Genomic DNA, 57,671 nt, shown 5'->3' on the forward strand with positions numbered 1-57,671 from the left:
GGAAGGGGATGCGAAGACTTTAAGCGTCGTCCTTGCCCGGCGCATCGTCCTTATGGAACACGCGTTTCGTGGTGCGCTTGGTGGCGTCCCAGCCTTCGTGCGTCGCGTGCTTGGTGGCGTCCCAGCCTTCGCGCGTGCCGTGCGCGATGCCGTGGCCGACGGTCTTCGCCGCGCTCGCCGTCGCGTGGCCGAAGTCGCGCGCCGCGTGGCCGGTCGCTTTCGCCGCCGACTTCGTGTCGTGCTTGATGTCTTCCTTCACTTCGTGCACGTCGGCGAACGCGGCCGAACTGGCCAGGCCGAACGCCAGCGCGGCCAGCAGGATTCGATGGGTTTTCATTGTGGTTCTCCCTTCAGCAGTTATCGATGGCGGGACGTCGCAGCGTCTCCGCCGCGGACGCGTCGAGCATGACCGCCGCGCGTCCCGTCAGCAGCACGCGGGCGTCGCAGCGCAGCGTGAAGCGGTAAAGAATCGTGGTGCCGTCGCCGCCGATGCGCTCGGCCTCGACGATGAGCGGCGCGTCCAGCGTATCGAGCCGCGCGACCTGCGCCTCGACGCCGCGCACGCTCGCGAGAAAGCCCGCGCGCGGACGCTGCGCCGTCGCGCCGATATCGGCGAGACTGCCGAGCGCGCCGTGCACGGCCATCGCCTGCGCCGCGTATTCGACGCCGCAGACCGAGGCGAGCCGGCCGTTCGCGCGCAGCGGATTGTGCGCGTCGAGATGGCTGGTCGCGAGGCAGCGGATCTGCGCGTCGTCCCAGGCTTCGACGCTGTCGAGCAGGCACATCGCGCCGCTGTGCGGAATGTGCGCGGCGATCCAGGCGCGGTCGAGCGGCGCGGCGAGCGTCGGCGCGTCGGGCGTCATGGCGCGGCCTCGCGCGGTGCGCCTGAAGCGACGCCCGACGCGGCATCAACGTCGGCATCCGGCCACGACACATCGAGCCGCACGCGCGTTTCCGGCAGATAGTCGATCACCACGCTCGCCGCCTGCCGCGTCGCGAGCGCGTGCAGCAACGGCAGCACGCGCGCGGCCGGGTTGTTGGCGCGCAGCGTTTCGAATTCGGGCGCGTCGAGTTGCGTGGCGGGCGCATCGGTGAGCTTCGCTTCGATGCAGGCCAGCGCGCGCGGACGCGCCGCGCCGTCGACATGGATATCGACATCTCCCTGCGCGGCATCGCCGACGGGCGCGAGCACCAGCGCCACGCCGAACGCATCGGCGATCGGGCGCACCGTGCGCAGCGGCTCGGGATATTCGCAGTCGTAGGCGACCAGCAGCGTCGGCACGCGGTCGACGGCCACCTGGGCGAGCGCTTCGAGCAGGCCCGCGCCGAAGCTCGCGTCGTGCGCGCACAGCACGTTTGCCGTCGCGCGCGCGTGCGACGCGATGCTCCAGTAACCCGCCGCCGCGTTGTGCACCGAGTTGTGAAAGCGCGTCGGCGAAAGCTGGCGGTCGTCGGTGGAGAGCGTTTCGCAGATCGCGTGGCAATTCACGCCGTCGCCGCCCGAGGCCGCGAACACGGACGCGAGCGTGGCGGCGTCGCGCCCGCTGGCGTCGACCGCTTCGTGGCCCACGGCGAGCGCCGCGCGCACGACCGGGCCGGTGCGGCGCCGCTCGGCGCTCGGCAGGCTCGCGGGCGCGGGCAGCACGGTGCGCGCGGCTTCGTACGGCGCGCGTTGCGCGAGCACGTCGGCGGCTTGCGTCCAGTTGGCGAGGCCCGGCCCGATCACGCCGATCCCTTCGATCCACGCATGCAGTTTCACGATTGCACCTCGTTCTTTGCAGCGCCGTTTTTCCGGCTCAACGCGAAATCCGCGCGCCCCAGCAAGAGGCTGCAATTCGTGCCGCCGAAGCCGAACGAATTGCTGAGCGCGGCGCGCATGTCGGCGTCGCGATTGGTCAGCGCGTAATCGAGTCCGAGCGCGTGATCGACGACCTGCGTGTTGACGCCCGCGGGCACGAAGCCGTGGCGCAGCGCGAGCGCCGCCGCGATCGCTTCGAGCGCGCCCGCCGCGCCGAGCGTGTGGCCGGTCGCGCCCTTGGTCGAGCTGCACGGCGTCGAACCGAACAGCGCGCCCACGGCGCGGCTTTCGGAGGCGTCGTTGCTCGGCGTGGCCGTGCCGTGCAGATTGATGTAGTCGATCTCGTCCGGCGCAAGGCCCGCGCTCGCGAGCGCCTGTTCGAGCGCGGCGCGTGCGCCCAGTCCCTCCGGATGCGGCGACGACATGTGATGCGCGTCGCTCGATTCGCCGATGCCGAGCAGCAGGATCGCGTCGCCCGGCAGAGCATCGGCTTGCGCGGGCAGGCGTTCGAGCAGCGCGAACGCGGCCGCTTCGCCGATCGAAATGCCGTCGCGCGCCACGTCGAACGGGCGGCACGGCTGGCGCGAGAGCAGTTCGAGCGAGTTGAAGCCGTACAGCGTGGTGAGGCACAGCGAATCGACGCCGCCCACGACCGCCGCGTCGATCAGGCCCGCTTCGATCATGCGCCGCGCCGAGCCGAACACTTTCGCGCTCGACGAGCACGCCGACGAGATCGCCGTGGCCGGCCCGCGCGCCCCGAAATAGTCGCGCACGAACGCGGCCAGCGCGTAGGGATTGTGGGTGCGCGCGTAGTCGAAGCCGGGATGCAGCAGGCCGGTCTCGCGGTCGCGCTCGCGATAGGCGTTTTCGGTTTCGAGGATGCCGCTCGTGCTGGTGCCGACGAACACGCCGACGCGGTCCGCGCCGTAACGCGCGACGGCGGCGTGCACGCGTTCGGCGAAACCGTCCTGTTCGAGACCGAGTTGCGCGAGGCGATGATTGCGGCACGCGTAGGCGGCGAGATCCGCGCGGATGTCGACGGCGTCGACGTCCTGGACCGCGCCGATCCATGTGTCGAGATCCGCGCGTTCGAAGTCGCACGGCGCGAGGCCGCTGCGCCGCTCGCGCAGCGCGTCGAGCATGGCGTCGAGCCCGCGGCCGAGGCAGCTGGTGGCGGTGAAGTGCGAGACGAGAAGGGGATTCACGGAGTTCGGTCCTGGGGCCGGCGCGCGCGCCATTTAGGGGCGAATTTTACCAAACGGGGCGGCGTTGCCGCCGTGTCCGACTGGCGTGACGGGCGCGGCGTCGAGCGCCGCGCGCAGGGTGATCCAGTGATAGTGCGCCTCGGCGGCGGCGCGCAGCACCTGCGGCAGCACCGCGAGCACGACCGGCTGGCCGAGCGCGTCGCGCGCGCTGTTGGCGTCGTGCAGCAGCAGGATGTCGCGCGGCGCGAGACCGGTCAGCAGACGTCGCGTCACGATCTGCGGATCGCGCTCGCGCGTGTCGAAACCGCGCCGCGTCCAGCTCGCCAGTTGCAGCCCGAGCGCGCAGAGCACCGGTTCGAGAAACGGATTGCGCAAGCCGGCGGGCGCGCGGAAAAAGCGCGGACGCGTGCCGCTGATGTCCGTCAGCGTGCGCTGCGCGGTTTCGATTTCGCGCCGCAGCGCGCCGGGTCCGCTGACCGAAAACGTATGCCGATGGCGCTGGCTGTGGTTCTCCACGGCGTGGCCGCGCGCGACGATCGCCTCGATCCACTTCGGATGCTGGCGCGCGCGCTCGCCGATGCAGAAGAAGGTCGCGTGCGCGCCGTATTCGTCGAGCAGATCGAGCACGCGCGGCGTGATCTCCGGATCGGGGCCGTCGTCGATGGTGAGGGCGAGGCGGCGGTCGGCGCCGGGCACGGACGTGACGGAGGCGGCAGACGCTGCGGGTAGGCGCGTCCAGTTCGGGCCGAGCAGCGCGCTCCTGGGCCAGAGGCCCGCCGCTGTCAGCGCGAGATGCGAGGCCGCGACGCTGCCGACGGCCCATGGCCACGTCGCGGGTTGCGCGATCAGCGCGGCGGCCGCGCCCGCATGCAGCGCCGCCGCGCCCGCGATGAACGGCGACGGCGCCCACCGGCGCGCGGCGTCGGCGTGGCGCGGATTCGGCTGCGCATGTGTGCGGTCCGCTCCCGGTGGCGTGGGCCCGTTCATGCTGGGTTTCCTTGTCGATGGGATTGCGTGTCGGCGTGTGCGCCAGTTTCCACTTCCTGCGCGGCGGACGTGGTCCCGCTGCGCGGCGCGAGGATCGCCGCGAACGCGAGCGCGAGCATCGCGCCGGGGCCGACGGTCAAGCCGAAGGTTTCGAGCAGCGGCACATGCGAGAGCGCGAGCAGCCCGAACCCGGCGACGGTCGCGAGATTCGCCACCAGCAGCGAGACCAGCGTGTGCGGTGCGATGGTCGCCGATTCGTCAGCGGATTGCCCATGCCGCGTCGCGCCGCGCTTGCAGAAAAACAGCGCATAGTTCGAGCCCACCGCCACGATCAGCAGCATGCCGACGAGGTGCAGGATCGTCATCGGCACGCCCGCGAGCGCGAAGCCCGCGATCACCACCAGCACGGCGGCGACGAGCGGCGCGAGCGCGCGCGCGGCCAGACGCAGCGAACGCAGCGCGAGCGCGAGCAGCACGCAGATCGCCACGAAGCCCGCGAGCGAGAGCCGGATGTCTTCGTGCACGTAGTTCACGTAGAGGCGGTCGGCTTCCGTTTTGAGGTCGACGAACAGCGCGCCCGGCACGCCCGCCTGCGCGACGGCGGCGCGGATCGCGGCGGCGTCGAGGCTCGACGTGTTGGCGGCGCTCGCTGCGTTCGCGTGCGCGGGCGCACGCAGCGCGAGCATCGCGTTCCAGTGGCCGTCGCGTTGCGTGAGCAGCGCATCGACGGCCAGCGCCATCGAGGTGCCGTTCAGGTCCGCACGCGTGATGAGCGGCGCAACGCGCGCGGCCTGCGCGTCGGCGATGAACGGCGCGAACGCCTCGGGTTTCACGCGGATGCTCTGGTTCGCGACCGCTTCGCGCAGACGCGCGCTCAGCGTCGCGGCGTCGGGCAGGCTCGCGAGGCGCGCGCGCTGCGCGGCGTCGCTCGGCAGATAGCGCGCGGGACTTTCGAAGCCCGCGAGCGTGCCGCGCGCGACGAGCGGCTGCAACTGCGCGCCGACGCGTTCCGCGCCTTCGAGCGCGGCTTGCGCGCTGGCGGCGGGAATCTCGACGAGATAGCGCACGTCGGGCGCGCCGAGGTCGGTGCGCAGGCGCGTGTCGAGCGCCAGGCTCGCGGCGGGCACGGGGCTCAGCGCGGAGAGTTCGCGGCTCCACAGCGCATCGCGGTGCAGCGCGACCAGCGCGACCGCCGCGAGGGCGAGCGCGGCGAGCGGCCAGCGCAGACGCGGCGCGTAAGCGGCGGCGCGCGCGAGCGCTGCGCCGAGGCGCGAGACATCGCGGATCGCATGCGCGCCGCCTTGCAGATGCGGCAGCACGAAACGCGTGACGAGCGCGGCCGTCACGAGCCCGGCGATCGAGTATGCGCCCAGTTGCACGAGGCCCGGAAAGCCCGAGAACAGCATCGACGCGAAACCGCACACGGAAGTCAGCACGCCGAGGCGGATCGTCGGCCACCAGTTCGCGATCCACGCGCGCAGGGCGGCGGCGCGCTGCGCCTGCGTCGATGCCGATGTCGACGAAGATGCCGAAGACTGCACGAACAGATAGATCGAATAATCGACCGCCTCGCCGATCAGCGTGGTGCCGAAGCCGAGCGTGATGCCCTGCACGGTGCCGAACGCGAGACTCACGGCCGCGATGCCCGCCGCCACGCCCGAAAGCACCGGCAGCAGGCCGAGCACGAGCGTGCGCGGCGAGCGATAGAGCGTGAGCAGCAGCGCGACGATCAGCACGAGGCTCAGCGCCGAAATGCGCTCGACGTCATGGCGAATCGCGTCGCGCGTCTGCACCGAGAACACGCCGGGGCCGGTCATCAGCAGGCGATACGCGTCGGCGTGCGCGCCGTCCGGCAGCGTGCGCGCGGCGGTGTCGAAGGCGCGCTGCACGGCCTCGATCGCGCGGGCCTGGGCGTCGGTGTCCGAGCCCGAGGCGGCGGTCTGCGCGACCAGCACGGCGCGCGTGCCGTCGCGCGAGGCCCATACGCCGTCGCGCGTCGCGGGCTGCGCGGCGCTGTCGAGCTGATCGACGAGCGCGGCCACTTCGCCGGTCGGATCGTGCGGCAGCAGGTCTTTCGCCACGAGTCCCGCCGACGAGCTGAGCAGATCGAGACTCTCGCCGAGCGCGTCGTGCAGGCCCGCCACGCTGAAGCGCTGCGGCGTGACCGCCGGACTCAGCGCGTAGCGATGCGCGTAGACGAACTGCTGGTCGCGCGCGTCGTTGACGGCCTCGCCGTTATGGACCGCCGCGAATTGCGGATCGGCGCGCAGCGTCGTGCCCATCGCGCGTGAAAGCCGCGCGCGCGACGACGCATCGCCGCCTTCGATGCCGACGAGAATCAGCCGAGAAACCAGTCCGTCGCGCAGTTGCTCGATCAGCACGCGCTGACCCGCGCTCGGCGCGCGCGGCAGGAACGCGGAGAGGTCGGTGTTGAACTGCGCGCGCGCGATGGCCACGGCGCAGCCGAGCAGAAACAGCAGCCACAGCAGGACGGCGGGCTGCACGAATCCGGCACTGCGGGCGGAACCTGGCGCGGGGGCGGTCTCGGAGTCGGGGCGGGTGTGGTGGTCCATCGGCGCGTCCCTTATGTCTTGTTGGTGTTGTTCGTGTGGACAGGGCGATGCCGGGCGCTCAGCCCGACGTGGACGCCGAACCCTTCGCCGCCGTGGCCGACGAGGTCGACGAAGCCGCCGTCGCCGCGAGCGGACGCAGCTTCATCAGCGAATGATCGCCGCCCGCCTGCTGGATCGCCACGCTGCGCAGCTCGCCGCGCGAACCTTCTAGCGTGATCGTGTCGACGACCTTGCGCATGCGCGAATCGAGCGGCGTGAGCGTGAGCGTCCAGTCGTCGCCGTGACCGGCGAGCGCGACTTTATAGGTCTGTTCGAGCGCATAGCGATTGCCCGTCAGCGTCGCGCGGATGCTCTCGATGAACGCGCCCACTTCCGGATAATGCGCGAGCGCGAGCGTGTATTTGCGGTTGTTGCGATCGACCGTGAGCATGTCGCCGTCGACGACGAGATGCTCGGGCTTCGGGCTCAGCGTGTTCTTTTCCAGATGATCGGGCGCGGCGAACGCCAGTTCACCCGACGATTCGACGGGCTCCGCGGCGATCGCGAGCCAGCGCGTTTCGGTGAAGGCCGCGCGGCCGGTCTTGTGCTGCGCCAGCGTGGCCATCAGGCGGTCGAGCGTCCAGGCGGGCGCGGCCTGCGCCGGCGTGACAGGCGCGAGCGTGCCGATCGCGCTCAGCGCGGCGCCGCCGCCGACGAGGGCGATGGCGGCGAAGACGCGCGCGATCAGGCGGCGCGAAAGAAGGTGAGTGCTCATACGTGGGGTGGTGCTCATGCGTCGGAAGTCTCCTGGGCGGTCAGGCTGGCCGAGGCGCGGCGCGTGGCGCGCGTGGCGCGCGTGGCGTGCGCGTCGCGTGCGACGACGCTGTCGGCAGAAGCAGGCGCGGACGCAGCCGCATCGCCCGCAGGCTTGACCGTTTTCCAGAAATCGAAATAGTTGAACCAGTTATAGGGCGCCGCGCGCGCGTACTTGTCGAGCAGCGAGACGTAACGCGCGAGCGCGGCGTCGATGGCGGCGCGGCGCGCGTCGCGCGGCGTGTGGGTGAAATCGGCGACCACTTCGAAGTGCACGTCGTAGCGGTTGCCGCCGCGATAGAGCCCGGTCATGAACAGCACCGGGCGCTTGAGCATCGCGGCCATATAAAGCGGGCCGAGCGGGAACGGGGCGGGTTCGCCGAGAAACGCCATGCGGCGCATCGTGGCGGCGTCGTCGGCGAGCAGCGTGCGGTCGGCCAGCATGCCGACCATGCAGTTTTCGTCGAGACGCTGCTTCACCTTGAGCATCGAATCGATCTGGCCGAGGCCGATCACTTCCGGGCTCGCGGCGGGATTCACGGCGGCCAGCGTCGCGTTGATCTTGCGCGCGTTCTCTTCGAACATCGTCACCACCACGCGCAGACGCGGGCGCGTGCGGCCGAGCGCGCGCACCACTTCGAAGCTGCCCAGATGCGCGCCCATCAGGAACGCGCCGCGTCCGCCCGAGAGCGCTTCGTCGACGAGCTGCTGGCCGTGCGGGCGGATGTCGAACAGGTCGAAGCGTCCGTGCATCAGATAGATGCGATCGTGGATGGTGGTCGCGAACGTGAAGACGTGACGCCAGCAATCGCGCCATCGCGGCGCACGGTTGAGCGCGCGGCGCAGATAGTCGCGCGAGGCGCTGCGCGCGCGCGGCGAAAACAGCACGTACCAGGCGGCGCACAGATAGAGCAGGGCGCGTCCGGCGGGGCGGCCGAGGCGCAGCGAGAGCCACGTCATCACGCGCAGCAGCAGCGCGCTGCCGCGCTCCTCGCGTTGTGCCCAGTCGGGGCGCGCGGGTTTGGCGGTCGCGTTCGGGGCGGCTTGATCCGCTTGCTGATCCGCTTGATTCGATGCAGCGGATGCGGTCGATGCGGTCGTTGCGTTTGCGTCCGGCGGCAGGTTCGGCGTCATGGCGCGGCCTCCGCGTGGACCGACGGCACGGCCAGCGTGCCGCTCGCCACATCGCGCTCGCCCGCACGCACGGTGAAGCGGATCGCGCCGCTCGCGGCGGCGTCGAAGGCGAGGTCGAGCGCTTCGCCGGGCGCGGCCGGGCTCAGGAACTTGGCCGCCGAGAGACGCCAGGTGTCGAGCGGCTGGTCGAGCGCGGCACCGATGGCGTCGATGGCGCGGTCGAGCAGCACCACGCCCGGCACGATCGGCTGGCCCGGAAAATGGCCCGGCAGCGCGGGATGATCGGCGCCGATCGTGAAACGCAGCGCGTGCGCTAGCGTTTTCGCGGGCGCGGATTCACAGGTCGATGCCGACGGAGACCCCGACGCCGCAGCGCGCGTATGACGCGCGGCCAGCGCCGCGAGCACGTCGCGCGGCAGCTTGCCGGTTTCGTTGCGCGGCAGCGCATCGACGAACACGAGCGGACGCGGCAGGAACGCGGCGTCGATCCGTTCGCGCAGCGCGCGCTGCAACTCGGCTGCGTTCAGCGAAGGCGCGACTACCAGCGCGACGAGGCGCGTGATTGACGTGTCGGCAGTGTCGGCGGCGTCGCCGGGCATGAAGAACACGCCGTCGGTCACGCCGGGAATCGCGTTGAGCTGATGATTCAGATACGCGAGCGAGGTGCGCTTGCCCGCGATATTGACGAGGTCCTGCTTGCGCCCGTGCAGCAGGAAACGCTGCGCGTCGAGCAGTTCGAGCGCGTCGCCCATCGGCACGGGTTCGTCGAGGTGGCCGCCGCTGGCCCAGAACGTGGTGCTGTCTTCCTGATCTTGCTGTTCGTCGTCGCGCGCTTTCAGGGCGTTCAGCCGGATGCGCGGCAGCAGTTGCCAGACCGCGCCGCGCGCGGTGCGGCGCGTGGCGATCTGGCCGGTTTCCGTGCTGCCGTAGATTTCGATCAGCGGCGCGCCGAGCCGCGCTTCGGCTTCGCACGCGAGCTTTTCGGCGAGCGGCGCGGTCGCGCTGAGCACGAGCGCCGCGCGCGGCAGCGGCGCGTCGCTGGCGAGCAGCGTGCGCAGATGGATCGGCGATGTGACGAGCACGCGCGGCTGCGGCACGGCGTCGAGTTCCGCGCGGATGTCGGCGGCGTAGAACGGCTGGCGGCTGCTGAAGGCGAGGCCGCCGATCAGCGCGAGCAGCACCGTCGATTCGAAGCCGTACATGTGCTGCGCGGGCACCGTGCCGACCAGCGTGTGGGCGGCGGCATCGTCGCCTGTCAGACCGAGACTCTGCGCGGAGGCGCGCACGCCGTCGACGAGGCAGCCCCATGTCTTGCGATGCGGCACCGGCGCGCCGGTCGAGCCCGAGGTGAAGACATAGGCCATGACGCGCGCGGCGTCGATCTGCGGGACGACGAAGGCGTCAGTGCTGTCGCGGCAGTCATGGTTAGTCAGATTTGCTGCGGCCGTGTCGGGATATTGAAAGCGCGGCAGGGCGATCGCGCAGTCGGGCGAGTCGTGCAGGCAGAAGGTATCGGGCGCGAAGGCCGCGAGCTGACGGACCGTTTCCGGCGTGTGGTTCGAAGGCAGCAGACTGATGCGCCGCGCGACGAGCGCCGCGCACAGGCTCACCGCGAAGCGGTAGCGGTCGCGGCAGACGTTGAACACGTGGCCGCCCGGCGGCAACGCGGCGGCCACGTGTGCGACGTCGGCGAGAAAGCCGCGCACGGTGACGGGCGCGCCATCGCGCCAGGCGATGACCTGGCGGGGCGAAGCGTGAAACAGCAGCGGATGAGTCGGCATAAATCGGTTGATGCGAAAACTTCGGCCAGCAGCGCGGCTGCCGGCCCGTCGTTCAGGGCGTGGCGCGCGCGCGGTACGCCCGCACCGCGTCGAGCATGCGGGCGCGCGGTTCGTGCGGCAGCGCCAGCGCGCGGCAGGCGTGCTCGGCGGCAAACATCGCGCCCACCAGCGGCAGCGCGACGTAGTTGGCGAAGGTGGCCCAGGCGACGATCGGCGCGAACGCGAACATCAGCGTCGACACAGCGGCGATCGCCACGAAAAACAGCGTCCACGCGAGCGTGATGCGGCGCGTGTAGCGCACGATCGCACGCGGCAGCGGACCGCCGCCGCGCATCGTGCGCGCGAACTGCGTGCACAGCGGCTCGCGCCCGGCGGCCAGCGTGCGCCCGAACAGCAGCGCCAGCCCGAGGTTGAAACTCACGTGTTCGAGATACAGACCCCATTCGAAGTGATAAGCAAGCGGCGTGCGCGCGCTCCACAACGCCCCGACGGTCAGCGCCCAGAGCGGCAGCAGCCAGGCGCGGCGCGGCGATCCGGCGGCGGCGCCCAGCGCGAGCACGAGCGGCGGCAGCAGCGCCATCGCGAGGCCGAGACCCGCTTCGCCGGGCGTGGCCACCGCTCGATGCGCGAGCAACTGGTACGCGATCACGCCCGCCACAGCCAGACCCGCGCGCACGACGCCCAGCGCCGCTTCCCTCGGGGAGCGGGCGCTGTCCGGACGGCGGTCCGGCGAGGGCGCGGCTGGCGCGTCGGTGCGGCGTGACATCGGGTTCCTTATCTTCAAATGGTAGTGGGCGGCGGCTTCGGCGGCGCTATTTTCCATGCCGGAAGCCGTCATAGATATGACAAAAACGGGCCGCAAACAGCCTGCAGGCGGGTGGCAGCCGTATTTTAGGGTGGCGGCGTAGCGCCGTCCGACAAGGCACCGGCAGGTTTGTAACCGTTTGTATGCCTCTGTGCAAGCCGCGACCCCGCTCCGATCGGCGCGCGTCCAATGCCGTGCAAGCGTCTGCGGCGGTCGTGTCCCAAAATTGCGGGTGAGACGGTTCGGAACGTCTGTAACCTTTCGGCGGGCGACACCGTATACGCCCCGATACCCATCGTCTAGAATCCGCGTAACTTTTACCAAACGATCCCTAAATCGGGCAGGCAGAGCGGGGTGAACGCGCCTGCGAGGCAAGCGGCGGCGCGGACGATGTCCCGTCCGGCGCGCCCCCGACGGGACGCAACCGCGGTACGACCGCGACACGATACGCACGCCTATGAACGCTCTCGAACATGAACTGGCCGCGCTCATCGTCGGCGAACTGAATCTCGAAGACGTCTCGCTCGACGACGTCACGGCCGAAACCCCGCTCTATGGCGAAGGCTTCGGGCTCGACTCCATCGACATCCTCGAAATCGCGCTGCTGATCTCGAAGAAATACGGTTTCGAGCTGCGCTCGGACAACCCGGACAACGAAAAGATCTTCGCGACGCTCGGCGCGCTGGCGGCCTACGTCGACGCGCATCGCGTGCGCTGATCGCACGCGCCACGCGACCGACGAACCACAGGAGAGAGCCGATGCGCGCACTCGTGACAGGCGGCAGCGGAGTGATCGGCCAGGCGATCTGCGACGCCCTGGCCGCGGCGGGGCATGAAGTCTGGGTGCACGCGAACCGTCAGCTCGCGCAGGCCGAGGCCGTGGCGCAGCGCATCGTCGCGGCGGGCGGGCAGGCGCGCGCGATCGCGTTCGACGTCACCGACGCCGACGCCACCGAAGCCGCGCTCGCCCCGCTGATCGACGACGCCAACGGCGGCCCCGTGCAGATCCTCGTCAACAACGCGGGCATCACCGCCGACGCGCCGATGGCCGGCATGTCGCGCCAGCAGTGGCGCAGCGTGATCGACGTGTCGCTCAACGGCTTCTTCAACGTCACGCAGCCGCTTCTGCTGCCGATGATCCGCACGCGCCACGGGCGCATCGTGAACGTCGCGTCGCTCGCGGGCGTGATGGGCAATCGCGGCCAGGTCAACTATTCGGCGGCCAAGGCCGGGCTGATCGGCGCGACCAAGGCGCTCTCGCTCGAAGTGGCGTCGCGCGGCATCACCGTGAATGCGATCGCGCCGGGCGTGATCGAGTCGCCGATGGCCGAGCGCGCGTTCCCCGCCGAGCGCCTCAAGCAGATCGTGCCCGCGCAGCGCGCCGGCAAGCCGGAGGAAGTGGCGGCGATGGTCGCCTATCTGGTCTCCGACGCCGCCGCCTATGTGACCGGCCAGGTGCTGTCGATCAACGGCGGTCTCGCCTGATCCGGCGCGCCGTCCCAACCACTCCGTTCCCGTTCCATGCAAGCCGACGTTACTTCCACCCCGCCGCGCGCCAGCGCGACGCATCTCGTCCTGATTCCGAGCTACAACCCCGGCATGAAGGTCGATGAGACGGTGCGCGCCGCGCGTGCGCACTGGAATCCCGTGTGGGTGGTCGTCGACGGCAGCACCGACGGCAGCGCCGAACGTCTGCAGGCGATGGCCGCGCAGGACGACGGCCTGCGCGTGATCGTGCTGCCCGCCAATCGCGGCAAGGGCGGCGCGGTGCTCGCGGGCATCGAGGCCGCCGCGGCGCAGGGCTTCACGCACGTGCTCACGATGGACTCCGACGGCCAGCATCCCGCCGACCTGATCCCGCGTTTCATGGCCGCTTCGCAGGCGAATCCCGAGGCGATGGTGCTCGGCCGCCCGAAGTTCGATGCGAGCGCGCCGCAGCTGCGCGTGCAGGGCCGCCGCGTGTCGAACCTGCTCGCCGACGTGGAAACGCTGTGGGCGGGCATCGGCGATTCGCTGTATGGATTCCGCGTCTATCCGATCACGCCGCTGCGCACGATCATGACGCGTCTGCCGTGGATGCGCCGTTTCGACTTCGATCCCGAAGCCGCCGTGCGGCTGTGCTGGGCGGGCGTGCGGCCGATCCAGATCGAAGCGCCGGTGCGCTATTTCAAGGCCGACGAAGGCGGCGTCTCGCACTTCAACTATGCGCGCGACAACCTGCTGCTGTCGTGGATGCATCTGCGGCTCGTGGCCGGTTTTGGCTTGCGCCTGCCGGGGCTGGTGGCGAAGCGCGTGGTGAGCGGCGGGCGCTGAGTTTTATTCGGCATGCTGATGAATTGAGTCGCGACGGTTTTGCGTTGGTCGTGCGTTGGTCGTGCGTTTCATGCGCGCGCAACTGTGCTGGTCGGCGCGCACGCACTGTCACTTTGCGAGAAGGCTGGCTGGCCTGAGAATCGGCGCACGGGATCATCCGATCGTCGTCCGATAACAACATCAGGAGCGCCCCATGAGCCGTCCGCAAGCCGTCCCCACCGTGCAGGTCTCGAATCCGCGCGCCATCGTCACCGAATGGCGCTTCGCGCCCGGCGCCGAAACCGGCTGGCACGTGCACGGTCACGATTACATCGTCGTGCCGCAAACCGATGGCGTGCTGCTGATCGAAACCCGCGACGGTCCGCGCGAGAAACCGCTCGTTGCGGGGCAGAGCTACGCGGGCTTGCAGGGTGTCGAGCACAACGTCGTCAATGCGTCGCCGCGTGAAGTGGTGTTCGTCGAAGTCGAGATCAAGTAAGCGTCGATGTCGCGCTCAGTGGCGATGCTCACGCGCGGCGCAATTGCGGCAGCGTCGCCGCAGCATTCAGCGCTGCAACATCCGTTTCACGCGACGCGAAAGCCAGCGCCTCGCCAATCGCCTCGCCGACCAGAATGATCGCCGGACTGCCGAGCCCGGCGTCGCGCGCGAGCGCCGCGATCGTGCCGAGCGCGCCCGTTACGCGGCGCTCGTTCGCGCTGCCCGCCCACTGCACGACGGCGGCGGGTGTGGCGGGCGAGAGCGCCTGCGCGAGCGTCGCGCACAAGCCCTCGATGCGGCTCATGCCCATGTAGATCGCGAGCGTCATGCCGGTGGCCGCGAGCGCGCGCCAGTCGGGCTCGCTGTGATCGCGCAGATGCGCCGTCACGAAGATCACGCCCTGGCAATGATCGCGATGCGTGAGCGAGACGCCGAGTCCCGCCGCCGCCGCGAACGCCGACGAAATCCCGTTCACGATCTGCACCGGAATGCGCGCGCGATCGAGCGCCGCGAGTTCCTCGCCCGCGCGCCCGAACAGCAGCGCGTCGCCGCCTTTCACGCGCACGACATGCGCGCCTTTTTTCGCGTAACGCTGCATCAGGCGCTCGATAAACGCTTGCGGCGTCGAGCGGCAACCGCCGCGCTTGCCGACCTTGATGACGCGCGCCTGCGGAGCGAGCGTGGCGATCTCGGGATTCACGAGGTCGTCGATCAGCACGACGTCCGCGCTCGCGAGCGCCTTCGCCGCTTTCAACGTCAGCAGGTCGAGGTCGCCCGGACCCGCGCTCAATAAAGTGACCTTGCCCATCGTGCCGATGGCGTTCCGGTTCGTCATGTCGATCATCTCGATTGCCCAATAAAAAACGGCGTCCGCTCGTCGTCGATGACGAGGGGACGCCGTTGTCCTGAGTTCTGTCCATCCTGCGAGGGCGATGCGTCGCGTGCCAGCATCGCGCGACGCGCCCGGCATCGTTGCCGTTCGTATCGACTCGCACGCGCTAATCACGCAAGTTCCAGACCAGCGCGCGGTGCACTGCGCCCGCATGTCTCGTCGATGCCTTTCTGCGCGCATCGCACGCGCCCGAAACCTTATGCGCGGCATCGACAGCGCACTAACGCGAAGCCGGCCCATTCATGGCGACAGCGCACAGCGACTGTGCTGCACGGCACCAAATCTGTGCTCCGCTGCATCACGACGCGTCAGGCCGTTGCGGTGCGCCGCCCGCGAGCGATCACGTGAAAAGCCCGCTGCACGGGGCTTTCGCGCTGCGCGCACGAATTGGCACAGCGCTTGCATAACGATCGTCGACAGGATCAACGGCGATCCGGCTGCGCAGCAGCAGAGCAGTGCAAATCGATTGAATTCAGGGCAACGGCGTCCCCCGAGTCTGGCTTATTGCAAGCTGGCTTCGCGGGACGCCTTTTTATTTGGTGCACAAGCATGACGCAAACTTCGCTCGCAGTGAACGGTCTGAACGTCGTCGTCATTGGCCACGGCATGGTGGGCCATAAATTTCTCGAGAGCGTGCTCGCCGAAAGCGCGAACGTGCGCGTCACGGTGCTCTGCGAGGAGCCGCGTCCGGCCTACGACCGCGTGCATCTCTCCGAATTTTTCGCGGGCAAGAGCGCCGACGATCTCTCGCTCGTCGCGCCGGGCTTCTTCGAACGCGACGAGGTGCGCGAGCGCGTGCGTCTCGTGCTCGACGCGAAAGCCGTGTCGATCGATCGCGAAGCGCGCACCGTGAGCGTGTCGAACGGCGAAACGCTCGCGTACGACAAACTCGTGATCGCCACCGGTTCGGTGCCTTTCGTGCCGCCGATCGACGGCAACGATCGGGCGGATTGCTTCGTCTATCGCACGATCGACGATCTCGAAGCGATGCAGGCCCGCGGCGCGAGCGCGACCACCGGCGTGGTGGTGGGCGGCGGCCTGCTCGGTCTCGAATGCGCGAAGGCGTTGCGCGATCTCGGCCTGCAGACGCATGTGGTGGAATTCGCGCCGCGCCTGATGGCCGTGCAGGTCGACGACGACGGCGGCCGCGTGCTGCGCGCGAAGATCGAGGAACTCGGCGTGACGGTGCACACGCAGAAGAACACCACGGCCATCGTCGACGGCGAAAGCGCCGCGAATCGCATGGTGTTCGCCGACGGCACGCACCTCGACACCGACATGATCGTGTTCTCGGCGGGCATCCGTCCGCGCGACGAAATCGCGCGCGCCTGCGGGCTCGACGTGGGTCCGCGCGGCGGCATCGCCATCGACAATGAGTGCCGCACGAGCGATCCGCATATCTACGCGATCGGCGAATGCGCGCTGTGGCAAGGGCAGATTTTCGGCCTCGTCGCGCCTGGTTACGACATGGCGCGCAACGTGGCGAAGACGCTGGCGGGCGAAGCGATGGGTGAAGCGGCGGCGGCGCGCTTCGCGGGCGCGGACATGAGCACCAAGCTCAAACTGATGGGCGTGGATGTGGCGAGCATCGGCGACGCGCACGGCAAGACGCCGGGCAGCCGCGCCTATCGTTTCGCCGACGAACGCCGCCAGGTCTACAAGAAACTCGTGGTGTCCGAATGCGGCACGAAGCTGCTCGGCGCGGTGATGGTCGGCGACGCGAGCGAATACGGCACGCTGCTGCAAATGATGCTGAACGGCATCGCGCTGCCGGAAGCCCCCGAATTCCTGATCCTGCCGCAAGCCGACGGCAGCGCCAAGCCCGCGCTCGGCGTGGAAGCGCTGCCCGACGGCGCGCAGATCTGTTCGTGCAACAACGTCTCGAAGGCGCAGATCTGCGCGGCCGTGCGCGATGGCGCGACCAGCATCGGCGCGATGAAGGCCACGACCTGCGCGGGCGCGTCGTGCGGCGGCTGCGTGCCGCTCGTCACGCAGATCATGAAGTCGGAGATGAAGCGTCAGGGCCTCAGCGTCAACAATCATCTTTGCGAGCACTTCCCGTATTCGCGCCAGGAGCTGTATCACATCGTGCGCGTCGAGCAGATCAAGACCTTCGGCGCGTTGCTCGCGAAGCACGGTCACGGTCTCGGTTGCGATGTCTGCAAGCCCGCGGTGGCCGGCATTCTCGCCTCGTGCTGGAACGAATTCGTGCTCAAGAAGGAGCACGCGAGCCTGCAGGATTCGAACGACTACTACCTCGCCAACATCCAGCGCGACGGCACCTATTCGGTCGTGCCGCGCATGCCGGGCGGCGAGGTCACGCCCGAAGGGCTGATCGCCGTGGGCATGGTGGCGAAGAAGTACGGCCTCTATACGAAGATCACGGGCGGCCAGCGCGTGGACCTGTTCGGCGCGCGTGTCGAACAGTTGCCACTGATCTGGGAAGAACTGATCGACGCGGGCTTCGAATCGGGACACGCCTACGGCAAGGCGCTGCGCACCGTGAAGTCGTGCGTCGGCTCGACGTGGTGCCGCTACGGCGTGGGCGATTCGGTCGGTCTCGCAATCGGCCTGGAGAACCGCTACAAAGGCCTGCGCGCGCCGCACAAGATCAAGTTCGGCGTCTCGGGCTGCACGCGCGAATGCGCGGAAGCGCAGGGCAAGGACGTGGGCGTGATCGCCACGGAAAAGGGCTGGAATCTGTATGTGTGCGGCAACGGCGGCATGAAGCCGCGCCACGCCGAACTGCTCGCCGCCGACCTCGACCGCGACACGCTGATCCGCTACATCGACCGCTTCCTGATGTTCTATGTGCGCACGGCCGACCGCCTGCAACGCACGAGCGTGTGGCGTGACAACCTCGAAGGCGGCCTCGATTATCTGATCGACGTGGTCGTGCACGACAAGCTCGGTCTCGCCGCCGAACTCGAAGCCGAGATGCAGATCGTGGTCGACACCTACGAAGACGAATGGAAGGTCGCCGTGACCGATCCGGCTACGCGCCGCCGCTTCCGTCACTTCGTCAACAGCGATGCGGGCGACGCGAACGTGACCTTCGTCGAAGAACGCGGCCAGATCCGTCCGGCCACGCTCGAAGAACGCAAGGGCATGCCGGTGCGTGCGCAGTACGAAGGGCTGGCGGCGATTCCCGTCGTCGCCGAAACGATGTGACGTGGCGGTTTTCGATCAACAAATAACGAGGAATCCGAAATGAATGCCATTCTTCAGCAAGACGAAACCTGGGTGTCGATCTGCCAGCTCGACGACATCGTGCCGAATACCGGCGTGTGCGCGCTCGTGAACGGCGAGCAGGTCGCCGTGTTCCATATCGACGACGGCGCGGCGCGCGTGTTCGCGATCGGCAACTACGATCCGAACTCGAACGCGGCCGTGCTCTCGCGCGGTCTCGTCGGCAGCCTGGGCGAGCGCATCGTGGTGGCGTCGCCGATCTACAAGCATCACTTCGATCTGGAAACCGGCGAGTGTCTCGAAGTGCCGGGTAGCTCGGTGAACGCATTCGCCACGCGCGTGGAAAACGGCCAGGTGTGGATTTCGGCCTGATTTTCACGCAGTTTTTCTGATTCGCCTTTTCACTCACCAAGCCGATCCGAACGCGCATGAGCAGCCCGAAGTCCGCGAAATCCGTCAAGACCGTGTGCCCCTACTGCGGTGTGGGCTGCGGCATGATCCTGCAGGTCGAGGATGGCGCGGTCACGAAAATCGCCGGCGACGCCGAGCATCCGACCAACTTCGGACGGCTCTGCACGAAGGGTTCGTCGGCGCACGTGGCGCTGCGCAATTCGGGGCGTCTCGAACGCGCGTTCGTGCGTCACACGCGCGACGCGGACCCCGTGCCGCTGCCGATCGCGCAGGCAATCGCCGACACGGCCAGGCGGCTGCGCGCCACGCTCGACGCGCACGGCCCCGACGCGCTCTCGTTCTACGTGTCGGGCCAGATGTCGATCGAGGCGCAGTACCTCGTCAACAAGCTCGCGAAGGGCTATGTCGGCACCAACAACATCGAGTCGAATTCGCGGCTGTGCATGGCGAGCGCGGGTAGCGGCTACAAGCTCTCGCTCGGCGCGGACGGCCCGCCCGGTTCGTATCAGGACTTCGACAAGGCCGATCTGTTCTTCGTGATCGGCGCGAACATGGCGGACTGCCATCCGATCCTGTTCCTGCGCATGATGGACCGCGTGAAGGCGGGCGCGAAGCTGATCGTCGTCGATCCGCGCCGCAACGCGACCGCCGATAAAGCCTCGCTGTTCCTGCAGATCAAGGCGGGCACCGACCTCGCGCTGCTCAACGGCCTGCTGCATCTGCTGCACGAAAACGGCCACACGGATAGCGATTTCATCGCGCAGTACACGCAGGGCTGGGACGAGATGCCCGCGTTTCTCGCCGATTACACGCCCGACAAAGTCGCGGACATCACCGGCATCGCCGCCGACGACATCCGCCGCGCCGCACAGATGATCGGCGCCGCGCCCGAGTTCATGACCTGCTGGACGATGGGCCTGAACCAGAGCACGCACGGCACGTGGAGCACCAACGCGATCTGCAATCTGCATCTGGCGACGGGCAAAATCTGCCGTCCGGGCAGCGGGCCGTTTTCGCTCACGGGCCAGCCGAACGCGATGGGCGGGCGCGAGATGGGCTATATGGGTCCGGGCCTGCCGGGTCAGCGCTCGGTGCTTTCCGAGGAAGATCGCGGCTTCGTCGAGGACGCCTGGTCGCTGCCGCGCGGCACGCTCACGACGAAGCTCGGCGGCGGCACCATCGACATGTTCGAGCGCATGGCAGCGGGCGAGATCAAGGCGTGCTGGATCATCTGCACGAATCCGGTGGCTTCGGTGGCGAACCGCAAGACCGTGGTGGCCGGTTTGCGCGCCGCCGACCTCGTGATCGCACAGGACGCCTTTCTCGACACCGAAACCAACGCCTACGCCGACGTGCTGCTGCCCGGCGCGCTCTGGGCCGAGGCCGAAGGCGTGATGATCAATTCCGAGCGCAACATGACGCTCATGCAGCAAGCCGTCGAGCCGCCGGGCGAGGCGTTGCCCGACTGGGAGCTGATCGCGCGCGTGGCCTGCGCGATGGGCTATGAAGACGCATTCGGTTACGCGAGCGCGGCGGAGGTTTTCGATGAAATCGTGCGGTTCTCGAATCCGAAGACCGGCTACGATCTGCGCGGCGCGAGCCACGCGAAGCTGCGCGAGACGCCGCTGCAATGGCCGTGCGCGCCCGCCGATGCGCAAGGCGCGCACAACGAGCGCAATCCGCTGCGCTATCTGAACGACGGCGTGAGCCAGACCTTGCGCGAAAACGCCGACGGCACGCGTCCGCGTCTCGCATTCGCCACGCCGCATGGCAATGGCGTGTTCTTCGCGCGTCCGCACGTCGCGCCCGCCGAACTGCCCGACGGCACTTTTCCCATCGTCTTCAATACGGGACGATTGCAGCATCAGTGGCACACCATGACCAAGACCGGCAAGGTGGCCATGCTCAACAAGCTCAATCCGGCGCCGTTCGTCGAGATTCATCCCGAGGATGCGAGCGCGCTCGGCATTGCCGCGAAGGATCGCGTGGAAGTGCGTTCGCGGCGCGGCCGCGTCGTGCTGCCCGCCGTCGTCACCGATCGCGTGATGCCCGGCAACTGTTTCGCGCCGATGCACTGGAACGACGTGTTCGGCGACGAACTGTGCGTGAACGCTGTCACCAACGACGCCATCGACGCGATTTCCCAGCAGCCCGAACTCAAGTTTTGCGCGGTCGCACTGACGCGCGTCGAAGCCGAACCGGCGCCCGCGCCCGGCACCGCTGCACCCGACGCCGAACCGACTCCCGAGCGCGCCGCCGCTCCACTGCTCCAGGAAAGCACCATGTCCCGCGAAGTGACTCACGACGGCGCGCGCCTCGACGCGTTTGCGAATCTGTTTGGCCTCGGCGAGCTGGCCGCGCCGGCGCTGAACGAAACAGAGCGGCTCTGGCTGGCGGGTTTCGTCGGCGGCCTGCGTGCATCGCAAGCGCGCGGCGAGGGCGTGCCGTCCTTGCCCGCGCATGCGCCGTTCGCGCCCGCCACGCGTGCGTGGGTCGACGGCACGCTCGCGGGCTTGTTCAGCGGCGGCGCGCCGGCCGAGCTGGAATCGGCACACACTGCGCACGCGCAGAGCGGCCTGCACGCGCTGCAAAGCGACAAGAGCGCGGCCGTGCGCATCGCGCATGCGCGTCCGAAAGTGACGCTGCTCTGGGCGTCTCAAACCGGCAACGTCGAGTCGCTGGTCGAGCGCTACGCGATGCAATTGATGGAGTCGGGCTTCGAGATCCGCGCGACCTGTATGGCCGATTACGCGCCGGAGACGCTGGAGAAAGCGCAGTACGTGTTGCTGATGACCAGCACCTTCGGCGACGGCGACGCGCCCGACAACGGCGAGTCGTTCTGGGCGGCGCTGAAGGCGCTGAAGGCGGATAGCGCGCCGCGCCTCGCGTCGCTGCGTTATGCGGTGCTCGCGCTCGGCGACCGCAATTACGATCAGTTCTGCGGTCACGGCCGCAATCTCGATGCACGTCTGGACGCGCTCGGCGCGCAACGTCTGATGGCGCGCGTGGATTGCGACAGCGAGTATCAGGAAGCCGCCGACGCGTGGCTCGAACGCGTGGTCCAGCGCATCAAGGAAGAGGATGCGGCGCTGCACGCGGTGCCCGCGGGCGGTGCGATTCCCGAGGCGCTGCCCGGCAGCGCGCCGACGAAGGCGCGGCCCGCCGCGTCACGTTTGATCGGCAACGTGCGGTTGAACATGAAGGGCGCGTCGAAGGATACGCGCTACTTCTCGCTCGCGACCGCCGAAGCGGGCCTCGAATACGAAGCGGGCGACGCGCTCGGCGTGTGGCCGACCAACTGCCCGGCGCTCGTCGACGAACTGCTCGATCTCACGCATCTGCACGGCGACGCCTCGGTGGACGTGCCGGGCGCGGGCACGATGCGTCTCGCCGATGCGCTCGCCACGCACTACGAAATCGCGCGTCCGGGTCCCGATGCGCTGGCCTTCGTCGCCGCGCGTGCGAAAGACACGGGGCTCGCGGCGATGCTCGGCGAGGAGCGCAAGGGCGACCTCAAGCAGTGGCTCTGGGGCCAGCAGCTCGCCGACGTGTTGCACGAATATCCGGTCGAACTCTCGGCGCCGGAACTGATCGGCATGCTCAAGCGTTTGCAGCCGCGTCTTTATTCGATCTCGTCGAGCCCGAAGGCGCACGCGGGCGAAGTGCATCTGACTGTTTCGGCCGTGCGCTACAACAATGGCCGTCGCGAGCGCAAGGGCGTGGCGTCCACCTTCCTCGCCGATCGCGTGGCCGAAGGCAGCGTGCCGGTGTTCGTGCAGAAGAGCACGCACTTTCGTCCGCCGCGCCACGGCGATACGCCGATGATCATGGTCGGCCCCGGCACGGGCGTCGCGCCGTTCCGCGCCTTCCTGCACGAACGGCGCGCGCGCGGCGACTCGGGCCGCAACTGGCTGTTCTTCGGCGAGCAGCACGCGGCCACCGACTTCTACTACCGCGAAGAGCTGGAGCAGATGCACGACGACGGTTTGCTCAATCGCCTCGATCTCGCGTTCTCGCGCGACCAGCAGGACAAGATCTACGTGCAGGACCGCATGCGCGAGCAGGGCGCGCAGATGTGGGCGTGGCTGCAAGAGGGCGCGCATCTCTATGTTTGTGGCGACGCGAGCCGCATGGCGAAAGACGTGGATGCCGCGCTGAAGTCGGTGGTTGCGCGCCATGGCGGCATGAGCGATGAAGCCGCCAGTGAATATGTTGGGCAGATGGCGCGCGAGAAGCGTTATGTGCGGGATGTGTATTGAAGGGGGGCGCGCCTGAGCAACGCCGTCGGGGCGCATCGCCCGTGCGCCTGGCCCCCAACTTCGTAGTGCATCAATTCGCCGCCGCCTGGCTTCGTGTGCACCAGATTAGCCCACACGTGATCGTGCGGCCCGATGCCGGGGACATCGTGCCCGAATTCGCAGAGGGCGGTGCATTCGCGGCTGTGGCGCGCAAACATCGCACGCTTCGTCAGCGTGCCGCTCGCACTCGCGCCGGTCACACTGCATGGCGGCGCGGCGCGCGCGCCAGCGTGAACGCTCAAGCAGGCGGCTCGCGCATTCACGCGGCGCCTGCTGGCGACGATGGAGGAAGCGGGCCTGAAGCGCGCAAAAGCCGGTATTTGCGCGCTGCAAACGCGGATTAGCGCGCGCGGTTACGCCAGATTTCGTGACCCGCGCAGATGGCGACGAACACGCCCAGGAGAATAGCGCCCACCGAAGCCGACTGAACGTCGGCATTCGCGGCGCTGTCGTTGCCGATCGCGCGCAACCAGAGTCCGGCGCCCGCCGCCGTGGCGGCAAGTCCAACGGCCAGGCCGGTCGCGGCCAGCATCGTGCGCTCGCGCGCTTCGTGTAGTGACTTCATCATCTCGATCCCCGACTCACGTACTCAGTAATCACCGAAAGCAAGCAAGTAGCGTGCCCCGTGTGATGACGATACGCCGTCGGAAATCGCTCGACATCTGCAAACAAAAATAGCGCCAGCGAAAAACATGCGAAAAACGCATGAAGGGCGAGCGACGCGATTAGCGACGCTCGCTGCCCGTCGCGCGCTTCTGCTGATACATGGAGGTGTCGGCGCGCACCAGCAAGTCGTCGATCGAGCCGTCGAAGTCGCCGCCGCCCGCCGCGTTGCCCACGCTGCAGCGCAGTTCGTAGGGCTTGCGCGCCGTGCGGTTGAACACCTCGAGCTGCGAGCGGATGCGTTCGATGGCGTGCAGCGTGCCCGCTTCGTCGGCGTCGCCGAGCAGGACCGCGAACTCGTCGCCGCCGAGCCGCCCGATCACATCGCCTTCACCCAGTGCGGTCAGCATGATCGTTGCGAACGCAACGAGTGCGCGATCGCCTTCGGCATGACCGTAGGTGTCGTTGATCTGCTTGAAGCCGTTGAGGTCGAGGTAGAGCAGCGAGACCGGCTGCTGCGCGCTGCGGCGCATGCGCAGCGATTGCTCGGCGAGTTGCTTGAAGCCGCGCCGGTTCGAGAGACCCGTAAGCTCGTCGGTGGTCGCGAGCTGCGTGGCGGCGATTTCTTCCTGCGCCATGTCCGCGAGATCGCGCAGCACGATGCGTTCTTCGTCGTCGAATTCGCGTGGCCGGTCGTCGATCAGGCAGAGCGTGCCGATGCGCATCTGATGCCCGGCCGACAGCGGACAACCTGCATAGAAGCGGATGTTCGGCGCACCGGTGACGAGCGGGTTGTCGGCGAAGCGCACGTCCGTTCGCGCGTCGCTGACGAAGAAGAGGTCGTCGCCGAGAATCGCGTGGCCGCAGAACGAGACGTCGCGCGGCGTTTCGGAAACGTCGAGGCCGGGATGCGACTTGAACCATTGACGCCGCGTATCGACGAGCGTGACCGCCGCGATGGGAACGTTGAACAGTCGTCGTGCGAGGCGCGTAATGCGATCGAAGCGTTCCTCGGGCTGGGTGTCGAGTAACTGGAACGACCGCAGAATTTCCACACGCTCGGCTTCGTTTTCCGGTGCAGAAGGTCGAAGCATGGATGAGGGCGAAGTGAAGAAAAGAGAGTTTCGATTCTAACGCCAGGCGTACGCGGAACGCGAGTTATGTGCCGGCGCAATGTTCGCATGATGCGCGGATCGGGTGCAGCGCGGCCTTTCGAAATGACTGCACCACGGCTGCATCCGCAAGCAGGATCGAATGCTGGACGAATCGCTTAAATCGCGTTGTTCGCACCGCTAGGCCGCGGCCGTGGCGCGAAGCGATTCGCAGGTTTCGAACAGCAACGCGCGTGCCCAGCGCCGCGCTGGATCGCGATGCGTGCGTTCATGCCACGCGGCGGTCTTGGTGAAGCCCGGAATTTCCAGCGGCGCGGGCAGCACGGCGAGACCTTCGGCGCGTTGCGCGAGCCGCTGCGGGACCACGGCGATCAGATCGCTTGCGCGCAGGATTTCGGGCAGCACGAGAAAACTCGTGACCGAGAGCGCGACGCGGCGCGCGCGGCCATGCTGCGCGAGCGCTTCGTCGGTGACGCCGTGAAAGCTGCCGCCCGTGTACGACACCAGGGCGTGATCGAGCGCGCAGAAACGCGCGAGCGTGATGCGTCCGCGCGCGGCGTCGGGATGATCGGCGCGCATCACGCAGACGTAGCGTTCGTCGAACAGACGCCGCGCGTGCAGATCGGCGGGCGTGCTTTCGGGCGTGACGAGCGCCACGTCGACGTCGCCGCGCGCCAGTTGCGCATGCAGCGACGGGTCCTGCACCAGCACCACGGCCACGCGAATGCCCGGCGCTTCGCGACGCAACACCGCGAGATACGGCGCGACCACGGCCTGCAGCGCATAGTCGGTGGCGGCGAGCGTCAGCGTGAAGTCGGCGCTCGCGGGATCGAAGGCTTGCGGCGTCAGCAGCGTTTCCACTTCGCCGAGAATCTGCTTGAGCGGCGCGACGAGTTCGAGCGCGCGCAGCGTCGGCGCGATGCCGCGTTGCGTGCGGATGAACAGGGGATCGTCGAAGGCTTCGCGCAGGCGCACGAGCATGCCGCTCACGGCGGGCTGCGTGAGCGCGAGACGGCGCGCGGCGCGCGTGACGTTGCGTTCGTCGAGCAGGGCGTCGAGCGCGCGCAGCAGGTTCAGGTCGATTGTCCTGATATCGGCGGGCATGATTTCAGATTGTGGAAGTCATCGAAATGAATGATTTCAGCATAACGGCTTGCGCGGCTGACGTCCAGTGCGAGGCGTCGGCGGCATCGTTAATCGATGGGTTACGATGAAGGCCCGCCGCCCGTGTTTTCCATCACCAGGAGCCCGTTCGTGCCGTCCGCCGATTTCGCCATCCGTCCCGTCGAGGCCGCCGATCACGCCGAGTGGCTCGCGCTCTGGCAGGCCTATTGCCGCCACTACGAGGTGACGCTCGACGAGCGCGTGAATGCGCGCACGTGGGCGCGTATCGCCGATCCGGCGGAACCGATTCACGCGCTGATCGCGCACGGGGAGGACGGCGAGCCGCTGGGTCTGTGCAACTACGTGCTGCATCCGAACACCTGGAGCGATCAGACGGTCTGCTATCTGGAAGATCTTTACGTGGCGCCGCAGGGACGCAGAAAGGGCGTGGCCACGGCTTTCATCGAGCGCCTGCGCGAGATCGGCGAGCGCGAGAACTGGTTTCGCATTTACTGGATCACGAACGACGCGAACGAGGCGGCGCAGGCGGTGTACGACCGGATCGCCTCGCGTAGCGGTCATATCCGCTATGAAATCGCGTTGGCGAAAAAGTAAGCATCGCGAACGAATTATCGAGGCATAAAAAACGCCCTTGCAGCGTGAGGCTGCAAGGGCGTTTTGCGTGAAACTCACGACGCCCCACGAAGCGCGGGGCGCATGAAATCACTTACTTTGCTGCGGTTGCGAGCGCGTCGTTGAACGTCTTGCTCGGACGCATGACTTCCGCGAGCTTCGCGAAGTCGGGCTTGTAGTAGCCGCCGATGTCGACCGGCTTGCCCTGAACGGCGGCCAGTTCGGCGACGATCTTCTGCTCGTTTTCGGCCAGTGCCTTCGCGAGCGGCGCGAAGTGAGCAGCGAGTTCCGCGTCGTCCTTCTGCGCGGCCAGTTCTTGCGCCCAGAACAGCGACAGATAGAACTGGCTGCCGCGGTTGTCCAGCTCGCCGGTCTTCGGCGACGGGCCCTTGTTGTTGTCGAGCAGCTTGCCGGTTGCGGCGTCGAGCGTCTTCGCGAGCAGCTTGGCGCGCGCGTTGTTCGTCTTGATGCCGAGGTCTTCCAGCGAGACGGCCAGCGCGAGGAATTCGCCGAGCGAGTCCCAGCGCAGGTGGTCTTCCTGAACCAGCTGCTGCACGTGCTTCGGCGCCGAACCGCCCGCGCCCGTTTCGTACATGCCGCCGCCGGCCATCAGCGGAACGATCGAGAGCATCTTCGCCGACGTGCCCAGTTCCATGATCGGGAACAGGTCGGTCAGGTAGTCGCGCAGGATGTTGCCGGTGACCGAGATCGTGTCCAGGCCGCGGATCACGCGTTCGAGCGTGTAACGCATCGCGCGGACTTGCGACATGATCTGGATGTCGAGGCCCGTCAGGTCGTAATCCTTCAGGTACGTTTCGACCTTCTTGATCACTTCGTTTTCGTGCGGACGATACGGGTCGAGCCAGAACACGGCCGGCGTGTTCGAGTTCTTCGCGCGCGTGACGGCGAGCTTGACCCAGTCGCGGATCGGCGCGTCCTTCACGAGGCACATGCGCCAGATGTCGCCTTGCTCGACCGGCTGCGTGAGCGCGTCGAGCACTTCGCCCGTGGCGTTGTCGACGATGCGCGCCGTGCCGTCCTGCGGGATTTCGTAGGTCTTGTCGTGCGAACCGTACTCTTCAGCCTTCTGCGCCATCAGACCGACGTTCGGCACCGTGCCCATGGTCTTCGGGTCGAATGCGCCGTTGGTCTTGCAGAAGTTGATGATTTCCTGGTAGATGCGCGCGAACGTGCTTTCCGGAATCAGGCACTTCGTGTCGGCCGGACGGCCGTCGGCGCCCCACATCTTGCCGCCTGCGCGGATCATTGCGGGCATCGAGGCGTCGACGATCACGTCGTTCGGTGCGTGCAGGTTCGAGATGCCCTTGGCCGAATCGACCATCGCCAGCGCCGGACGGTGCTCGTGGCACGCGTGCATGTCGCGGATGACTTCTTCGCGTTGCGATTCCGGCAGCGCTTCGATCTTCGTGTACAGATCGACGAGACCGTTGTTGACGTTCACGCCCAGTTGTTCGAACAGCTTGGCGTGCTTCGCGAACGCGTCCTTGTAGAACGTGCGCACGGCGTGGCCGAACACGATCGGGTGCGAGACCTTCATCATGGTCGCCTTCACGTGCAGCGAGAGCATGATGCCCGTCTTGCGCGCGTCTTCCATCTGGTCTTCGTAGAAAGCCAGCAGGGCCTTCTTGCTCATGAACATGCTGTCGACGATTTCGCCGGCCTGCAGCGCAACCTTCGGCTTGAGGACGATGGTCTCGCCGCTCTTCGTCACGAGTTCCATGCGCACTTCGCGCGCCTTGTCAGTCGTGATCGATTTTTCGCCGTGGTAGAAGTCGCCATGCTTCATGTGCGCGACGTGCGTGCGCGAAGCCATGCTCCACTCGCCCATGCTGTGCGGGTGCTTCTTCGCGTAGTTCTTGACGGCCAGCGGCGCGCGGCGGTCCGAGTTGCCTTCACGCAGGACCGGATTCACGGCCGAGCCGAGGCACTTCGAATAACGCTTCTGGATCGCCTTTTCTTCGTCGGTCTTCGGATCTTCGGGGAAGTCGGGGATCTTGTAGCCCTTGCCCTGCAGTTCCTTGATCGCGGCGACGAGCTGCGGCACCGATGCGCTGATGTTCGGCAGCTTGATGATGTTGGTTTCCGGCAGTTGCGTCAGACGACCCAGTTCAGCCAGGTTGTCGGGCACGCGCTGGTCTTCCGTGAGGAATTCCGGAAACTCGCCGAGGATACGGCCCGCCACGGAAATATCGCTGGTCTCGACGTTCACGCCGGCCGGCGCAGCGAAGGTGCGGATGATCGGCAGAAACGCGCTGGTGGCGAGCAGCGGCGCTTCATCGGTCAGGGTATAGATGATGGTGGGTTGCTGGGTACTCATCGGCTTCTTGGCGGGTTCTCAAACAGGGTGGTGACACCACCGGCTGCGCGCAGTCGGCGAAACACCTGGATTTTGCCTGATTTTGGAGCGGTCCGGGGGCCAATCGAACACGGATTTCATATCGTGAAATTGCGTTGCGTGGCGTCGTTTCGTCGCGAAGTCGTCGCGTTTGCCGCCTTCGGGCGGCGTCGGCGCTGAAAACGTTATCGCGCCAAATGGCCGTCGCATAAGGGAAATCGGGCTGTTGACCGCCCTCTGGCGGCCCTGCGAGCCCTTTTTCGTTTTGGCCCCCGATTCTCTGTCAAGCTGGTAAAGACCCTTGCGAAAAGCCGACCGAATCGATGAGTCTTATAGAAGAATTTTTTTCCGGGACAGATCATTTGCGGCGTCGTTTTCCTGGTCGTTTAGTGGGGTATTCGACGGGTGTTCGTCGTGTTGCGGTGCGGAAAAATTATTGGGGGTAGATCGATGGGGCGATCCGATGGCGGTTGTTCGTGAATGCCGAATTGCTCAGGTGGGGCGCGGCGCGAAAGCCGAACTCAACCTCGGCTCCCCTCAAATGCCGCAAAAGGCGAGGGCAGCGGCTGTCCGACCGAACAGGGTCGTCCCGCCCAACACGCATGCCACTGCGGATTTCACCAATGCCTCACGCGACGGCCAATTCACCAATGTCGAATGGTCGGAAGCCGATCTCTCCGACGCGGTTTGGCAGGACGGCCACCGGTGTGCGTCGCGCTCGTCAGGTCGTTGTCGGTAGTCGCGTTTTGTTCCCGATCAGACGGTCGTGGCAGCATGAGCGGCCTGATTGCCAGCCGACCGTATGCAAACGTCTCACTGCGCTCGATGCCGGCGGTCTCGCCCGCATGCGGCAAGCGCGGGCCATGGCGATCGGTCGGGAGGTCTGGACGCGAAAAAGCGGCCGCCGCGAGGCGGCGCGCCTGTTTCGTCGCGGCCGCTGAGCGCACGGTGGGCGTCGGGCCGCATGGATAAAGCGCGCTTTCACCCGCGATTCAAAAACGCCAGCAAATCCGCGTTGACCTTGTCGGCTTCCGTCGTGCACATGCCGTGCGGCGCGCCTGGATAGATCTTGAGCGTGGCGTCCTTGACGATCTTCGCCGAGAGCTTGCCCGCGTCGTCGATCGGCACGATCTGGTCGTCGTCGCCATGCAGGATCAGCGTGGGCACGTCGAACTTCTTCAGATCCTCGGTGTAATCGACTTCCGAGAATTCGTGCACGCATTCATAAAGCGCGAGGATGCCGCCCCACATGCCTTGTTGCCAGAACGAATCGATCGTGCCTTGCGAGACTTTCGCGCCTTCGCGATTGAAGCCGAAGAACGGCACCGCGAGATCCTGGAAGAATTGCGAGCGGTTGTCGACGACGCCCTTGCGGATGTTGTCGAACACTTCCTTCGGCAGGCCGCCCGGATTCTTCTCGCTCTTGATCATGATCGGCGGCACCGCGCCGATCAGCACCGCGCCTGCCACGCGCTTCGTGCCGTGACGGCCGATGTAATGCGCAACTTCGCCGCCGCCCGTCGAATGGCCGACGAGCGTGGCGTCCTTCACGTCGAGCTTGTCGAGCAGCTCGGCGAGGTCGTCGGCCCAGGTGTCCATGTCGTTGCCCTTGGCGGGCTGGTCCGAGCGGCCGTGGCCGCGCCGATCGTGGGCGATGGTGCGAAAGCCTTTCTGCACGAGAAAGAGCATCTGCGCGTCCCACGCATCGGCGGACAACGGCCAGCCGTGCGAGAAGACGACCGGGCGTCCGCTGCCCCAGTCCTTATAAAAAATCGACGTGCCATCGCGAGTGGTGAACGTGCTCATCTGCGGCTCTCCTGGTTCAAGCAGGGAAGAAAAACAGCGAGGAAGTCACGCCGCAGCCGCGAGGTCTCGCGCGCCGCGTGGCGGCGTGGCGAAGACGGCGAGCGGTGGCGGAACTCTGCGTGATCAGACGGATGCTTACGTGCGCGGCAGACTGGCCCGGACACGCGCACGAGTATAGAGAGGATGCGAAAGCGATGGCGCCATCCTGCGCAATTGACGTCCGCGAGCTGTGCATGTGCACATTCGCGAAACAAACGCGCCAGACGTTTCAGTTCGCGTGATGAAAATGGCGGAAGCGTGACGCAATGAAAGACCTGAATCACGACACTGAATCGCGACACCGAACCCTCACGCGAAAGGCTGCGGATAGCCGTGCGCGGAAAGCCAGTGGCGCACCATGCGCGCCTGCTCCGCATCGAGCGATTTGAGAACCTGTTCGGCGGGCTGTTTGCGCAAGGCTTCGACGATGGGCGCGAGCGGCACGCCTTGCAAATGCCAGACGCCGAGCGGCTGATCCGGCGTGACGACCACCTCGGCTTCGGCGATCAGATCGCCGTCGATCACGGGCGCGCGTTCGATCACGAGCTGGCTGAAATCGGCGCTCGATTGCGAGGGTTCGTCATCGGGCCAGATGCGGCGCGTTTCCCAGAACGGGCGTAAGGCCCAGCGCAGTTCGAGTGCGTAGACGTCACGTCCGGCGCGCGCGAATCGCGTGAACAACTGTTCGATACGTTGCTGATGAAAGCGCAGCGCAAGCGGCGCGCGTTCGGGGCAGCGCAGCAGCGTGTGGATCACGGCGGGCGCCTGCAAGGCCGTGGACAGCGACTGGAAGATGCCGTTGCCCGCGAGCGGATCGACGGCCATGGCCGCGTCGCCGACGCGCAGCCAGTTGCTTGCGGCCGTGCGTCCGCAGAGCGTGGCCGTGCTGCTGCGCGCGTAGAGACGCGCGTCGGTGTCGGTGTCGCCCGCGAAGAAGTCGCCGGCGAGCGGCGCGTGGCGCATGCGCGCGCAAAACGCGAGCAACTCGTCGCGTTGCGGCAGTTCCGCGCTCGCCACGTCGAGCGTCATTTGCCAGTAACAGCGGCCGTCGGGCAGGCGCGCCATCCACGCCCAGCCGTCCTGGAGACTTTCGACGGCGCAAGCCGCGCGACCGGGCTGGCCGTCCCAGCTATTGAGCAGGCTGAGCGTTTGCGGGCCGCGCGTGGCGTCACGCATGAGGGGCGCGAGTCGCCCGCGCGCTTCGACGAGAAAATCGGCGCGCAGCGAAAGCGGGCCGTCAGCGGTATCGATCATCAGATCGTGGCCGCTCGACGACGATTGCAGCGTCCGCACATTCGCTTCGATCACGTCGACGCCTACGCTGCGCAGGTCGTCGCGCAGCGCCCGGTCGAACGCGCGGCGCTCGACGAGAAACTCTGCGTTAAGCGTTTCAGGGCACCGTTCCAGAGCGTGGTGCGCGTGCAAGGTCCGATCGCGCAGCTGGCGGCGCGATGCAGATTCGCGTGACGCAAGCCTTCGATGACGCGTGCAGACAGCGACTCGACCGCATCGAAACGGCGCCAGTCGCTGACCACCTGCACAACATAGCCGAGCGTGGCGAGTGCGCGCGCGACGGCGGCGCCCGCGGGCCCCGCGCCGAGCACGACGATGCGCGGCGGGCTGGCGCAATCGATGCTCATCGTCATTCAGCCTGCGTGGGCAGGGGCGTCGACGAAAGGCTGCACACTGTCCCCCGTTGTGAGTGAAGCCGCGCGCCATCGTCGTGGATGGCGCACATGAAAAGGCAATCTGGCATGGATGCCGCGATAAGTCCATCCGGGCAAGGACGCATTTTTTCCCGTGGATGCGCGATACATGTGCCGTCGATGCGCGATGCGTATGAACGATCGTGCTCGCACGATTGATGCGTGCTGCTGAATGTTTGCGTCCAATGAAAAACGCATCGCCGCCCGGGGAAAGGCGGCGATGCGTATTCTTCAGACTTCGTGTTGTGTGATACGTCGCGCTTAAAGCGCCAGTTTCAATGCATTCGCACGCGCCACGCCGTGGTTGTCATCAACGGTTGACGACCTGCTTCGGATACGAAAGCGCAAGCGCGCAGCCGATCACCATGCACAGGGCGAAACCATAGAGCCCCGCGCTTTGCGAATGGAACGTATCGCGCAGCCAGCCGATGAAATAGGTGCTGCCGAAGCCGCCCAGATTCGCGATCGAGCATGCAAACGCGATGCCGCCTGCCGCCGCCGAGCCCTTGAGAAACGTCGAGGGCAAAGACCATACGACCGGCATGGCCGCCGCCGCGCCCGCGTTCACGAGCGAGAACAGCAGCACGGTCGACAGCGTGCCGTGCGAGCCGCCCGCCGCGACGGCCAGCGCCACGGCCGAAACGAGGAAGGGCACGACGATATGCCAGCGGCGTTCGCGCAGACGGTCCGAACTCGCGCCGCACCAGAGCGTGGCGATCACGGCGGCGGCGTTGGGCACGGCCATCAGCCAGCCGATCGTGTAGGTGTCTTTCACGCCGGTGTCGCGCAGGATCGTCGGCAGCCAGAAACTCACGGCGTAGAGGCCGAGCAGCACGCACAGATCGATCAGGCCGAGCGCCCACACTTTCGGATCGACGAAGGCTTTGCCGAGCGCGTGACTCTTGCCGCCGGTGGGATCGGCATCGAGATTCGCGCGCAAGGTCTTCTTTTCCTGCGCGTCGAGCCATTTCGCTGATTCGATGTTGTTGGGCAGCCAGCGCAGGATCGCGAGACCGAGCAGCACCGAAGGCAGCGCCTCGATGAAGAACAGCCATTGCCAGCCGCCGAGACCGTGCGCGCCGTCGAAGAAGCGCATGATCCAGCCCGAGATCGGGCTGCCGATCATGCTGGAGAGCGGCAGACCGACCATGAACAGCGCGACGATGCGCGCGCGCCGTGCATCCGGATACCACTGCGTGAGGTACAGCAGCACGCCGGGCAGGAAGCCCGCTTCGGCCACGCCCAGCAGGAAGCGCACGATGTAGAACTGCATCGGCGTGGTCACGAACATCGTCGCGCCGGACAGAATGCCCCACGTGATCATGATGCGCGCGATCCACAGCTTCGCGCCCACGCGCTGCAGAATCAGGTTGCTCGGCACCTCGAAGAGGATGTAGCCCGCGAAGAACAGGCCGGCGCCGAGACCGTAGATCGTGTCGCTGAACTTGAGCGCGTCGAGCATCTGCAGCTTCGCGAGGCCGATGTTGATCCGGTCCAGGTAGGCCGCGAAATAACACAGACAAAAGATCGTGATGAGGCGGAACGTGACCTTGCGGTATAGCTCGCCGTGTTGGGCGCCGGCAGGTGAAAGTGTGGCGCTGCCGGATTGCACGGTTGACATGGAAGGCTCCCTGGTGGGATGAAGCGGATGGAAGTTAGTCGTCCGATGCGTGCACACATCGAGCGCTCACAGATGACTGTATAGCATGTCAAAATATAAGCGTATACGCTCTAAATATTCTTGCCGATGAAAGCGGATAGGGGTTTTCATCAGGCGTGTCGCCGCGAGGATTTCAGCCTGTAAATAAGGTGATTTCGTGCCTTAAAGGTAATCATGTTCGTGCCGGAAGATGGTGCTCGTTCAGCACTAAATTTGTGCGAATACGCTCGAATTAGTAGCGATGACGCTGGATCGAATCGGGCGCGAATCCTGCGTCTCGCACGCCTTGTGGAACGTTCGTTCGTTTCCGACCCTGCGTCGGCGCGACGAATGCGCGGATGATCGAACGCAAATGGCGAGAAGGTGTGCGTATCGAACGTGAATGTCTAAGGTGTACACTACATTTTTTCGCCAACAAGCCGTTTCGGGCCGAACCTTCATGCCGTCTCCCAAGGACTCATACGACTTCCACGATCAGGTGGGCCATCTGCTGCGCCGCGCCTATCAGCGTCACGTTTCGATCTTCCAGGAAGCCATTCCCGATTCCGACCTCACCGCCGCGCAGTTCGTCACGCTGTGCGCCGTGAAGGAAAAGCAGGGCTGCTCGCTCAACGACATCGTCAAGACCACGGCCATCGACCAGGCCACCATTCGCGGCGTGGTCGAGCGCCTGAAGTCGCGCGCGCTCATCGAAGTGCTGCCCGACCCCAACGACGGCCGCAAGCTGCTCGTCCGCGCCACGCCCGCCGGGCTCGCGCTCATCGAGCGCACGGTGCCGTTCGCGAAGCAGGTGACCGAGCGCACCTACGGCGAACTCAATGCGGGCGAGCGCGTGGCGCTGCTGTTTTTGCTGCGCAAGATGATGGAGTCGGACGGCGAATAAGGTTGTAAATAGCGCGCGATAAGCGGGCGCACGATTAACGCGCGCTCACCGCCTCCGCGTGGCGCGCGTCGAGTAACTGGCCCGCCGCGCGCAAGCCTGCGCGGATCGTGTCGGGCGTAAAGGGCGGCGCGTAGAAGCGCACGCCGGTCGCATCGAAAATCGCATTCGCCAGCGCGGCCGGTCCCGGCACCGAGGCCGACTCGCCCGCGCCCATCGGCGGCTCGCCCTGGCGCGGCATCAGCACCACGTCCACGGCGGGCAGTTCGGGGAAGGTCAGGATGGGGTAGCTGCCCCATTCGCGGCTCGCCACCTTGCCATCGGCGAAGCGTACGCGCTCCTTCAGCGAGCGGCTCAGCACCTGAATCACATTGCCGTGAATCTGATGACGCACGCCGTCCGGATTCACCATCGTGCCCGTGTCCTGACCCACGGTGAGACGCTCCACGCGCACCTCGCCGGTCACGCGGTCCACCACGAGATCGACCACCCACGCCGACCACGCCGCGCCGAAGCCCGGGAAGCGGCTATGCACGTAGCGCGCGTAAGCGATGCCGCGTCCGCGTGCGTGGCGCTCGGTGTCGTTCGGCAACGCGGCGCGTGTCACGCGCGCCTTCCAGCCCGCACGTTGCGCAACCGCTTCGAGCAATTCGGCGGCGCGTGCATCCTGCAGATGACGCAGCCGAAAGTCGAGTGGATCGACGCCGGCTTGCGCCGCGAGTTCGTCGGCGAACGCATCGTGCGCGAATGAATTAGGCAGCGCGGAGACGCCGCGAAACCACGACGAGCGCACGAGCGGCGCGAGATCGTCGCAGACAAAGCGGCGGTTCTCGCTCACATACGGCGAGACAGCCGTGCGATCGCCCATTTCGAACACGCGCGGCTGCTCGCCCGGCACGACGCCCGTGAGCAGCGCGGCGAGCAGCGGCGCGTCGTTCGACGGATAGCGCGTGCGAAAGTCGTAGCCCGTCATGCGGCCTTCGCGCGAGACCGTGCCGGTCACTTCGACCACCTGACCCGTACCCTTGGGTTCCCATGCGTGCTCGTCGGCGCGCGTGAGCTGCACGCGCACGGGCGCCTGTACCGCGCGTGAGAGCAGCAGCGCGTCGCCGCAGACGTCGTCGGCGCAATTGCGGCCGTAGCAGCCCGCGGCTTCCATGCGGACGATGTCGATGTCGGCCTCGTCGCGGCCCATGAGCGTCGCGAGGTCGTAGCGCAGCGAGACCGGGTTCTGCGTGCCCGACCACACGGTGATGCGCCCCGCGCCCGGCTCGCGATAATCGGCGAGCGCGCACGACGGTCCGATCGAACCGTGCATCTGATACGGCCACACGTAAGTGCGCGTGAGGGTGAGCGCGCCGGGCGCCGTGCGCGCAGCGTCGACATCGCCTTCTTCGAGCAGCGGGCGGCGCGTGGCCGGCGCGGCGAGGATGGCCGCGCCGGGATCGTCGAGCGAGGGCAGCGCGGGCATCGGCTTCCACGTCACGCGCAGCTCGCGCGCCGCGCGGATGGCTTGCTCCTCGCGCTCGCAGACCACGCCGACGAAGTCGCCGCTCACGACCACGGCGCGCAGCCCCGGCACATGCGCGACCGATTCGCGATCGACATGTTCGAGCAGCTTGCCGACGAACGCGCCGCTGTCGATGCCGTGATAGGGCGGGCGCACGACGCGGCCGTGCAGCATGCCGGGCACGCGCATGTCGTGCACGAAGGTGAGCGCGCCCGTGGCCTTCGCGGGAATGTCCACGCGCGGCAACGACTTGCCGATCACGCGATATGTCGACGGATCCTTGACCGCGACCTTGAGATCGAGATCGAGCGCGATGCGGCGGCCCGCGACGAGTTGCGCGAAGCTCACGCGGCGCGTGTCGCCGGGCTTGTCCCCGGTGTTGGCGTGATCGGCATCGGCGAAAAAGACTTCGGCGTTGTCGGTCGCGAGGGCGTCGACGGGCGCGCCAAAGTGCTGCGCCGCGAGTTCGAGCAGCGCGAGGCGCGCCTGCGCCGCCGCGCAACGCAGCGGCGTGGCCGAAATCTGGATCGAGGCGCTCGCGATGGTCGGCCCCTGATTCGGCGTGGCGGCGGTATGACCGAGCTGCATCGCCACGCGCGCGGCGGGCACGTCGAGTTCCTCGGCGACGATCTGCGCGAGCGAGGTGCGGATGCCCGTGCCGAGATCGACGTGACCGTTGAACGCGAGAATGCGGCCGTCGTCGAGCACGGCGACGAACACTTCCGGCACCTCGGGCACGAACGACGAGAGGCTGCCCGGCTGGCCGGGCGCGGGCTTGACGGGCGGTGCGGGCTGGCGCACGACGGTGAGGCAGCTCGCGCGCGCGAGCAGTTCGGAGCGGTTCACGGCAGAGAGTTCCTGTGGCGGCGCGCGTGACGTCGGGCGGGACTTGCGTTGATCGCGTCTTCGTGCGAGCGCGTGTACGTGACGCTACGTCGCCAAAAAACACACGTCAAACGACGAGCGGCGAATGCACGACCAGCGAGCCGCGTTCAGCGCCGCGCGGCCTCGATCGCGGCAATGGCCTCGTCGAGCGGCATCACGGCCGCGTACTTCTGCTGCATGTCGAAGAGGTTGGCGTTGTGCGGCTCGATCGCGCGGTCGCCCACGCAATCGGAGAGCACGAGCGGGCGGAAGCCATGCGACATCGCATCGACGACGCTCGCGCGCACGCAGCCGCTCGTCACCGCGCCGGCGACCAGCAGCGTCTGCACCGCGCGCTGCGCGAGCCACGGCGCGAGTTGCGTGCCGAAGAACGCCGAGGGCACGGTCTTGCGCACCACGAGTTCGCCGCGCGCGGGCGTCAGCTCGGGCACGATCGCGCTGTTCGGATGGTCCTCGGTGAGCGTGGCCATGCCCGGCACTTTCAGCGAGAACACGTTGTCGTCGCTACCGTCGGCCGCGTAGACGATGCGGCTGTGCGCGACCGGCCAGCCCTGTTCGCGTGCGAGCGCGAGCGCGGTTTGCGTGCGGGCGATGGCGGGCGCGATATTGCCGCCGCCGAAGGTGTTCGGGTCCGCGAAGCCCACCACGAAGTCGATGATGAGCAGGCCGATGTTGCCCTTCACGGGCAGCGGCGTGCCGAAACCTTGCTGGCGATAGACGGCGGCTTCGGCGTGATCGCCGTGATGTGCGTGATCGTTCATGTCAGATGTTCTGCGTATGAATGGGCGCTCAGCGCACGATGCGGCCGTCGCGCACGACGGTGTCGTCGTCGAGCTTGACGGTGCAGTTGCGCAGCGGAATGTCGATATGGCAGGTCGTGGTGCGCGAGCCGCCGCCTTCGTTGTTCGGCCCGAGAGAGAACAGGAAGTTGCCTTCGAACGCGCGCGCGTCCATGCCGATGGTCGCCTCGCGATCGTAGAGGCCGAGCGTCGACCAGCGCGCGCGCGGCTGCAAGCCCCAGCCGATGTGCGAGATCGCGTAGCCTTCGGGATCGTTGAACGTTTCCATGTAATCGCGCAGCAGCGCGGCGTCGACGCCGCCTTCGATCTTCGTCGCGTAGCCGCCTTCGACGGTCAGCACGATCGGCTCCGTCACGTAGCGCTTTTGCGGCAGCAGGATGTCGCCGCGATCGATCACGATGGTGCCGTGCGCGGTGCGGTCGTCGGGATACGTGAGCGCGAAACCGCTCGGCCAGTGATCCCAGCGGCCCGGTTCGTCGACGAAGCCGTATTCGGCGGTCGGACCGAATTCGCCGAGCGGACACACGAGCGCCGTGCCCGCGGGCGAACTCACGCGCATCTCGCGCGCCGCGCCGATTTTTTTCGCGGCGGCCAGCACGCGCTCGCGATCTTCCAGCGTCGGCACGAGACGCGCGAGCACCTCGGGCGGCTCGACGGCGAGCAGGATTTTCGTGCCCGACTTGAGGATGTCGTGCTGCTCGGGCGAAAAGAGCAGCGTCATCAGATCGAGCACGAGATCGCTCGCCTTGAGCGCCGCGATGGCCGCGTGATTGCCCGTGAGCGGCGTGGTGCCGAGCCATGCGAGCGAGTCGCGGCTGAAGGCTTTCTCGCCGTTCACGGGCGGCAGGTCGAGCCGGTTGACGATCGCGCCCATCGACTGCGTGGCGATCAGCGCGCACGCGAGTGTTTGCGCATGCGTGGCGACGCTCGTGAGGATCGTGACGGTCTGGCCGGCTTCGAGGCGCGAGAGCGTGAGCACTTCTTTCCACGCTTCGATCAGTTGATGGTCGCTGACGGGCATCGTGCGTTCTCCGGTGAGCGTTGCGGTTTAAACAGTAACGGCGGCGGTAACAGATTCGGCTTGCTGCGCGAGCGGTGCGCCGAGAAAGTCGCCGAATGCCGCGTAGAAACCGGCGGCGTTGTCCCACGGAATCATGTGGCCCGCGTCGGGCACGCGCACGTGCTGCAGCGCGGGCGTGGCGCGCTGCAAGTCGGCGACGTCTTCGTCGCGCACCACGTCGCCGCGCCCGGCGGTGATGAGCAGCGCGGGCAGCGTCAGTTGCGCGGCGTCCGCGTGGAAGTCGTCGGTATGGAAGCCCGCGTACGAGGCGAGCACGGCGCGCTCGTCGCAGGTATGCAGCCATTCGGCGCGCAGACGCAATTCTTCGTCGGTCCACGTGGGGCAGAACGCGCGCATGCCTTCGGCGTCGATGCCCTGACGCGCGAGCGCCATCGAATCGACATACCACGGCAGCTTGCCCGGATAGTCGCGACGTCCCGGACCCGAGACCGGCGGATCGACGAGCACTACCGATTCGAGCGCGCCGTTCGCCTGCAACGCGGCACGCGCGGCGATGCGCGCGCCCATCGAATGACCGACCAGCGCATAGCGTTCGAGCCCGAGCGCGGCGGCGAGCGCGACCACGTCGGCGGCTTGCGCATCGAGACCGTAATCGAGCGTGGCCGATGCTTCGGAGAGGCCGCGTCCGCGCACGTCGATCACATAGGTGTCGAACGTCGCGCCGAACACCTCGCCGACGAAGCCCCACGTGATGGCCGGACTCGTGATGCCGGGAATGACGATAACCGCGGGCCGCGCGGCGCGTTCGCCTTGCGCGCCGCCGTAGCGCAGATAGTGCTGGCGGATGCCGTTCGCGTGAACGTTCGCGCCGTAGAGAAACGTGCTGGACATGAGGGCTCCGGTTGCGTTACTGCGTGACTACGTGACGGATCGATAAAAGACGGCCGCTCAATACGCGCCCGAAAGCAGCGCGCCCGCGCCCGGTACGATGGGTTCGAGATCGAGTTCGCGCAGCATCGCGTAGGTGGTGGCGATGGCGGCGGTGATCACGGGCTTGCCGGTCATCGCTTCGACTTTCGCGACGGCGGCCAGCGACGGCATCTGCACGCAGGCGGACAGCACGATCGCATCGGCATCGGCGTAATCGAGCGTCTTGACGATCTCGGGCAGGCGCGCCGGATCGTGACGGCCGACTTCGAGGTTGTCGGGAATTTCGAGCGCGCGCCAGTCGAGCACTTCGTAGCCTTCGTGCCGGATGTAATCGACCACGAGTTCCGTGAGCGGCTTCATGTACGGCGCGACCACCACGATGCGTTTCGCACCGATCACCTTGAGCGCGTCGACGAGCGCGCCCGCGCTCGTGAGCACCGGCGCGGCCGCACCGTTCTCCGCCGTGTGCTTCGTGAGACGCGCCTGCGAAACGCGGTGATAGCCGCGGCCCATCGCCATGATCGCGACGAGGCACGCATAACCGAGCACGTCGACGCGCGCATCGGAAAGCTCGACAGCGCAGCGGTCCGACTCTGCATCCATTGCGGCCAGCTCTTCCTTGACGACCTTCTTCATGCGCATGCGGCTCGAATGGAACGTGAAGCGCTCGGGGCGGATCGCTTCGCGCAGACGCAGCATCGCCGGAATCTCGGTTTCCATCGTGGTGTTCGAGCTCGGCACGATCTGGCCGATGCGGTAGGTCTTGCTCATGACGCTCACTCCATTGCAGTTGGGCGGCGACGAAACCCGGCGGGCGCAGGCGTCGTCGAAATCTTGGCAAAGTCTAGTGTGTACGTTTTAAATGTGCAACGTGGAAAATTAATCGTTCACGTGCATTGCTTCATATATAGCGATTTAATGCTGTTTCAGTCCGCGATACGACCAGGGAAAGTTTCCGCTTGCTGATTTATTTTCTAATGTGTACGCTACATTTCACCTCGGCAGACCTCGAACTCAACCCGACCCGGCGGCGCGTTTGCCGCGTGGGCGCACGACCTGGAGAAATCATGAGCAAACCCCGTATCGCCATCATCGGCGCAGGCCTGGGCGGCGTGGCAGCCGCCGCGCTGATGCAGCGCCGCGGCCACGACGTCCGCCTTTACGAGCAGGCACCCGCGTTTTCGCGTCTCGGCGCGGGCATTCACCTCGGGCCGAACGTCATGAAGATCATGCGTCGCATCGGCTGCGAGGACGCGCTCAACGTCATGGGCTCGCACCCCGATTACTGGTACAGCCGCGACTCGAAAACGGCCGAAGCGATTTCGCAGATTCCGCTCGGCGACTACGCGCTCAAGACCTATGGCGCGAGCTACCTGACCGTGCATCGCGGCGACTTCCACAAGCTGATGACCGACGCTGTCGCGCCGGGCACGATCGCGTTCGGCAAGTGCCTGAGCGCGGTGGAGGATACGGGCAGCGAAGTGCGCCTGACGTTCGCCGACGGCAGCGTGGAAACCGCCGACATCGTGATCGGCGCGGACGGCGTGAACTCGAAGATCCGCGAGCATCTGCTGGGCGCGGAACCGCCGCGTTATACGGGTTATGTCGCGCATCGCGCGGTGTTTTCCGCGTCGCTGCTCGGCAATCGCGCGTACGACATGTGCGTGAAGTGGTGGTCGGAAGACCGTCACATGATGGTTTATTACGTGACCGAGAAGCGCGACGAGTACTACTACGTCACGGGCGTGCCGCAAGCCGAATGGCCCACGGGCGTTTCGATGATGGAAAGCAGCCGCGAGGAAATGCGCGAAGCGTTCGACGGGTATCACCCGGATGTGCTGAACCTGATCGACGTGTCGCCGTCGATCACCAAGTGGCCGCTGCTCGAACGCGATCCGCTGCCGCTCTGGAGCCGTGGCCGTCTCGTGCTGCTCGGCGATGCCTGCCATCCGATGAAGCCGCATATGGCGCAAGGCGCGGCGATGGCGATCGAGGATGCGGCCATGCTCACGCGCTGCCTCGACGAAGTGGGCACGACCGATTACGCGGGTGCGTTCGCGCTGTACGAGGCGAACCGGGCCGAGCGCGCGTCGAAGGTGCAACTCGTCTCGCACAACAATACGTGGCTGCGCACGAACGAAGACCCGGCGTGGGTGTTCGCGTACGACGTGTTCAACACGCCGCTCGTCGCGCCGCAGGCGAAGCGCACGCCGAGCGCCAGCGAGGCCGCCACGGCATAACGTGCATCGCGTGGATCACGTGCATCACACGCGTGCGCGCCGAATTTCGGCGGGTTATAACGTCTTGTGCGCGCGTTCGTCGAACGCCGCGCAGGGCGGTGGAGCGGGTTGTCGCCAGTCATGCCCTGTGCCACGCAGCCCGTGCTCACCTTAAATTCGAGTCAGTTCATGTTGCATTCCGCTTCCTTCGCGGGGCCGCTCACGCTCGGCGTGAACGGCACGACGCGCACCATCGAGGGCGTCACGCCCGACACGCCGCTGCTCTACATCCTGCGCAACGACTGCGAACTCAACGGCCCGAAGTACGGCTGCGGGCTGGGTCAATGCGGCGCGTGCACAGTGCTCGTCGACGGCCAGCCGACGCGTTCGTGCGTGGTGCCGGTGGCGGCGGCGCGCGAGCGTGAAGTGACGACGCTCGAAGGACTCGGCACGCTCGGCGCGCTGCATCCGGTGCAGCGGGCGTTTATCGACGAACAGGCCGCGCAGTGCGGCTATTGCCTCAACGGCATGATCATGAGCGCGACCGCGCTCCTCGCGCGCAATCCGTCGCCCGATGAAGGCGCGATACGCGACGCGCTGCGCTTCAATCTGTGCCGCTGCGGCACGCATCTGGAGATCGTGCGCGCCGTGAAGCGCGCGGCGCTGTATCTGCAGCAGGCGGATAAAGTAGAAAACGAGCAGGGAAGCGAAGCGCGATGAGCGAGGACGATCCGCAAGGGCTGGCCTTGCGCGCCGATGCGGCGTTGACGGCGATGAACACGGACGCGCACGCGCAGCAATCGGGCACGCTGCGTCGCGCGGATTACGCGTGGCCCGCGCAAGGTCGCGAGGCCGATGCGCAACTGGCCGTCGAAGCGCGTCTCGCCGCTGATGGCACGATGACGAAGTGGCATTACCGCGCGCGTCTCGACGCGCAGGCCGAAGCTGAAGCCGTGCATGCGGAAAGCGCGGCGCTGCCGCCGCTGCTGTATCGCCATGTGCAGGCCAGCATCGCCGTGGACGATCCCGCGTGCGCGATTCCCTCGCAGGCGCATGCGTTCGCGCGCGAATCGTTTATCGACGAAATCGCGCACGACGCGCAACGCGATGCAGTCGCGTTGCGTCTCGATCATCTCGACGCGAACCGCGACGCCGGTGCGCGCGAAGTCATTCGCATGGTCAGCGAGCGCGCGGCGTGGGGCGCGCCAGTGGCCGCGGCGGCTCAACCCGACTCGCCGTGGGTGCGCGGGCGCGGCTTTGCCTTCGATGGCGAACGTGCCGACGATCACGCACCGCCTTCAACGCCTGCACTCGATTACGCGGATAAGAGCACGTCGGCGCAACCAGTGAAATCGGTGAAACAGGCGGCAAGCTGGTCCGCATGGGTCGTCGATCTCGATGTCAATCGTGCAACCGGCGATATCGCTGTGCGGCGCGTCGTGGCCGGTCAAGGCGCGGGTACGCCGGATCAGACCGCGCTTACGGGCATGCCCGCATGGCAGATCGAAGAGGCCATCGCGCGCGCAACCGGCGTGCGTCGCCTCGCTCGCGCCACGCACGACGAAACCGGCTCGCCAGCCGGCAATCAGCCTTCGGTTTCGCATGACCTGATCGATTCGCCATTCGATTCGTCAATCGATTCGGAATCCGGATTAATTCAAAGTCGCAACGATCAAGACGAAAATCGTATCGATCAGATGAGCGCGCCCGCGGCGGCCGCCATCGCCAATGCGCTCTACGACGCCACGGGCGTGCGCTTTCGCGCGCCGCCGTTCGATCCCGACACGCTGCGCCGCGCGTTTGCGGCGGCCGGTCCGGCCGTGGCGCTCGATGCACCCGCCGCGCAACGCCGTCCCTCGCGCTGGAAACGCTGGCTTGCAGGCGGCGGCATCGGCGGCGTGGCGGGCGGGCTGATCGGCCTCGCATGCTCGATGCTGCCCGGTCCCGCGTCGATCGCGCCCTTGCCCGCAGGCGCGAACGCCGACGCCTCCGCATGGAGCGCCGCGATGCTCGAACGCGGTCGGCAGATCGCCATCGCGGGCGATTGCGCCGTGTGCCACACGGCGCCCGGCGGCGCGACCAACGCGGGCGGCTTCGCGCTGGAGACGCCGTTCGGCACCGTCTGGTCGACCAACATCACGCCGGATCGCGAGACCGGCATCGGCGCGTGGACTTACGAAGCGTTCGCGCGTGCGATGCGTCAGGGCATTGCGCGCGACGGTCGCCATCTGTATCCCGCGTTTCCGTACACGTCGTTCGCGCGCATGAGCGACGCCGACATGATGTCGCTCTACGCGTGGCTCATGTCGCAACCGGCCGTGAAGCAGGCCGCGCCCGAAACGAAGCTGCCGTTCCCGATGAATCAGCGCCGCCTCGTGGCGGGCTGGAACTGGCTCTTCCACGACGACGCGCAGTACGCGCCCGATCCGCAACGCTCGGCGCTCTGGAATCGCGGCAAATATCTCGTCGACGGCGCGGGCCATTGCGGCGCGTGCCACACGCCGCGCAACGCGCTCGGCGCGGAAAAGGGCGGCTTCGCCTATCTCGCGGGCGGCAGCGCCGAAGGCTGGGACGCGCCGTCGCTCGTGGCCGCGCACGCGGGCACGAACAGCAAGGTCGGCAAAAGCGGCGCGCCCGTGCCGTGGACCGAAGACGCGCTGTTCGCCTATCTGCGCACGGGTTTTTCGCCGGAGCACGGCGTGGCGGCGGGGCCGATGGCGCCCGTCGTCGCGGGGCTCGCCGATTTGCCGGAAGCGGACGTGCGCGCCATCGCGCATTACATCGCATCGCTGTCGCCGCCGGTCGAAGCGGCCGCCGCCGCGCAGGCCGCCGCTGCACGCGCCTCAGGCGCGAATGCCGATGCGCTCACCACGCTCGGTTTCCAGAACGGCCAGCGCATGTTCGAAGCGGCGTGCGCGGTGTGTCACGCGGCCTCGGGCGGCGTGGGCCATTTCGGCGTGCGTCCGCTGATGGGCCTGAACACGAGCGTGAGCCACGCGAGCCCCGACAATCTGCTGCACGTGCTGATGAACGGCATCGAGCAGCCCGCGACCGAAGGGCTCGGTTACATGCCCGGTTTCAAGGACAGTTTCGACGATCGCCAGATGGCCGAACTCGCGAGCTATATCCGCGCGCGTTATGCGCCGGACGAACCCGCGTGGCGCGATCTGGAAAGCGCGTCGGCGCGCGTGCGCGCACAGACGCATTGAGCGGCGCGATCGTCAACGCGCGCAGTATCCCGTGACGGAGGCAGACGTGAGCATGCAGGACGCGGATCGCGAAGTGCTGGAAACGGCGGCGCGCTGGCTGGCGGCGGGCCGCACGGCGTGGCTCTACACGGTGGTGCGCACGTGGGGTTCGTCGCCGCGTCCGCTCGGCTCGCTGATGGCTTTGCGCGACGACGGCCACCTCGTCGGCTCGGTGTCGGGCGGCTGCATCGAGGACGATCTCGTCGAGCGTCTGCGTGCGCAAGGGCCGCCGCGCGCGCGTGCATCGACGCTCGAATATGGACTGAGCGCCGACGAAGCGCATCGCTTCGGCTTGCCTTGCGGCGGTACGATGCGCCTCGCGTGCGAAACGCTTGGCGCGCACAGCCGGCTCGATGCGCTGCTCGTGGCGTTGCGCGAAGGGCAGTTGATGCGCCGCACGCTCGACATGCGCAGCGGCGCGGTGACGCTCGTGCGCGTGCAGTCAAGTACACAAGCGGACGCATTCAGCTTCGACGGCGAGCGCCTGACCACGATGCACGGGCCGTCGTGGCGCCTGTTGCTGATCGGGGCGGGCCAGTTGAGCGAGTACGTGGCGACGATGGCGCTGCCGCTCGGCTATGCGGTGACGGTCTGCGATCCGCGCGAATCGTATCTCGACGACTGGCGCGTGGCCGGCGTCGCGCGCGTGCGCACGATGCCCGACGACACCGTGCTCGCGATGCGCCCCGACGCGCGCATGGCCGTGATCGCGCTCACGCACGATCCCAAGCTCGACGACCTCGCGCTGATGGAAGCGTTGATGACGCCCGCGTTCTACGTCGGCGCGATCGGTTCGCGGCGCAACAGCGCGGCGCGCCGCGAGCGCCTGCAACTGTTCGGCGTGACGCAAGCGGCGCTCGACACGCTGCGTGCGCCGGTCGGTTTGTATCTCGGCGGCAGCACGCCGCCCGAGATCGCGCTGTCGATCGTCGCCGATCTCACGGCGCGTCGGCATCGCGTGCCGGTCGATCGGCTGGCGGATGTGGAGGCGGGCAAGGCGCTGGTTTGAACGGTGCGCGAACGTTTTCGAGCGTAGTCGCGTGCCGTCACTGGCACGGCGTTACGCGCCCTTTGTCTTCGCGTTCTTCTTCAAATGCGCGCGGTTGTATTCGATGGCGGCGCGCACGAGCCGCTTGAGCGCGCGGGCGTCGACCTTGTCGCCTTCGGCATAGTCGATGGCGCGCCGCGCGTTGCCTTCGAGTCCCGCATTGAACAGCCCGTCCGGATCGGCGAGGCCCGCGCCGTGCGCGAACGTCACCTTGACCTTGCCCTTGTGCGCGTTCGCGACGGCGATGAGTCCGTCGCACGACCAGGTCGGGCTGCCCATCCATTTCCATTCTTCGACGATGGCGGCGTCGGCGCCGCGCATGCACGCGCGCACGGCGGCGAGCGTGGCGCCGCGCCAGTCGTCGATGCCGGCGATCAGTTCGTCGATGCGGGCGGAGGGATTCGTCGGCGTGGTGGTCATCGCGTGCGATCCTCGGGCGGATGGAGGTGCCAGTATGCCGCGAAACGCGTTAGCGCTTGCGCCGGGTTTTACGGCGCGGCGCAACATACGTGGCCGCCGCGACGGTCGAGGCGGCCGTCAACAGAATCAGGCTGCCCGCGATGAACGGCGCAATCTGCGCGTGCACGGCGTCGGGCATCGGCGGCCCGGCGAGTCGTTCGACGCCATAGAGCACGGTCGGAATTTCCCACAGTAGAAACAGCGAGAGGCAATGCACGGCATAGGCCTTGAGCGGCGCGCGGCTCATCAGATAGAGCGAGAACGTGGCGAGCACGATCACGGTCGTGTCGCCCCAATGATGCAGCCGATACCAGTCGGGCAGCCAGTCGATCGCGCCGACGACGCGCAGGCCGAGCAGCCACGTCACGGTGTTGCCCGAAGCGAGGGCGAGGGCGGTTAGAAGCGGGGCCTTCATCGGGCGAATGCGCGAGCGCGGAAATACGAAAAGGCGACGATGTTAGCGGTTCGGTGCGCTCGCCGCCAGCGTAGTCGGCATCGCAACGCAGATAAAGTTGTTAATGCAACTAACGAAGTGAATGAGCTTGAATAAACGCACCTAACGCTACGTTCGATGCGCTCGCCCATCCGTATCAGCGAAGATTGGGTGGATTGGATATTAATCTGGATGCCGAAGTAAATTGGATGATCGATGCGCTTGTTATGTCCTTGTAACCTGGCACTGTCCTGGCGTCGTTCAAGCGATTCGCTTCACGCGCTCAAGTTTTCCGCGAACGTGCCGTAGAGCACGGCGTAGCGGCGCGCGGGCTGAAGGATGGCGAGGATGAACGCGATGCGTCCAGCAGCGCCGCGCGTAGCCCGTTCCCAAAATCAACCCGCAATGACGTCACGCCTGAAACTTACGGTTTCCCTCGTTCTGATGGCTTTCGTTTGTCTTGCGACGCTGGCGCACGCCGCGTTGCCGACCTACGACCCGGACGTCGAGCCCGCCGCGCCGCTCAATGAAAAGATCCTGCGCGTGCCCGTGCAGGCCTCGCCGCGCGTCAATCTCGAAGTGACCGTGTATATGCCCGCGCAGGGCGGCCCGTTTCCGCTCGCGCTCGTCAATCACGGCGCGTCCGACGATCCGCCGAATGCGCCGCGCGTCGCCGATCAGTTCATCCCGTGGTACTTCCTGTCGCGCGGCTACGCCGTCGCCATGCCGATGATGCGCGGCTTCGCGCAATCGGGCGGCCATATGACGCCGCACGGCTGCAATGTGCTCGCCATCGGCGCGGATGCCGCGAGCGATATCCGCAAGGTGCTCGACGTCGTGAAGACGCTGCCGGGCGTGGACGCCACGCGCATCGTCGTCGCGGGCAAGAGCATGGGCGGCTGGAACACGCTGGTGTTCGGCGCGGCGAATCCGCCTGACGTGAAAGGGTTGCTCAATTTCGCGGGCGGCGTGAAGGAGAGCGATTGCAGCCAGCCGGACGCGAGCCTGATCGCGAGTGCCGCCGAACTCGGCGCGCGCACGCGGCTGCCGTCGATCTGGTTTTACGGCGACAACGATCAGATCTTTTCGAGCGCGACGTGGCACGGCATGTTCAGCCGCTACACGGCGGCGGGCGCGCACGCCGAACTCGTCGATTACGGTGCGTTCCAGAAAGACGCGCACGCGATGACGGCCTCGGGCGCGGGCCTGCCGCTGTGGGTCGAAAAAGCCGATGCGTTTCTCGCGGGCATCGGTCTGCCGGGCCGCGAAGTCGCCCCTGAATATTTGCCGCGCGCGGCGCCGCGGCCGAGCGGTTACGCCTCGCTCGACGACCTGGCGGCCGTGCCGTTCCTGAGCGCGCAGCAGAAGGCGAAGATCTATGCGGGGTTTCTGGCGGCGCCGCTGCCGCGTGCGCTGGCGATCGGCAGCACGGATGCGATCTGGGCGTCGGGCGGTTTCGATCCGGCGCGCACGGCTCTCGCGCGCTGCTGGCAGACCTCGCAGTACTGTCAGATCTATGCGATCGACAAGACCGTGGTCTGGCCGCGCCAGCCGGATGCGCCGCCGCGCACGCAGTTCGCCGCGTTGCAGAACGTGAATGCGGTGCCGTTTTTGCAGCCGCCCGGGCGGCGCGCGTATGAGCAGTATCTGGCGACGGTCCGTCCGCGTGCGTTCGCGATTGCGCCGGACGGCGCATGGGGCGCGGCGTCGGGCGTCGATGCGATCAGCGAGGCGCTGGTGCGATGCGGCAACGGCCACGAAGGCTGCCGGATCTATTCGGTCGATGGCGACGTGGTCTGGGCGGGAAAGTGATCGTCGCGTCAAAGTGCAACTAACTGCCAGTCCCGTCCCGCACCGCCGAATCGGGCGCGCGTGGCGCGGTTATGTTCCACACGTCGTTTTTGAACTTGTTATTCAGGGTGGAATCGGCGAGAGCGTACTGCGGCAATGCGTCTCTGGAGTGCTTTTGCAGGCGGACTATATTGATTTTTATATCGTCTGGATTGTTTCACGCACTGTCATGGCCAGGAAATTTCCGCTGCATCCCTCGCATCCCGAGCGTGTCTGCTGGGGTTGCGACCGCTATTGCCCCGCCGCGTCGCTCAGTTGCGGCAACGGCTCCAGCCGCACCCAGCATCCCGTCGAATTGCTCGGCGACGACTGGCTCGAATACGGCGATTGGGGCTTTGATACGTCGGACGAGTCGCCTGCAAGTCCATCCACCTTCGAAGCCGCCGCTTCGCGCTGAATCTCAATCTCCCACGCTGGCTGTTTGCGCGCGATTTCACGCGCCTGCGCTCAATGCGAATGCCGGTGATGCACGTCGGGGAAATGCGCGTGCGTATGCGTGAGCGGCAGATGCCGGTGCGCGTGCGTATGCGGCTCGGTGCCGTCCCAGTCGAAATCGTGATCGTGCTGATGATGCGCGTCGTGACGATGCCGATGCGTGTGATCGAGCATGTCGTGCGTGTGTTCGTGCTCGTGGCGCTCGCGCACGTGCAGCCAGACGCCGAACGCCATCAGCGCGAGCGCGAGCCAGAACGTGACGGCGGGGCGCTCGGGCCAGATGCCCAGCGAGAGCGCGACGCCGAACAGCGGCGCCACCGAAAAATACGCGCCGGTGCGCGCCGAGCCGAGATCGCGCAGCGCCACCACGAACAGCACGAGACTCACGCCGTAGCCCGCGAAACCCACGGCCATCGCGCCCGCGACGCGCGCGGCGTCGAGCCAGTGCGCGCCGAGCCAGAACGCTACGCCCAGATTCACCGGACCCGCCACGAGGCCCTTGATGCACGCGATCGTCATGGCGTCGTTGGCGGAGACCTTGCGCGTCAGATTGTTGTCGATGGCCCAGCACAGGCAGGCCGCCGCCACGAACAGCGCGCCGGGCGCGACGCCCGGCGAACCCGCTGCATGCGCGCCCGATCCGGTCCACGACAGCAGCACGCCGCCCGCGACGATGGCGGCCATGCCGAGCGCGATCGGCGTATCGAAATTTTCGCGAAAGCACAGCCAGGCGATCAACGCCGTGAGCACGCCTTCGAGATTGAGCAGCAGCGAACTCGTGGCGGCAGGCGTGCTGACGAGCCCGAGCATCAGCAACGCGGGCCCGGCGACGCCGCCCGCGGCGATTGCGCCCGCGAGCCACGGCAGTTCGGCGAGGCGCAGCGGGGCGTGGTCGGGCGGGGCGTCGGCGGTCCGGCTCAGTCGACTCAAGCGGCGCACCAGCATCGCAACGGCGAGACCCGCGCCGCTGCCGAGATAGAAGAGGCCCGCCACCATGAACGGCGGCATGGCGCCGAGCAGCGCCTTGGCGAGCGGCGTGGCGGCGCCGAACAGCGCGGCGGCGAACAGCGCCGTGGCAATGGCGCGATGATGCGGTTTCATGGTCGGGCGAAGGTCGGGACGAGCGGTGCCGGGCGTGTTCGTCCCGCTGAATGTGCGCGGTGGGAGGGGAATTATCGCGCGATTTGCGGGGCGTTGCGTATCGTGGGGGCTTCAAGTCTCACGAATGCACCATGCGGGAATATCGCGAAACGCGCGTCCGCGATGAGCGGCGACAAGCTTCGATAACCCGCGATAAACCTCGCACCACCCGAACACACACTCACCCGAACAGCGCCTCGCGTCCCGCGGGCGAACCGAAAATCGCGTCGGCGTCGTGACCCGCTCCCGCGATTTCGTGCGTGGTATGCGTACTCGCGTGCGGATGCCGCGCGCGCATGTACTGCGCCCAGGCGCGGCCGCGCGCGAGACGATGTGCGCCTTGCGTCATCGCTTCGCACGAGCGGTCGAGCGCCGGATGCGCGGGATCGCAATCGCGTTCGCCGAGCAGCAAGATCACATGACGGCGCGCGTACTGCGCTTCGAGCGCGCGCGGATCGAGCGTCGCCGTGTTGTTTGTCTGCATCGCGCGCGCGTACGGCGGCAACGCGTCGAGCCCGTATTTCCAGCGATTGAAACCAGGACAGCGCGCCGCGTCGAACGGCGCGAATCCGCCCGCGCCATCGGGGCGCTGCGCATCGAAATACACATACGACGACGGATTCGCGATCACATAACGCAGCGCCACGCCGCGCGCGGCGAGCGCCGCTTCGCCGGCCGCGAGCACCGCGTAACGCTGCACGACCTGCGCGCCGCCCGAATGCCCGGCGATCACGACTTCGCGCAGCACCGGAAAGCGCACCGTGTCGGCGAGCGCGGCCAGCAGCGCATCGACGACATCGAAGGAACTGAGCGGCGCGGGACCGTGCGCGTCGTCGCCGCCCATCCAGTTGGTCCAGTCCCAGCGCAGCGTGGAGGGCGGCAGGCGATGCGCGTCGATGTCGGCGTCGGCGAGAAACTGCGGGACGAGCAGCAGCGTGTCCTGCGCGGCGCGATTGCCCGCGGCGTGGGCGCCGTCGCGCGCGCGTTGCGCGAGCGCAAAGTAGGCGTCGGCGTTGCGCAGGCGGCCGTGCAGCAGGATCACGGCGCGCGTGGCGTCGTTGCGCGGCGCGTTCCAGCCGCTCGACGTGTAGAGCGGAACCGTGCCGCGTCCGCGCGCGGTATCGATGGCGAATCGCTGCGGCGCGACTGCGGCGACGGGCCGTTCGTTGGGCGCGCGTTCGTCGTGGACGCTGTCCTGGGCGCTGTCGTGGACGCTGTCCTGGGCGCTGTTTTGGGCGCGGTCGTCGGCGTGACGATGAGGCGTGGTCGACGAGGTCATGCTGCGGGGCTCCGTGGCGAGGCGAGGCGGCGGTCGTCGGCGTCGCGGTGGCCGCGTCGCGTCGCGGCCACCAGCACGAGCGAGAACAGCCCCGCGAAAATCAGATAGAACGCGGGCGTGAGGCTCGAACCCGTGAGGCGCGTGAATCCGGTGATCGTGAACGGCGCGAGTCCGCCGAACAGCGTCACCGCGACGTTGTACGAGAGCGCGACGCCCGACGAGCGGCTGCGCACCGGAAAGAGCGTCGCGAGCATGCCGGGATGGCCCGCCGACATCGCCGCGAGAAAGACCGTGGCGATCACCTGCGCGACGAACAGCCGTTCGGCCGAAGGCGCGGCGACCACGTAGACGAACAGCGGATACGCGCAGGCCATCCACGCGATCGTCACCGGATAGAACAGCCGGTACGCGCCGTAGCGGTCCATCAGGCGGCCCGCGAGCGGAAACAGGAACAGGTTCAGCACGCCGCAGAAGAACGCGCCGCGCAGCGCGACCGCGAGCGGCAGGTGCAACTGGCGCTCGACGTAGACCGCCATGTACGAGTGCCACACGTAGTTGGTCGCGGCGCCCACGGCGATCACGCCCATCGCGCAGAGCGCGGCGCGGCCGTTGTCGCGGAAGAACTGGCGCAGCGAAACGCGCGGCGGCTTGCCTTCGTGCGCGCGCAGTTCGACGAATTCCGGCGATTCGGCCACGCGATGGCGGATATAGAAGCCGATCGGGCCCGCGAGCGCGCCGCAGAGAAACGGCACGCGCCAGCCCCACGCGACGAGTTGCGCGTGCGTGAGCTGCGTCGTCAGCAGATAGCCGGTGCCCGACGAGAGCAGCAGCGCGAACGACTGCGCCGTCATGTTGAAGCTGCCGTAGAACATCTTGCGGCCTGGCGGCGCGTACTCGACGAGCATCGCCGAAGCGGTCGCGAACTGGCCGCCCACCGACAGCCCTTGCAGCAGCCGCGCGAACACGATCAGCGCGGGCGCGGCGAGGCCGATGTGCGCGTAGCCGGGCGTGAGGCCCATCAACAGCGTGCTGGCCGCCATCGACATGATGATGAGCGAGAGCGCGCGGCTGCGGCCCATGCGGTCCGCGTAGAGCCCGAGCAGAATGCCGCCGAACGGCCGCACCACGAAGCCGATCGCGAAGGTGGCGAGCGTGAGCATCAGCGAAAGAAAGCCGCTGCCCGCCGGGAAAAAGACCTGCGCGATGATCTTCGAAAAGTACGCGTAGATCAGAAAGTCGAACCATTCGAGCCCGTTGCCGAGCACCGAGGAGAAGATCGCGCGACGGACCATCGCGGGAGAGAGCGACGACGGGTTCGGGCTCATGGTCATGGCGCGCACCCCGCCGTGTCGAACATCGCGGCGAGCGCGCACGCGGATGTCAGCATGCGCGCGCCGTTGTGACCGACGCCCGGCACCACGTGCAGCGTCTGATCGAGGCCTTGCGGATGGCGCGCCTGCAGATAACGGAAGTACGCCTGCGCGCGCGCGACGCGCTGCGGGCCTTGCGCCTCCGCGGGACAACTGCGGTCGAGCGCCTTCTGTTGCGGATCGTCGTCGTTGCCGCCGACCAGATAGGTCACGCGACGCCGCGCGTAGGCGGCTTCGAGTTGCGCGGGCGTGCGGTCGGCGAGATAGGCGGGGCGTTGCTGCATGCCGTATTTCCAGGTGTCGAAGTCGGGGCACGCCTGGGCGTCGACGGGCACGGGGCGTTCGGCGTCGAAATACGCATACGACGACGGGCTCGACACCACATAGCGCACGTCGATGCCGGCCTGCGCGAGTGCGCCGAGATCGCGCGCCGCGACGGCGTAGCGCTGCACGACCTGGCCGCCGCCCGAGTGGCCCGCGAAGATCACATGGCGCAGATTGGGAAAGCGCGTGCGGTCGGCGAGCCGTGCGACGATCGCGTCGAGCACCGCGTACGAACTCACGGCTTGCGGCGCGACGGCGGCGTCGCCGGCCATCCAGCCGTTGGCGTCCCAGCGCAGCAGATCGGCGGGTTCGTCGCGGCCCGCGAAGTCGAGCGTCGCGAGGAATTGCGGCGCGATCAGGAGCGTGCCCGATGTGTCCACACCCGAGTCCACACCCGTGTCCGCGTCCGTGTTCGCACCCTCGGCAGCGGCGGCGTCGCGCGCGGTTTCGGCGCTGTGGAAATAGGTATCGGCGTTGCGCAGCTTGCCGTGAATCACGATGATCGCGCGCGTCACGGCGGGCTGCGGGCGGTCCCAGTCGCGCGAGACGTAGAGCGCGAATTCGGCGGGACCGCCAGGCGTGTCGATGCGCATGCGCGTATCCGAAATGTGCGAGACCGGACGCAGATGCGGCGAGTAGACGTGCGCGGCATCGCCGGGCGCGGCGTGCGCGGGCGCGCCGATGCACGCGAGCGTCATGGCGATGGCCGATGCAGTCAGCGATGCCCTGCGCGCGAACGCCGTGCGCCTGACCGGCGATTGTGCGTTCGCCGCGCGCGACGGCGGCCCTTCGGGATTGCGTGTCATGCGTACCACTCCATCAAACGGATGCGTGCGAGGCGTCGGTGTATCGGTGTATCGGTGTATCGACGTCGGCGCTCAAAAGCGATGAAACATGCCGAGCGTCACGCCGGTCTGGTTCGGCCCGTAGGCCGTGCTGTCGGTCGTGCCGACGGGCGTGTATGTGCTGCTCGTGCCGTTCGCGTAACGCGTCGCCTGGGCGTAGGCCACGGTCGCGTAAAGCGACGTGCGCTTCGACAGATCGTATTGCGTGCTCAGCACGCCCATCCACGTATTCGATGCGCCGGGCGTCTTGTTGAGGTCGTAGTAGTACGCGGCCGTCAACTTCAGATGACGCATCACCGGATAACGCGCCCCCGCGAACAGCAGCGCCTGCGATTCCGATGCGCTCTTCGTCGGGTTGTACAGATAGTGTTCGTAGCCGCCGAGCAGTTCGAGCGCGCCGAGGCTCTGGCGCGCCGATACGCTGTAGTTGCGCGATTTCGTCCACTTGCCGCTCGAATTGATCGCCCCGTTGCGGTAGTCGTAGGCGATGGCGACGCCGAAGCTGCCGCCATCGTAATCGAGCCCGCCGCCGTACGCCGCGCTGCTCTGGAACGAGTCGGCGTCGCCGCCGAAGCTGTAGTCGGCGATCGCCGTCAAACCGGCGAGGCGTCCCACGTACTTGACCGAATTGCTGTTGCGCGCGCGGAAGGCGAAGTCGTCGGACGAGCCGGTCGTCGGGAACCACGTGTACTGCTGCGCGAACGACATCGGATCGTAGCGCAACAGAATGTCGTACATCGCCGTGTATTGCAGGCCGAACGACAGCGAGCCGAAGCGCTCGTTCGACAGACCGACGGCGGCCGTGCGGTTGAACAGCGTGCCCGCCGTTGCCTGGGTGCCGTCGTTGCTGTTGAAGCCCGACTCCAGCACGAACCATGCGCTGTTGCCGCCGCCGAGCGGTTCGCTGCCGCGCACGCCGAAGCGCGAGTTGTGAATGCCGCCCGAGTTTTCGCGCACCAGCGAGCCGCCCGTGGCGCTCGCATGCGAGAGGAACTCGACGTTCGCGTCGATCACGCCGTACAGCGTGACCGAGCCCGTGCTCGCGCCCGCGCCGCCGGTCGCCAGTTGCAGCGCCTCGTCGATTTCGCCTTGCGCGTGGGCCGCGCTCCAGCTCGAAATAAGAATGGCTGCCGCGGCGGTGTGCTTTTTCATGGTGGTCTCCGATTGTCGTTTTTGCGTCGTTTTGTGCTGCGCTTCGCCGCGCCGCAACGGCGGTCGGGCGAAGTCCACGCATCGTAGGGTTGCACGCGATAGATGTAAAATATCGATTCGATGACCCTCCCATACGTTGAAAATATGGGAGCCGCGCAACCGATCCAGGAACCCGGAAACGATGGAGCTACGCCATTTGCGGTATTTCCTCGCCGTCGCCGAAGAGCGGCAGTTCACGCGCGCCGCCGAGCGGCTGGCGATGCAGCAGCCGCCGCTTTCGCAGCAAATCCGGCTGCTGGAGGAAGAAGTGGGATGCGAGCTGTTCGTGCGGATGCCGCGCGGCGTCGAACTCACGCCCGCCGGCGAGGCGTTCGCGCAGACCGCCACGCTCGTGCTGGAGCGCTTGCAGCAGGGCGTCTCGCACGCGCGTCGTATCGCGCGCGGCGAGCTGGGGACGATCTCGATCGGCTTGACGAGTTCGGCGGGTTTTCATCCGCTCACGACGCAGATCATTCGCGCGTTCGGGGCCGCGCAGCCCGGCATCGAAATCGAACTCGCCGAACTCAACGCCGCCGAGCTGATCGAGCGTCTGCTCGCGCGGCAAGTCGACGTGGCCTTTTTGCGCAAGCCCGTGGAAACGCCCGCCGATCTGTCGTTCGTGCAACTGCTCGACGAACCGATGGTGGTGGTCTTGCCGCTCGGGCATGCGCTGCTCGGGCGCGACCGGGACGGCGACGGTGATGGTGGCGGTGATGGCGAACCGCCCGCGCTGCCGCTCGAAGCGCTCGCGGGCGAAGATTTCATCCTCGTGCGGCGGCCCGGCGCGCCGGGCATGTACGCGGATTTTCTCGCCGCCTGCAAGCGCGCGGGTTTTCTCCCGCACGTCGCGCGCGAAGTGCCGCGCATGCTCACGGGCATCCACATGGTCGCGGCGGGGCTGGGCGTGACGCTGGTGCCGGCGTCGATGCGCCACTACGACCACGGTAATGTGGTGTTTTGCCCGCTGAGCCGCGCGCATGGACTCAGCGCGCCGCTGCATCTCGCACATCCGGCGACGATGCACAATCCGGCGGCCGAGCGCTTCGTGGAATTTGCGCGGGCGAGTCAGGTGCAAGCGCGCGCGGGCTGAACCGGCAGGACGAACGCGCGAACTTCAGCCTTCGAGTTGACTTCCCGCCGCGCCAAACAGCCGGGCGACGACCGAACGCAGCCAGCGGTTGCCCGCCTCGTGATGGTAGCGCGCGTGCCAATGCTGCCGCACGGCGAATCCGTCGACGGGAATCGGACACGCATGCACCGCGAGATCGCTCGCCTGCGCCAGCGTCTCGCCGATATGACGCGGCAGCGTTGTGATCAGATCCGTGGTTTGCACGATTGCGCCCAGCCCTAGAAACCCCGGCAATTCGAGCGCAATCTGCCGTTCGATGCGCTCGCGCACGAGCGCCTGTTCGAGCAGCGCCGTGCCCGTTCCCGCGGTGATCGCCACGTGTCCTTCGCTGCGATACGCCTTCACGCTGAGCCGCTTGCGAATGCGCGGATGATGGCGATTCGCGAGGCAGACCCAATCCTGCTCGTAAAGCTGCTGCTGATAAATGCCGCCGCTCAGCCACGGCACGTAACCAATCGCGAGATCGGCTTCGCCCGATTCCAGCGCGCGCTCCGTATTGCCGTCGATGCGGGCGGCTTCCAGCCGCACGCCCGGCGCCTGCGCGCGCACATGCGCGAGCAGACGCGGCAGCAGCGTGACGTGGCTCGCATCGGTCATGCAGATGCGAAAGCGCCGCTGCGCCGTGGCCGGATCGAAGGCGATTTCCCAAGCCGAAAAGCGCCGTAACGATTCGAGGATTTCGCGGCACGGACCGATCAGCGCGTCCGCCTGTGGCGTGGGCGCCATGCCGGCCGGCGTGCGGATAAAGAGCGGATCGTGCAGATGCTCGCGCAACCGCGCGAGCCAGATGCTGACGGTGGGCTGGCTCTGACCGAGTTGCTCGGCCACGCGCGTGACGCTGCGCGTGTCGTAGAGCAGGTCGAACAGTTGCAGCAGCTTGAGGTCGGGGAGTTCGGTCGGGGTCGTCACGATGCACCATTATTGCGTGAGGCAATGACGACATTGTAGCCATTGCATTGCGACATTGACCGGCGGCTCTTATCGTGGCGTCACACGTTA

Annotated in this window: 47 protein-coding genes and 1 pseudogene; 16 read left to right on the forward strand and 32 right to left on the reverse strand. The window is 67.2% G+C overall.

The window, feature by feature from the left end:
* Positions 1–19: 19 nt before the first annotated feature.
* The 10 genes and pseudogenes from SB764_RS19600 to SB764_RS19645 all read right to left on the reverse strand — a co-directional run bounded on the left by SB764_RS19600 (position 20) and on the right by SB764_RS19645 (position 11,036).
* On the reverse strand, positions 20–337 hold the full coding sequence (locus tag SB764_RS19600; RefSeq protein WP_065059029.1) for a hypothetical protein: 318 nt from the start codon (positions 335–337) through the stop codon (positions 20–22).
* 13 nt (positions 338–350) lie between these two features.
* Positions 351–863 carry a hotdog family protein gene (locus tag SB764_RS19605; protein WP_410864463.1) on the reverse strand — a complete coding sequence of 171 codons (513 nt, stop codon included), beginning with the start codon at positions 861–863 and terminating at the stop codon, positions 351–353.
* On the reverse strand, positions 860–1,759 hold the full coding sequence (locus SB764_RS19610) for a beta-ketoacyl synthase chain length factor (RefSeq protein ID WP_080180458.1): 900 nt from the start codon (positions 1,757–1,759) through the stop codon (positions 860–862). Before SB764_RS19610 ends, SB764_RS19605 begins: the two co-directional genes overlap by 4 nt.
* Entirely contained in the window at positions 1,756–3,003 is a 1,248-nt protein-coding gene (locus SB764_RS19615; RefSeq protein ID WP_183715521.1) for a beta-ketoacyl-[acyl-carrier-protein] synthase family protein, read from the reverse strand. Before SB764_RS19615 ends, SB764_RS19610 begins: the two co-directional genes overlap by 4 nt.
* A 33-nt stretch (positions 3,004–3,036) precedes the next feature.
* On the reverse strand, positions 3,037–3,990 hold the full coding sequence (locus tag SB764_RS19620; RefSeq protein ID WP_080180459.1) for a polysaccharide deacetylase family protein: 954 nt from the start codon (positions 3,988–3,990) through the stop codon (positions 3,037–3,039).
* Positions 3,987–6,563, reverse strand: a complete 2,577-nt coding sequence (locus tag SB764_RS19625; protein ID WP_410864465.1) for an MMPL family transporter — start codon at positions 6,561–6,563, stop codon at positions 3,987–3,989. The genes SB764_RS19620 and SB764_RS19625 overlap by 4 nt, the downstream gene beginning before the upstream one ends.
* A 58-nt stretch (positions 6,564–6,621) precedes the next feature.
* Positions 6,622–7,335, reverse strand: coding sequence for an outer membrane lipoprotein carrier protein LolA (locus SB764_RS19630; RefSeq protein ID WP_234774841.1), 714 nt, complete (start codon positions 7,333–7,335; stop codon positions 6,622–6,624).
* Between the two features lie 77 nt (positions 7,336–7,412).
* A pseudogene (locus tag SB764_RS19635) lies at positions 7,413–8,315 on the reverse strand (acyl-CoA synthetase); the annotation flags it as partial.
* 170 nt (positions 8,316–8,485) lie between these two features.
* Positions 8,486–10,270, reverse strand: coding sequence for an AMP-binding protein (locus SB764_RS19640; RefSeq protein ID WP_410864467.1), 1,785 nt, complete (start codon positions 10,268–10,270; stop codon positions 8,486–8,488).
* A 52-nt stretch (positions 10,271–10,322) separates the two neighbouring features.
* Positions 10,323–11,036, reverse strand: coding sequence for a hypothetical protein (locus SB764_RS19645; protein ID WP_321904535.1), 714 nt, complete (start codon positions 11,034–11,036; stop codon positions 10,323–10,325).
* Positions 11,037–11,532: 496 nt separating this feature from the next.
* On the opposite strand from SB764_RS19645, the gene SB764_RS19650 reads away from it, so the two are divergent.
* From SB764_RS19650 to SB764_RS19665, 4 genes are all read left to right on the forward strand, one after another.
* Complete coding sequence (locus SB764_RS19650) at positions 11,533–11,793, forward strand: phosphopantetheine-binding protein (protein WP_065059035.1); 261 nt, start codon at positions 11,533–11,535, stop codon at positions 11,791–11,793.
* Positions 11,794–11,834: 41 nt separating this feature from the next.
* Positions 11,835–12,560 (forward strand): 3-oxoacyl-ACP reductase FabG, encoded by a 726-nt coding sequence (gene fabG, locus SB764_RS19655; protein WP_065059036.1) that lies wholly within the window; start codon positions 11,835–11,837, stop codon positions 12,558–12,560.
* A 36-nt stretch (positions 12,561–12,596) separates the two neighbouring features.
* A complete protein-coding gene (locus SB764_RS19660; protein ID WP_321866482.1) occupies positions 12,597–13,388 on the forward strand; it encodes a glycosyltransferase family 2 protein in 792 nt (263 codons plus the stop codon).
* A gap of 193 nt (positions 13,389–13,581) precedes the next feature.
* On the forward strand, positions 13,582–13,866 hold the full coding sequence (locus tag SB764_RS19665) for a cupin domain-containing protein (RefSeq protein WP_065059038.1): 285 nt from the start codon (positions 13,582–13,584) through the stop codon (positions 13,864–13,866).
* 28 nt (positions 13,867–13,894) lie between these two features.
* On the opposite strand, the gene cobA is transcribed toward SB764_RS19665, so the two are convergent.
* Entirely contained in the window at positions 13,895–14,674 is a 780-nt protein-coding gene (gene cobA, locus SB764_RS19670) for a uroporphyrinogen-III C-methyltransferase (RefSeq protein ID WP_321904556.1), read from the reverse strand.
* 663 nt (positions 14,675–15,337) lie between these two features.
* Between cobA and nirB the strand changes: the two genes are divergently transcribed.
* The 3 genes from nirB to SB764_RS19685 are packed head-to-tail and all read left to right on the forward strand — an operon-like array spanning position 15,338 to position 22,617.
* Positions 15,338–17,929, forward strand: coding sequence for a nitrite reductase large subunit NirB (gene nirB / locus SB764_RS19675; RefSeq protein ID WP_410864736.1), 2,592 nt, complete (start codon positions 15,338–15,340; stop codon positions 17,927–17,929).
* Between the two features lie 39 nt (positions 17,930–17,968).
* The gene (gene nirD, locus SB764_RS19680; protein ID WP_065059039.1) at positions 17,969–18,319 is read left to right on the forward strand and encodes a nitrite reductase small subunit NirD; all 351 of its coding nucleotides are present in this window, start codon (positions 17,969–17,971) and stop codon (positions 18,317–18,319) included.
* A gap of 56 nt (positions 18,320–18,375) precedes the next feature.
* Positions 18,376–22,617, forward strand: coding sequence for a molybdopterin-dependent oxidoreductase (locus SB764_RS19685; protein WP_410864470.1), 4,242 nt, complete (start codon positions 18,376–18,378; stop codon positions 22,615–22,617).
* Positions 22,618–22,996: 379 nt separating this feature from the next.
* Here SB764_RS19685 and SB764_RS19690 read toward each other — a convergent pair whose 3' ends face one another.
* The 3 genes from SB764_RS19690 to SB764_RS19700 all read right to left on the reverse strand — a co-directional run bounded on the left by SB764_RS19690 (position 22,997) and on the right by SB764_RS19700 (position 25,475).
* Positions 22,997–23,224 (reverse strand): hypothetical protein, encoded by a 228-nt coding sequence (locus tag SB764_RS19690; protein ID WP_237181923.1) that lies wholly within the window; start codon positions 23,222–23,224, stop codon positions 22,997–22,999.
* Positions 23,225–23,381: 157 nt separating this feature from the next.
* Positions 23,382–24,353, reverse strand: coding sequence for a sensor domain-containing diguanylate cyclase (locus tag SB764_RS19695; protein ID WP_065059042.1), 972 nt, complete (start codon positions 24,351–24,353; stop codon positions 23,382–23,384).
* Between the two features lie 198 nt (positions 24,354–24,551).
* Positions 24,552–25,475: a LysR family transcriptional regulator gene (locus tag SB764_RS19700; protein ID WP_410864472.1), complete on the reverse strand. Its 924-nt coding sequence runs from the start codon at positions 25,473–25,475 to the stop codon at positions 24,552–24,554.
* Positions 25,476–25,625: 150 nt separating this feature from the next.
* Between SB764_RS19700 and SB764_RS19705 the strand changes: the two genes are divergently transcribed.
* A complete protein-coding gene (locus SB764_RS19705; protein WP_161495564.1) occupies positions 25,626–26,090 on the forward strand; it encodes a GNAT family N-acetyltransferase in 465 nt (154 codons plus the stop codon).
* Between the two features lie 112 nt (positions 26,091–26,202).
* Here SB764_RS19705 and SB764_RS19710 read toward each other — a convergent pair whose 3' ends face one another.
* From SB764_RS19710 to SB764_RS19730, 5 genes are all read right to left on the reverse strand, one after another.
* Complete coding sequence (locus SB764_RS19710; RefSeq protein ID WP_322006933.1) at positions 26,203–28,446, reverse strand: NADP-dependent isocitrate dehydrogenase; 2,244 nt, start codon at positions 28,444–28,446, stop codon at positions 26,203–26,205.
* A gap of 999 nt (positions 28,447–29,445) precedes the next feature.
* Positions 29,446–30,270 (reverse strand): alpha/beta fold hydrolase, encoded by an 825-nt coding sequence (locus SB764_RS19715; RefSeq protein WP_410864475.1) that lies wholly within the window; start codon positions 30,268–30,270, stop codon positions 29,446–29,448.
* 348 nt (positions 30,271–30,618) lie between these two features.
* Positions 30,619–31,617 (reverse strand): NAD(P)/FAD-dependent oxidoreductase, encoded by a 999-nt coding sequence (locus tag SB764_RS19720; protein WP_410864477.1) that lies wholly within the window; start codon positions 31,615–31,617, stop codon positions 30,619–30,621.
* Between the two features lie 8 nt (positions 31,618–31,625).
* Positions 31,626–31,949: a hypothetical protein gene (locus SB764_RS19725; RefSeq protein ID WP_410864479.1), complete on the reverse strand. Its 324-nt coding sequence runs from the start codon at positions 31,947–31,949 to the stop codon at positions 31,626–31,628.
* 376 nt (positions 31,950–32,325) lie between these two features.
* Positions 32,326–33,636 (reverse strand): MFS transporter, encoded by a 1,311-nt coding sequence (locus SB764_RS19730; RefSeq protein WP_065059046.1) that lies wholly within the window; start codon positions 33,634–33,636, stop codon positions 32,326–32,328.
* 478 nt (positions 33,637–34,114) lie between these two features.
* Between SB764_RS19730 and SB764_RS19735 the strand changes: the two genes are divergently transcribed.
* Entirely contained in the window at positions 34,115–34,558 is a 444-nt protein-coding gene (locus SB764_RS19735; RefSeq protein ID WP_065059047.1) for a MarR family winged helix-turn-helix transcriptional regulator, read from the forward strand.
* A gap of 34 nt (positions 34,559–34,592) precedes the next feature.
* Here the strand turns inward: SB764_RS19735 and SB764_RS19740 are convergent, their stop codons facing one another.
* From SB764_RS19740 to SB764_RS19760, 5 genes are all read right to left on the reverse strand, one after another.
* Positions 34,593–36,911, reverse strand: coding sequence for a molybdopterin cofactor-binding domain-containing protein (locus SB764_RS19740; RefSeq protein ID WP_410864481.1), 2,319 nt, complete (start codon positions 36,909–36,911; stop codon positions 34,593–34,595).
* A 146-nt stretch (positions 36,912–37,057) separates the two neighbouring features.
* Entirely contained in the window at positions 37,058–37,711 is a 654-nt protein-coding gene (locus SB764_RS19745; protein ID WP_110326333.1) for an isochorismatase family protein, read from the reverse strand.
* Positions 37,712–37,739: 28 nt separating this feature from the next.
* The gene (locus SB764_RS19750) at positions 37,740–38,771 is read right to left on the reverse strand and encodes a 2,5-dihydroxypyridine 5,6-dioxygenase (protein ID WP_124261340.1); all 1,032 of its coding nucleotides are present in this window, start codon (positions 38,769–38,771) and stop codon (positions 37,740–37,742) included.
* A 27-nt stretch (positions 38,772–38,798) separates the two neighbouring features.
* Entirely contained in the window at positions 38,799–39,662 is an 864-nt protein-coding gene (locus tag SB764_RS19755) for an alpha/beta fold hydrolase (protein WP_074985083.1), read from the reverse strand.
* A 57-nt stretch (positions 39,663–39,719) separates the two neighbouring features.
* Positions 39,720–40,472, reverse strand: coding sequence for an Asp/Glu racemase (locus SB764_RS19760; RefSeq protein ID WP_065059052.1), 753 nt, complete (start codon positions 40,470–40,472; stop codon positions 39,720–39,722).
* A 296-nt stretch (positions 40,473–40,768) separates the two neighbouring features.
* Here SB764_RS19760 and SB764_RS19765 point away from each other — a divergent pair, with 296 nt between their 5' ends.
* The 4 genes from SB764_RS19765 to SB764_RS19780 all read left to right on the forward strand — a co-directional run bounded on the left by SB764_RS19765 (position 40,769) and on the right by SB764_RS19780 (position 46,177).
* Positions 40,769–41,941: an FAD-dependent monooxygenase gene (locus tag SB764_RS19765; protein ID WP_065059053.1), complete on the forward strand. Its 1,173-nt coding sequence runs from the start codon at positions 40,769–40,771 to the stop codon at positions 41,939–41,941.
* 168 nt (positions 41,942–42,109) lie between these two features.
* On the forward strand, positions 42,110–42,640 hold the full coding sequence (locus SB764_RS19770) for a (2Fe-2S)-binding protein (RefSeq protein WP_110326327.1): 531 nt from the start codon (positions 42,110–42,112) through the stop codon (positions 42,638–42,640).
* 53 nt (positions 42,641–42,693) lie between these two features.
* Complete coding sequence (locus SB764_RS19775; protein WP_181440948.1) at positions 42,694–45,129, forward strand: cytochrome c; 2,436 nt, start codon at positions 42,694–42,696, stop codon at positions 45,127–45,129.
* A 52-nt stretch (positions 45,130–45,181) separates the two neighbouring features.
* Positions 45,182–46,177, forward strand: coding sequence for an XdhC family protein (locus SB764_RS19780; protein ID WP_110326595.1), 996 nt, complete (start codon positions 45,182–45,184; stop codon positions 46,175–46,177).
* A gap of 51 nt (positions 46,178–46,228) precedes the next feature.
* Here SB764_RS19780 and SB764_RS19785 read toward each other — a convergent pair whose 3' ends face one another.
* Positions 46,229–46,636: a DUF1801 domain-containing protein gene (locus SB764_RS19785; protein WP_065059056.1), complete on the reverse strand. Its 408-nt coding sequence runs from the start codon at positions 46,634–46,636 to the stop codon at positions 46,229–46,231.
* Between the two features lie 49 nt (positions 46,637–46,685).
* Entirely contained in the window at positions 46,686–47,090 is a 405-nt protein-coding gene (locus SB764_RS19790) for a hypothetical protein (protein ID WP_183715493.1), read from the reverse strand.
* A gap of 462 nt (positions 47,091–47,552) precedes the next feature.
* Between SB764_RS19790 and SB764_RS19795 the strand changes: the two genes are divergently transcribed.
* Together SB764_RS19795 and SB764_RS19800 are read left to right on the forward strand one after the other, a co-directional pair.
* A complete protein-coding gene (locus SB764_RS19795) occupies positions 47,553–48,920 on the forward strand; it encodes a dienelactone hydrolase family protein (protein WP_321919399.1) in 1,368 nt (455 codons plus the stop codon).
* Positions 48,921–49,128: 208 nt separating this feature from the next.
* Positions 49,129–49,356: a DUF3079 domain-containing protein gene (locus SB764_RS19800; protein WP_065059059.1), complete on the forward strand. Its 228-nt coding sequence runs from the start codon at positions 49,129–49,131 to the stop codon at positions 49,354–49,356.
* 50 nt (positions 49,357–49,406) lie between these two features.
* Here the strand turns inward: SB764_RS19800 and SB764_RS19805 are convergent, their stop codons facing one another.
* The 5 genes from SB764_RS19805 to SB764_RS19825 all read right to left on the reverse strand — a co-directional run bounded on the left by SB764_RS19805 (position 49,407) and on the right by SB764_RS19825 (position 55,504).
* Positions 49,407–50,495: a DMT family transporter gene (locus SB764_RS19805; RefSeq protein WP_410864485.1), complete on the reverse strand. Its 1,089-nt coding sequence runs from the start codon at positions 50,493–50,495 to the stop codon at positions 49,407–49,409.
* 220 nt (positions 50,496–50,715) lie between these two features.
* A complete protein-coding gene (locus tag SB764_RS19810; protein WP_410864487.1) occupies positions 50,716–51,813 on the reverse strand; it encodes an alpha/beta hydrolase in 1,098 nt (365 codons plus the stop codon).
* Positions 51,810–53,144, reverse strand: coding sequence for an MFS transporter (locus tag SB764_RS19815; protein WP_065059062.1), 1,335 nt, complete (start codon positions 53,142–53,144; stop codon positions 51,810–51,812). Before SB764_RS19815 ends, SB764_RS19810 begins: the two co-directional genes overlap by 4 nt.
* Positions 53,141–54,313, reverse strand: a complete 1,173-nt coding sequence (locus SB764_RS19820; protein WP_234774846.1) for an alpha/beta hydrolase — start codon at positions 54,311–54,313, stop codon at positions 53,141–53,143. Before SB764_RS19820 ends, SB764_RS19815 begins: the two co-directional genes overlap by 4 nt.
* 72 nt (positions 54,314–54,385) lie before the next feature.
* Positions 54,386–55,504: a porin gene (locus SB764_RS19825; protein ID WP_065059156.1), complete on the reverse strand. Its 1,119-nt coding sequence runs from the start codon at positions 55,502–55,504 to the stop codon at positions 54,386–54,388.
* Between the two features lie 181 nt (positions 55,505–55,685).
* Here SB764_RS19825 and SB764_RS19830 point away from each other — a divergent pair, with 181 nt between their 5' ends.
* Positions 55,686–56,633 (forward strand): LysR family transcriptional regulator, encoded by a 948-nt coding sequence (locus SB764_RS19830; RefSeq protein ID WP_065059063.1) that lies wholly within the window; start codon positions 55,686–55,688, stop codon positions 56,631–56,633.
* A gap of 24 nt (positions 56,634–56,657) precedes the next feature.
* On the opposite strand, the gene SB764_RS19835 is transcribed toward SB764_RS19830, so the two are convergent.
* Positions 56,658–57,581, reverse strand: coding sequence for a LysR family transcriptional regulator (locus SB764_RS19835; RefSeq protein WP_321866469.1), 924 nt, complete (start codon positions 57,579–57,581; stop codon positions 56,658–56,660).
* Positions 57,582–57,671: the final 90 nt, after the last annotated feature.

This window comes from Paraburkholderia sp. SIMBA_027 (assembly GCF_046535315.1).
GTDB lineage: Bacteria > Pseudomonadota > Gammaproteobacteria > Burkholderiales > Burkholderiaceae > Paraburkholderia > Paraburkholderia tropica.

Coding starts and splice junctions, on each gene's coding strand:
- SB764_RS19645 (WP_321904535.1), bottom strand. CDS start 11,036: ATGTCACGCCGCACCGACGCGCCAGCCGCGCCCTCGCCGGACCGCCGT.
- SB764_RS19775 (WP_181440948.1), top strand. CDS start 42,694: ATGAACACGGACGCGCACGCGCAGCAATCGGGCACGCTGCGTCGCGCG.
- SB764_RS19750 (WP_124261340.1), bottom strand. CDS start 38,771: ATGCCCGTCAGCGACCATCAACTGATCGAAGCGTGGAAAGAAGTGCTC.
- SB764_RS19820 (WP_234774846.1), bottom strand. CDS start 54,313: ATGACACGCAATCCCGAAGGGCCGCCGTCGCGCGCGGCGAACGCACAA.
- SB764_RS19620 (WP_080180459.1), bottom strand. CDS start 3,990: ATGAACGGGCCCACGCCACCGGGAGCGGACCGCACACATGCGCAGCCG.
- SB764_RS19665 (WP_065059038.1), top strand. CDS start 13,582: ATGAGCCGTCCGCAAGCCGTCCCCACCGTGCAGGTCTCGAATCCGCGC.
- SB764_RS19735 (WP_065059047.1), top strand. CDS start 34,115: ATGCCGTCTCCCAAGGACTCATACGACTTCCACGATCAGGTGGGCCAT.
- SB764_RS19685 (WP_410864470.1), top strand. CDS start 18,376: ATGAGCAGCCCGAAGTCCGCGAAATCCGTCAAGACCGTGTGCCCCTAC.
- SB764_RS19745 (WP_110326333.1), bottom strand. CDS start 37,711: ATGAACGATCACGCACATCACGGCGATCACGCCGAAGCCGCCGTCTAT.
- SB764_RS19765 (WP_065059053.1), top strand. CDS start 40,769: ATGAGCAAACCCCGTATCGCCATCATCGGCGCAGGCCTGGGCGGCGTG.
- SB764_RS19815 (WP_065059062.1), bottom strand. CDS start 53,144: ATGACCATGAGCCCGAACCCGTCGTCGCTCTCTCCCGCGATGGTCCGT.
- SB764_RS19650 (WP_065059035.1), top strand. CDS start 11,533: ATGAACGCTCTCGAACATGAACTGGCCGCGCTCATCGTCGGCGAACTG.
- SB764_RS19690 (WP_237181923.1), bottom strand. CDS start 23,224: ATGATGAAGTCACTACACGAAGCGCGCGAGCGCACGATGCTGGCCGCG.
- SB764_RS19790 (WP_183715493.1), bottom strand. CDS start 47,090: ATGAAGGCCCCGCTTCTAACCGCCCTCGCCCTCGCTTCGGGCAACACC.
- SB764_RS19770 (WP_110326327.1), top strand. CDS start 42,110: ATGTTGCATTCCGCTTCCTTCGCGGGGCCGCTCACGCTCGGCGTGAAC.
- SB764_RS19630 (WP_234774841.1), bottom strand. CDS start 7,335: ATGAGCACCACCCCACGTATGAGCACTCACCTTCTTTCGCGCCGCCTG.
- SB764_RS19760 (WP_065059052.1), bottom strand. CDS start 40,472: ATGAGCAAGACCTACCGCATCGGCCAGATCGTGCCGAGCTCGAACACC.
- SB764_RS19700 (WP_410864472.1), bottom strand. CDS start 25,475: ATGCCCGCCGATATCAGGACAATCGACCTGAACCTGCTGCGCGCGCTC.
- SB764_RS19830 (WP_065059063.1), top strand. CDS start 55,686: ATGGAGCTACGCCATTTGCGGTATTTCCTCGCCGTCGCCGAAGAGCGG.
- SB764_RS19605 (WP_410864463.1), bottom strand. CDS start 863: ATGACGCCCGACGCGCCGACGCTCGCCGCGCCGCTCGACCGCGCCTGG.
- SB764_RS19660 (WP_321866482.1), top strand. CDS start 12,597: ATGCAAGCCGACGTTACTTCCACCCCGCCGCGCGCCAGCGCGACGCAT.
- SB764_RS19725 (WP_410864479.1), bottom strand. CDS start 31,949: ATGAGCATCGATTGCGCCAGCCCGCCGCGCATCGTCGTGCTCGGCGCG.
- SB764_RS19785 (WP_065059056.1), bottom strand. CDS start 46,636: ATGACCACCACGCCGACGAATCCCTCCGCCCGCATCGACGAACTGATC.
- SB764_RS19640 (WP_410864467.1), bottom strand. CDS start 10,270: ATGCCGACTCATCCGCTGCTGTTTCACGCTTCGCCCCGCCAGGTCATC.
- nirD (WP_065059039.1), top strand. CDS start 17,969: ATGAATGCCATTCTTCAGCAAGACGAAACCTGGGTGTCGATCTGCCAG.
- SB764_RS19805 (WP_410864485.1), bottom strand. CDS start 50,495: ATGAAACCGCATCATCGCGCCATTGCCACGGCGCTGTTCGCCGCCGCG.
- SB764_RS19625 (WP_410864465.1), bottom strand. CDS start 6,563: ATGGACCACCACACCCGCCCCGACTCCGAGACCGCCCCCGCGCCAGGT.
- SB764_RS19755 (WP_074985083.1), bottom strand. CDS start 39,662: ATGTCCAGCACGTTTCTCTACGGCGCGAACGTTCACGCGAACGGCATC.
- SB764_RS19800 (WP_065059059.1), top strand. CDS start 49,129: ATGGCCAGGAAATTTCCGCTGCATCCCTCGCATCCCGAGCGTGTCTGC.
- SB764_RS19710 (WP_322006933.1), bottom strand. CDS start 28,446: ATGAGTACCCAGCAACCCACCATCATCTATACCCTGACCGATGAAGCG.
- SB764_RS19810 (WP_410864487.1), bottom strand. CDS start 51,813: ATGACCTCGTCGACCACGCCTCATCGTCACGCCGACGACCGCGCCCAA.
- fabG (WP_065059036.1), top strand. CDS start 11,835: ATGCGCGCACTCGTGACAGGCGGCAGCGGAGTGATCGGCCAGGCGATC.
- SB764_RS19780 (WP_110326595.1), top strand. CDS start 45,182: ATGCAGGACGCGGATCGCGAAGTGCTGGAAACGGCGGCGCGCTGGCTG.
- SB764_RS19715 (WP_410864475.1), bottom strand. CDS start 30,270: ATGAGCACGTTCACCACTCGCGATGGCACGTCGATTTTTTATAAGGAC.
- SB764_RS19600 (WP_065059029.1), bottom strand. CDS start 337: ATGAAAACCCATCGAATCCTGCTGGCCGCGCTGGCGTTCGGCCTGGCC.
- cobA (WP_321904556.1), bottom strand. CDS start 14,674: ATGGGCAAGGTCACTTTATTGAGCGCGGGTCCGGGCGACCTCGACCTG.
- SB764_RS19795 (WP_321919399.1), top strand. CDS start 47,553: ATGGCTTTCGTTTGTCTTGCGACGCTGGCGCACGCCGCGTTGCCGACC.
- SB764_RS19825 (WP_065059156.1), bottom strand. CDS start 55,504: ATGAAAAAGCACACCGCCGCGGCAGCCATTCTTATTTCGAGCTGGAGC.
- SB764_RS19695 (WP_065059042.1), bottom strand. CDS start 24,353: ATGCTTCGACCTTCTGCACCGGAAAACGAAGCCGAGCGTGTGGAAATT.
- SB764_RS19730 (WP_065059046.1), bottom strand. CDS start 33,636: ATGTCAACCGTGCAATCCGGCAGCGCCACACTTTCACCTGCCGGCGCC.